The following is a 57,671-nucleotide window of genomic DNA, read 5'->3' as shown; positions in this document are numbered from 1 at the left end:
TGGTTGAGATAAGAATCTTTGAATTCTTCTTGCTCTAGCCACGACAGCCTTATCTTCATCTCCTAATTCGTCAACACCTAAGATAGCGATAATATCTTGTAATTGCTTATATTTTTCAAGAACATGTTTAACATCAGCTGCTACTTTATAGTGCTCTTCTCCAACAATTCTTGGATCAAGGATTCTTGAAGTTGATTCTAATGGATCAACAGCTGGATATATACCAAGTTCCGCAATACCTCTAGATAAAACTGTTGTTGCATCTAAATGTGCAAATGTTGTTGCTGGAGCTGGGTCTGTTAAGTCATCGGCTGGAACATATACAGCTTGAACTGACGTAATAGAACCATTAACTGTTGATGTAATTCTTTCCTGAAGTGCACCCATTTCAGTTGCAAGTGTTGGCTGATATCCAACCGCTGAAGGTGTTCTTCCAAGTAATGCTGAAACCTCTGAACCTGCTTGAGTATATCTGAATATGTTATCTATGAATAGTAACACATCTTGACCTTTATCTCTAAAATACTCTGCCATAGTAAGACCTGTTAATGCAACTCTCATTCTGGCACCCGGTGGCTCATTCATTTGTCCAAATACTAATGCTGTCTTATCAATAACTCCTGACTCTCTCATTTCATGATATAAGTCATTACCTTCTCTTGATCTTTCACCAACTCCAGTAAATACTGATAAACCACCATGTTGTTTAGCTATGTTGTTTATTAATTCTTGGATTAAAACTGTTTTACCAACTCCAGCTCCTCCAAATAGACCTATCTTACCACCTCTTTGATATGGTGCAAGTAAGTCTACTACCTTGATTCCTGTTTCAAACATTTCAGGCTCAACTGATTGATCTTTAAAGCTTGGTGCTGGTCTATGAATCGGATATTCTTGTTTTACTTCAATATCCCCGCACTTATCAATAGGCTTTCCTAAAACATTAAATAATCTTCCTAATACTTCTTCTCCTACTGGAACAGAAATAGGCGCTCCTGTGTCAACAGCATCCATTCCCCTCTTTAATCCTTCTGTAGCTGACATAGCTATTGTTCTAACTATATCATCTCCAACGTGTTGTTCAACTTCTGCTACTAATTCATAATCTCCCGCCTTAATAACAATGGCATTATATAAATCTGGGAGAGAATCTGAATCAAACTTTATATCTATTACCGGTCCAATTACTTGAACTACTTTTCCCATCTTTCCAGGCATAAGATACCTCCTTACTAATTTTGAGCTGCTGCTCCTCCAACAATTTCAGATATTTCTTGCGTAATCGCACCTTGCCTAATTCTATTAAATTTAAGCTTTAATTTGTCTAATAGATCATCTGCATTCTTTGTTGCTCCGTCCATAGCTGTCATTCTTGTACTTTGTTCACTACATTTCGAACTTAATAAAATGCTTCTGATTTTTCCTTTTAGATAAATATTAAGAGCATCTTCTAATACTATATCTAAATCCGGCTCAATAAGAAATGATCCTGTTGTGCCTTCAGATTTACTTATAGGCAAAATCTTAACTGACTTTGTTTCTTGTTTAACTGATGATATAAAGTCAGAGTATACAATATTAACCTCTGATACATCACCATTTAAATACATTTCAAGAGCTTTATCAAATATTTCTTTTGCTTCGCTTACTGTTGGCACATCTTCAATACCAACATATTCTCCTACTGGTTCTATCTTAATTCTCTTTAAATAACCAAGACCTTTGCTTCCAACTAAAACAATCTTTGCAGTATCCTTTTTATCTTTAATTTGACTTACTAATTGAGATACTACACTACTGTTAAACCCACCGCACAATCCTGAATCTGATGTTATTACTACATATAGTTTATTTTGACTATCATTCCCTTCAAAATAAACATTGCTTCCTTCTTCACCAGCTGTAGTTGCAAGATTTCTTACGACAGGTTCAGTTATATCAATAAACTTATTGTTTACTGCTAACTCATTTTTAGTTTTTCTTAACTTAGAAGTGGCAACAAGTCCCATTGCATTAGTGATTTTTCTTGTATTTTCAACTGATTTAATTCTCTTTTTAATTTCAAGAAGTCCAGCTGCGCCCATTATCTCCACCTCCTAAGAAGGGCATAGCTTAAGAATTTAAGCTATGCTTCTTGTAAAAATATCTTTTTAAACTCAACTATTGCTTCCTCTAACATAGATTTTATTTCATCAGTTAAAGTTTTTCCTGTAATAATTGATTTTTCAATTTCTCTATGATGAGTATCAACATACTCTAAGAATTCTTTTTCGAATCTCTTTATATCGCTAACTTTAATGTCCGATAAGAAATCATTAACAGCTGCATATAATATTATGATTTGCTTTCCAACTTCAAGTGGACTATATTGATCTTGTTTTAATACTTCAACTAATCTCTTACCTTTTTCAAGTCTTCTACTAGAATCGGCATCTAAGTCAGATCCAAATTGTGAAAAGGCTTCTAGCTCTCTATATTGTGCTAGTTCCAATCTTAAAGTACCACTTACCTGTTTCATAGCTTTAATTTGTGCACTACCACCAACTCTTGATACTGATATACCTGCATTTACTGCTGGTCTTTGTCCTGCATTAAATAAATCAGATTCTAAGAATATTTGACCATCAGTGATTGATATAACATTAGTTGGTATGTACGCAGTAACATCTCCGGCTTGAGTTTCTATAATTGGAAGTGCTGTAATTGATCCACCACCTAATTCTTTAGATAGCTTCGCAGCTCTTTCAAGTAATCTTGAATGTATATAGAAAACATCTCCTGGGTAAGCTTCTCTTCCTGGTGGTCTCTTAAGTAATAATGACATTGCTCTATATGCAGTTGCATGTTTTGAAAGATCATCATATATTATTAATACATCTTTACCTTGATGCATAAAATATTCTCCTATAGTGCATCCAGAATATGGAGCCATATATTGAAGTGGAGCTGATTCTGAAGCTGTAGCACTTACAACTATACTATAATCCATAGCCCCCATTTCAGTTAATGTATTAAATATATGAGCAACTGTAGATTGCTTTTGACCGATAGCAACATATATACATATAACATCTTTACCCTTTTGGTTTAATATTGTATCTATAGCTATAGCTGTTTTACCTGTTTGTCTGTCTCCAATGATAAGTTCTCTTTGTCCTCTACCTATTGGAATCATTGAATCTATAGCTTTAATTCCAGTTTGTAATGGCTCATTAACAGAACTTCTATCAATTATACCTGCTGCTGGAATTTCGATTGCTCTAGTTTGGCTTGTGCTTATAGGTCCCTTACCATCAATTGGTTCTCCTAATGCATTAACAACTCTTCCAATCATTGCTTCGCCTACAGGAACTTCAACAACTCTTCCTGTTCCTTTAACTGTATCGCCTTCTTTTATTCCTTTTTCTTCTCCTAAAAGAACACAACCAACATTATCCTGTTCAAGATTTAAAACCATCCCATATACATTGTTAGGAAATTCTAATAATTCCCCTTGCATACAATTATCTAATCCATAAACTCTTGAAACACCATCTCCAATTTGGATTATAGTACCAGAATCTACTGTTTTGATATCTTTTTCGTATTTCTCTATTTCCTTCTTTATAATAGAAGTTATTTCTTCTGGTTTAATATTCATGGATTCACCTCTATTCTTTCTTAAGCATTAATTCTTTCATTTCTTCTACCTTTGATTTTATAGTTCCATCAATAATATCATTTCCAACTTTAACATAAACTCCGCCTAGGAGACTTTTGTCTATTTTAGTATCAAATAAAATATTTTTTTCGTATTTTTTTTCAAAGATAGCTTTTAATTGTTCTAACTCTTCATCTAAAAGTGGTACAACTGTTTTAACTATACCTCTTATAGTATTTCTTCTTTCTAGATCAATCTTTTCCATTTGATCTAGTATTTCTCTTAACTGAAGAATTCTATCCTTTTCAATCAATATCATCATGAAAGAAAGTAATTCTTCATCAATTTTTCCTTTAAACAAATCAGTAAATAACTGTTTCTTTTTTGCTGTGTTTATTTTAGGATGATTAATTACTTCATAAAACTCTTTATTTTCATCAAATATATCACATATATCTGTTAAGTCTCGTAAATATTCATCCACTTTATTGTTCTTTTCAGCAATTTCATACAGAGCTAACGCATATCTTTTTTCTAAATACTCCTGCATACTTACATACCTACCTTAGCAATGAAATCGCCAATAAGTTTTCTATGTGTTGCTTCATCTACCTGCTGCTCTAATGCTTTAACTGAAAGCTCTACCGCTAAATCTACTGCTTGTTTTTTAATCTCATATTCTGCTTTTTCTTTTTCTCTTTCAATTTCTAAGTTAGCTCTTTCTTTTATTGAATTTGCTTCAACTTTTGCATTTTGAACAATTTCCTCGTAAAGTTTATCACCTTTTGCTCTTTGAGCTTCAGTGATTTTCTTCCCTTCTTCTTTAGCTGATTGTAAAATTTGTTCATTTTTTACCAAATACATTCTAGCTTTTTCAGCATCTTCATCTGCTTTACTTATCGTTTGATTAACGAGATTTTGTCTTTCTTCAATTATTCCTTTGATTTTATCCCAAAAGAAATGTTTTAAAATCAAGATTATCAGACCAAAATTAATCCAATTGAATATAATTGTTGATACATTTACTTCCATTTTTACTTATATCCTCCCTTCGGAGTCAATGCAATTAACTCATACAAATTTATTATCTGTTCATTAACATAAATGCCATTACTAATCCATATATTGCTGTAGTTTCACAAAGTGCTGCACCTAATATGAAAAATGTCATTACTCTTCCCGATGCTTCTGGTTGTCTTCCTACTGCTTCAACTGCCTTACCAGCTGCAATTCCAATACCTACTCCTGCTCCAATACCAGATAATACAGCTATACCAGCTGCTAGAACTCCTAAACTCATTATGATTCCTCCTAAGATATTAATTAATTTTAATTTTTTAATAATTTTCTAAACTTATTCTTCTGCTATTTGTTTGATATTAATCATAGTTAGCATTGTAAATACTATCATTTGAATTAATCCATCAAATAAATCGAAATATGCGTGTAATATTACAGGTATACCAAACTGTGCAAAAATTGATATTGAACTCAATCCATGATACACCAATTCTAATAATATTACTGCTGCGACCATGTTACCAAAAAGTCTTAGCGCCAAAGACATTGGCAAAATAATTCTTTCTATTATGTTTAATGGCAGCATAGGGATAAATGGATGTAACAATCCCTTTCCAAACCCAAGTATTCCATTCTTTCTAATAGCATTTAAATTCACTACTAAAAATGTGGTTATTGCGAAGGATGCTGTTATGCTCAAATCACTTGTAGGTGGCTTAAATCCTAATAATCCAACTAGATTTAGTATTAGCAAATAGATCATTAATGTTCCTATATAAGGCAGAAATGATTCATATTCTTCACCCATAGTACCAACCATAAAGTCCCTTATTGCTTGATAGACTTTTTCCAAAGCCGCTTGGGTCTTACCAGGTTTTAACTTCAAGTTTTTTGTTAATAGAAAAGCACCTATCCCTAAAATTGCGATAATAATCCATTCAATTATTATCCCTGCAGTAATATCTACTGTAACGCCAAAAATTTCAGGTGAAAATATAGGTATCACGGGCTCCACTCTAAACACTTCCTTTCCTATTTTCTTTAATACGAAAAACTATAAGTAGTACATAATGTGAAACAAAACCTATCATATAATATATTACGTATTCCATGTTTCCCAAAAAAGGAAATATTGTGGCAATTATGAATGCCATCCTAATAAAATACGTAGGAATTATAATCCATGCTCTATTTTTATCCAAAAACTTTCCAACTATATAACCACTTGCTAGAAAATTTATTAACGAAACACACATGCCTATCATATAGATTCCTGCATTTATAAAGGTGGAAATTAAGACTATTATTAAAGATATCAATAATCCGCTCCCCAAATCATATTTTATCGTCTGTAGAAGCAGTTTATTCACTTCTTTATTCATACATAACCCCCTTAACCTCAATATCAGTAATTATATCTTTATATTTATCTTTAATAAAACACTATTATAAAGTAAAATCAGCTTATTTTTACTTTATAATGAATTTATATTTCATATGCTCGTGAATGCTCAGCTAATATTGGTTATTTCTTCATTTTTCTCATTTAATGATTTTTAAAAGCTTGCTTGATTCAATTTTCTAAATATTCCGTAACATTTATCTACAAAATATTATTTTTGTTAACATTTTCATTACAAATTTTGTCATCAATTTTCAAAAATTTGGTGAATTTTATACTATTTTTGGGTTTTATAAAGCTATACTTACTATTATACATTTCATATTATTGAATACAGAAATTAATCCTTATTCAATATTTATTTTTTTTCAATCTACAATTACCAAATTTATATGTATTATTTTTTAGCAAATCCTCGCATTAACTATGTTATGAAGTATATAAAACACCTTAATGAAATATATGATTAAAAATTCTTTCATTTTTTCCACTGGTTTATATATAGTAATTATTTTGATAATATTTTTACCCCTTGTATCAGATAATGAATATACATAATAATTTCATTTTCCACTGGCTCTATCTAATTTAATACATGCATTTCTATTTTCTTCTTTTAACTTTATTTTATACTCTTATTTAATAAAAAAAGGTTACCATGAGAATTATCATAGTAACCTTTTTAAATCTTAATTTATATTAAATTCTTTCAACGATAAGAGCTGTTCCCATTCCGCCACCTATACAAAGTGTAGCTAATCCTTTTTTAGCATCTCTCTTTTCCATTTCATGAAGAAGAGTTACTAATATTCTTGCACCTGATGCTCCAACTGGATGACCTAAAGCAATTGCTCCACCATTTACATTAACTTTTGACATATCGAATTTTAAATCTTTAGCAACTGCTAAGCTTTGAGCAGCAAAAGCTTCATTAGCTTCGATTAAATCTAAGTCTTCTACTGTTAAGTTAGCTTTTTCTAAAGCTTTCTTAGTTGCATGGAATGGTCCATATCCCATGATAGCTGGATCTAATCCTTTTGAACCGTAAGAAAGTATTTTAGCCATTGGTTTAAGTCCTAATTCTTCTGCCTTTTCTGCACTCATAACAACAAAAGCTGCTGCTCCATCATTAATACCTGATGCATTACCTGCTGTAACAGTACCATCTTTAATAAATGCTGGCTTTAATTTAGCTAAAGTTTCTGCTGTTGTTCCGAATCTTGGGAATTCATCTGTATCAAATACTTTTGGTTCTCCCTTTCTTTGAGGAATAACAACTGGAACTATTTCATCTTTAAATCTTCCTGACTTGATTGCTGCTTCAGCTTTTTGTTGAGATGAAGCTGAGAAAGCATCTTGCTCTTCTCTAGTTAATCCCCATTGTTTAGCAATATTTTCAGCTGTAACTCCCATATGATAGTTGTTAAAAGCATCCCATAATGCGTCTTTTATCATTGTATCAACTAATTTGCCATCGCCCATTCTTTGTCCCCATCTTGCTTTGTCCAATGCATATGGAGCAGCTGACATATTTTCCATACCTCCAGCAACAACAACATCAGCATCTCCTGCTTTAATCATTTGTGCTGCTAAACTAACTGCTCTAAGACCTGATCCACAAACCTTATTAATAGTCATAGCTGAAACTTCTTGTGGTAATCCAGCTTTTATTGTTGATTGTCTTGCGGTATTTTGACCAAGACCAGCTTGAATTACATTACCCATAATAACTTCTTCAATTAATTCAGGTTTTACTCCAGCTCTATTTACGGCTTCTTTAATTACTAAAGCTCCTAAATCTACTGCTGAGACATCTTTTAATGCTCCACCAAAACTACCTAATGCTGTTCTTACTGCACTTACAATAACTACCTCTCTCATGTTTGACCTCCTAAAATTTTATAGATTATTTTATTAACTTTCGTTAAATTATTAACATAACTAAATTATACCTTTTATTATTTCTTTTATCAAGCATAAATTGTTAAAATTTAAACAAACTTTATCTTTTAAATTCTTCTACTTCTCTTGTTGTCAAACCAAAATATTTTAATATAGCATCTGCTATTCTTCTAGATGCAATTCCATCTCCATAAGGATTTATAGATTTACTCATTTTACAATAAGCATCAGGGTTTCTAAGTAACTCGTTTGCCTCTGATACTATTTGATCTATATTAGTTCCAACCAACTTAACGGTGCCTGCCTCTACAGCTTCTGGTCTTTCAGTAACGTCTCTCAACACAAGTACAGGTTTTGCTAAATGTGGTGCTTCCTCTTGCAATCCCCCTGAATCTGTCATAACCATAAACGATTTATTCATCAAATTATGCGTTTCCTTAGTATCTAATGGTGACAGCAAGTGAATTCTTTCTTTTCCTCCAAGTCTCTCATAAACTACATCTTTAACTACAGGATTCAAATGAACTAAGTACACTAATTCTACGTCTTCATTCTGTTCAACTATTTTGTTTAATGCTATACATATATTTTGGATTCCTTCTCCCCAGTTTTCTCTTCTATGAGCAGTTATCATTATTACTTTCTTACTAAAATCAATATTATTTAACTCTTCGTTTTCAAAGATGTAATCATCTTCAACTGTATGTTTCATAGCATCAATTACAGTATTTCCTGTAACATATATATCACTCGCATTTATTCCTTCCCTTAGTAAGTTTTCCTTCGAACCTTTAGTTGGTGCAAAATGTAGATCAGCTAGACTTCCTGTAAGTTTTCTATTCATTTCCTCTGGAAAAGGAAAATACTTATTAAAAGTCCTTAGACCTGCTTCAACATGCCCAACTTTAATTTGCTGATAGAATGCAGCTAAAGAACCTGCAAATGTAGTTGTAGTATCTCCATGAACTAATATCATATCTGGCTTTTCTTCTTTAAAAACTTCCTCTAACCCTTCTAAAACCCTACTCGTAATTCCTGTTAAAGTCTGTTTTGTCTTCATTATATTTAAATCAAAATCAGGTTTTATATCAAATAATTCCAAAACTTGATCTAACATTTCTCTGTGTTGAGCTGTCACGCAAACTTTCGATTCAATCTCTTCTCTTCTTTCTAATTCCTTTACTAAAGGTGCCATTTTTATAGCCTCAGGTCTAGTTCCAAAAATCGTAATAATTTTCTTTGTACTCAAATTATTTCCTCCTACATTTAAGCAATTATAGATTTTTCTCATTCTATTTCTAAGTACTGTCTTTATGTATATTTAAAATCAAGTTAAACTTAATTCAGGCGTAGTTTAGTCTCCATCTGAATCTTAGTTGAAACTTATCCAGCGCCGTGCAGCCGTTATCTTCTCATTAAAGAAAAAAGCGTATTACGCATACTATCTATCTGGTAAAGTTTATACTTTAAAAATAAATCCAACTCGCAATGCTTGTTGGATTTATTCAAATATGCAAATTCTAAAAAATTAATACCCTGCGTCTTTTACTATTCTTAGAGAGTCATCGTCTTCTATCCATGAATCTACGCTTATTTCTCTATACTCCTGCTTTGAATCCCTTATAATAACATTAGAAATTCCAGCATTAATTATCAATCTCTTACACATGGAGCAAGAGTTTGCATCCCTTACATATTCTCTTGTTTTTGCATCTCGTCCTACCAAATATAATGTAGCTCCAATCATATCTCTTCTAGAAGCGCTTATTATTGCATTAGCTTCACTATGTACACTCCTGCACAACTCATAATGAGTACCTCTTGGAACTTTCAACTTTTCTCTTATGCAACTATTCAAGTCCATGCAATTTTTTCTACCTCTAGGTGCTCCTGTGTATCCAGTAGAAATTATTTCATCATTTTTAACAATTATAGAACCATAGTTTCTCCTCAGACAAGTTCCTCTCTCTAAAACTGTTTCAGCAATATCCAAGTAATAATTTTTCTTATCTCGTCTCTCCATTTTCTATATTCCCCCCAGTAAAATTATCTTGGGTCATTCAGAAACTTATGTAGATAGCTTTTAATTCTAATAAATCACTAATTACTTAGTGCCAAATAATCTATCTCCAGCATCACCAAGACCTGGAACAATATATCCATGTTCATTTAATTTTTCATCAATTGATGCTAAGTATATATCAACATCATAATGTGCTTTTTTAATAGCTTCTATACCTTCTGGTGCTCCAACCAAGCACATTAATTTTAAATTTTTTGCACCTCTATTTTTTAACATAGTTAAAGCATCTATTGCAGATCCGCCTGTAGCAAGCATTGGATCAACTACTATAATATCTCTTTCTGCAATATCTTGTGGCATTTTACAAAAATATTCAACTGGTTGAAGTGTTTTCTCATCTCTATATAATCCAATATGTCCAACCTTAGCTGCTGGTATTAAATTAAGTACTCCATCAACCATTCCAAGACCAGCTCTTAAAATAGGAACTACAGCCATTTTCTTTCCTGAAAGCATTTTACATTTAGTAACTGCTACTGGTGTTTTCACTTCTACTTCTTCCGTATTTAAATCTCGTGTGACTTCATACGCCATTAACATTGAGATTTCTTCTACTAATTTTCTAAAATCCTTTGAACCTGTTTTTTCATCTCTTAAGATTGCCAACTTATGTAATATTAGTGGATGATTTATTTCTATAACTTTGCTCATTATTATTCCTCCAAGTTTGCTTTTAGTATTTATAGCCCTTTATATTTATATACCCCATTTAGCTTTCTAATAATATAAATTAATATTGTTGCAGCATAGCTGCTTTTTTTCTAATCTAAATGATCTTGGTTGCAGCATAGCTGCTTTTTTCTAATCTAAATGATCTTGGTTGCAGCATAGCTGCTTTTTTCTAATCTAAATGATCTTGGTTGCAGCATAGCTGCTTTTTTCTAATCTAAATGATCTTGGTTGCAGCATAGCTGCTTTTTTCTAATCTAAATGATCTTGGTTGCAGCATAGCTGCTTTTTTCTAATGTGTATACTTTTTTTCAATATCTGAAATCTTATCTATTCTTTTTTGGTGCCTATCTCCTTCAAATTTAGCTGATATAAATGTTTTTACTATATCTAAAGCAAGACCTGCTCCAACAACTCTTTGGCCCATAGTTAATATATTAGCATTATTGTGTTCTCTTGTTGCATGGGCACTAAATGTATCTGAACATAGTGCTGCTCTAATTCCTGGTACCTTATTGGCCGCAATACCAATTCCTATTCCTGTACCACATATTAATATACCAAACTCATATTCCTTTGCAGCAACCGCTTCTGCTACTGGTAATGCAATATCCGGATAATCGCAAGAACCTGTTGAATATGTACCAAAATCCTTAATCTCATGCTTTTCACTTTCTAAAAACTTTATGATTTCATTTTTAAGTTCAAATCCACCATGATCGCATCCAATTGCAATTTTCATAATTAAATCATCTCCTAATTTATTTTGTGATTTTTCAACATGCAGAATTATTATACATTTATGATATCAAATCCAGCAGCTTTATTTAATCTATTCATAATAGCTACTCCTACACCTTTTTCTTCATATCCTTCTGCAAAAACTAAATCCGCTCCTAGGTCATCACACTTTCTCAATGCTTCAAATAAACTTCTAGCAACTGTTGATAAATCACTTAGACTACCCAATACTATACTAGTTCCTTCTGTATATTCATCAACATTTTCTTCAACAGTGAGGATACATACTTTTTTACCTTTTTCTATATTATAGTGTACCATTTCGCGGATTTTTTCAATAGTTTTTTTTCTTTCCCCAGAAATTATTGTAACTTTAGCATTTGGTGCATAATGCTTATACTTCATTCCAGGAGCCTTTGGCTTTAAGTTTTCGCTTGGTTTTTCCATTATAGCTTTATCTATTTCAATTCTTGGGTCAACTTCTCTAAGCATCTCTAATGTAATACCACCTGGTCGTAAAACTATAGGTGGTACTACTGTGCAATCCACTATAGTAGATTCAACACCTATGTCACTCTGTTCTCCTCCAAGAATATAATCAACCTTCCCATCAAGATCCTCTATGCATCTCTGGAAATCTGTTGGACTCGGTCTCCCACTTATATTAGCAGAAGGTGCTGCTATAGTTGTCTGAGATAATTCAATTAGTTTTCTAGCTACTTCATTATCAGGCATTCTTATTCCGATAGAGTTTAAATTAGCACTTGTTACATTAGGTATTATATCTTTCTTACTCAAAATTATTGTGAGTGGTCCTGGCCAAAATCTATTTATAAGTTCATCAGCTACTTTTGGTATTTCTTTTGCATATAGATCAAGTTTCTTCGACGAAACATGAATTATGAGTGGATTATCTTGCGGTCTTCCTTTGGCCTTAAATATTTTTTCTACCGCTTCTTCATTAAGTGCATCTGCACCCAATCCATAAACTGTCTCCGTAGGAAAAACTACAGTACCGCCATTTTTTATACATTCAGCAGCTTCTCTTATTTTCTCTTCATCCTCACTAACATTTTTGATCATACTAATTTTAGTTTTCAAACATATTACCTTCTTCCCCTAATTCTAAACTTATTGTTTATAAAAAAATTCCTAATTAAACTATAAGCTGGCCTCTTGATATTTTTATATTTTGTATACTTTCATCAGTGTAAATAGCTTTAACGCAATTCCTATATATTGAATCTAATAATAAATACTTCTTTAGTCCACCTCTTTTTATTACTTGAAAATAATACTCTTTCTGAGAATTTAATTGTTTTATAGAATTATAATCTTCAATAATTTGTGGATATCTTCTTAAAAACCCATCATCAACAGGTCTCAATCCCTTATTTTTAAAAACAACATTTGTTATTAAAACTATTTCTAAATCATAGTCAGATTTATTTGTATGTACAAGTACAACTTTATCACATATAATTAAATATTCTTTAATGGAAATACCGACCTTGAAAATCAACCTATTATTTAAGCACCTATATTCAACAATATAGGCATTCATCTTAATTATAATAGCTATAACTATTAAAAATTCTATAAAAATCACATAACTAATATAAAAAATAGTAGTTAATCCGGTTATTATTAGAACTGTTGGAAGAAAAAACGCAATAATAACCATGGTAATTAAGAAAATTTTTAAATGTAATCGCTCTTTTTTTACAGCCTTATATATATCCATAATCAATCTCCAATGTACTTTTAAAGCCCTACATATATAAAATGCAAGGCTTTGCTTTATAGTTATTACATTTGTGTGTTTCCCATTAATTTCATCTTTTCAGCTTGGTCAGCTGTAATAAGTGCATTTATCATTTCATCAATATCTCCACCCAAAAATGTATCTAACTTATATAAAGTTAGTCCTATTCTGTGGTCTGTAATTCTTCCTTGAGGATAATTATATGTTCTAATTCTTTCACTTCTATCCCCAGTTCCAACTTGGCTCTTTCTGTCTTCTGCTATTCCTTGTGCTCTTTCTCTTTCTGCCTGTTCATATAATCTTGATTTTAAAACTTTCATAGCTTTTTCTTTATTTTTTAATTGTGACTTTTCATCTTGACATGAAACTACAAGCCCTGTAGGCAAGTGAGTAATTCTTACAGCCGAGTCTGTAGTATTAACGCACTGTCCTCCATTTCCTGAAGCTCTAAATACGTCTATTCTAACATCTTTATCTGCAACTTCTATTTCAACATCATCAACTTCTGGTAGCACTGCTACTGTAGCTGTTGACGTATGAATCCTTCCACTTGATTCAGTATCTGGTACTCTTTGAACTCTATGAACTCCACTTTCATATTTTAATTTAGAATAAGCTCCATTACCTTTTATCATAAAAACAACTTCTTTAAAACCACCAAGATCTGTTTCATTCAAACTCATGATTTCTACGCCCCATCGTTGAGTTTCAGCATATCTTGTATACATTCTAAATAAATTGTATGCAAATAGTGCAGCTTCTTCGCCACCTGCACCCCCTCTGATTTCAACAAATACGTTCTTATCATCATTAGGATCTTTTGGTAATAATAAAATTTGTATTTCTGTTTCTAGTTGTTCTTCTCTATTTGTGAGATCAGTTATTTCTTCATTTAACATTTCTCTCATCTCTTTATCGCTTTCACCGCTTAACATTTCTTTGTTAGCTTTTAAATCTTCAACTACTTTCTTATATTCCCTATAGCTATTAACTATAACTTCTAAGTCAGCATGTTCCTTACATAGTTTTCTCCATTCATTCTGATTCTGCATAATTGATGGATCACTTATTTTCACTGATAATTCATCATATTTGTTTTCTATAAATTCTAATTTATCTAATAACATTTGATCACTCCGTACTTCTTTTTTCACATTTCTACATTATATCATATTTTAATTACTTAACCAACTAACCTCATTTATAAATTATACATCCTATGACTTCTTAATTCGTTCTTATACCTAAAAGATCTGTTTCAATTAAATTTTAATTCCAACTACCACCCTATCAAGGCTAGCAAAATCTTTAACAATTTTCACATTAGTAAAACCGTTATTTTCCATTAATAGTTTCACCGCTTCTCCTTGATTATATCCTATTTCAAATGCTAATATCCCACTTTCTCTCAATGTATATTGGCTTTGGTCAATTATTTTTCTATAAAAATCTAATCCGTCATTTCCACCATTTAATGCAGTGTGCGGTTCATAATTCTTTACATCCTCCATTAATTTCCCAATTTCACATTCCTCAATATACGGAGGATTTGATACTATAATGTCATATATTTTATTATTTTTTATCGACTCTTCTAGCAAATCACTTTTTATAAAGAAAACTCTATCTTCTAACTTATTTTTCTCTATATTAATTAGTGATACTTTTTCCGGAATAGGATAATAGTCTATTAAATCAACTTTTATATTTTGCCTAAAATGTGCTAATGATATACCAACTGCACCAGATCCAGAACACAAATCGCATATTTGCATTTCTTGATTTTCTTCTATAATTTTAAGAACTTCATCTACAAGTATCTCTGTATCCCCTCTTGGTATTAAAACACCTTCTTCAACATAAAATTCGATACCCATAAATTCACATTTATTTAGAATATATTTTACTGGCATTTTATTTCTACGTTTTTCAATCAAATCAAAATATTTTTCAGCATCTTCCTTACTTACTTCATCTTCTTTATGTGTAATTAAGTAAACCCTATCTTTCTCAATAATATTTCCTAACAATAGCTCTGCATCTAACCTAGCAGTATCTATGCCATTTTCTTTTAATGTAAATGTACCTGTTTTTATCAGCTCTTCAATATTTTTATTTGGATCTTTTATTCCTTCTGCTGCTTTCAACGATGCAATAGCCACTTCAATTTGGGAATCATCTGGTTCTTTAGTTGTTAACAGTTGTAACTTAAGACCAGGATACGCTATTATTTGAGCTAGCATACTGTCATTTTTACCAAGCCATTTTATTATCTCATAACTAATCCCTGTAACTACTGGTATAAGAATAATTCTAAGAGCTAACCTTTCTATGATTCCACCCCACCCAGTAAAAGAAAACACTATAATACTAACAAACATTACCAAAAACAAAAAGTTAGTACCGCATCTTGGATGTAATCTTGATTGTTTTCTAACGTTCTCTACAGTTAATTCTTCCATAGCTTCATAACAGAATATAGTCTTATGTTCAGCTCCGTGGTATTGAAACACTCTATATATATCGTTAAGTTTGCTTATAGAAAACATATAAAGCAAGAGAATCACTATTCTTATAAGAGCTTCGATCAGATTCAGCATTACATTCGAAATACCTGCACCTTTGAAAACTGATGCTATGCCTGTTGGCAATGCAACGAAAAGTCCTATAGCGAAAAGAAAAGAAATAAACATAGTTATTGCCATTAATACACTATTAGCCCTTTCTCCCAGTTTGTCATCTAACCATTTTTCAAATTTAGAAGGTTCTTCATTATCTTCTTCCAAAAATGATGCTGAGTAGTTTAATGATTCCATTCCAACCTTCATTGATTCTACTAGTACGAAAAAACCTCTAAGAAAAGGTATATTTAAAATCGGATATTTTTTTGTTACTGGTCTATTATCTTTAAAATCTATTTCTATATTACCTTTGGGAGTTCTAACAGCAGTCGCAAGATTTTTACTTCCTCTCATCATAACACCTTCTATGACAGCTTGCCCTCCAACATCACGTCTTTCCATTTATAAAAATCACTTACTCTCCTAATTAATTTTCTTTGTATTTATAGTAGCACTCTCCACACAATGACTCATATTCAACATTATCTTCATCATCAATTGCGATTTGTTCTCCCTCAAATACAAATTTATTATTTATTTTTCTTCCATTAAATATGGCTTTCCTACCGCATGCACAGATTGTTTTCATTTCTTCAATACTATGAGCCAACAATAACAATCTTGTACTACCTTCAAATCCATTTCTTTTAAAATCAGTTCTTAGACCATAACATATTATAGGTATATTAATCTTTACAGCAATTTCAAACAACTGATCTATTTGTGATTCTCTTAAAAATTGAACTTCGTCTACTAGTATACAGTCTATTTTATTATTTTCTTTTATATAATTACTGATTATTTGAAAGATATCATCCTGATCTGAAACTAATAAATCTACCCGCCTATTTACTCCTAACCTAGATACAAGTGTGTCTCCACCTTTGTTATCAATTCTAGGTTTAATAATTACCACCTTCATACCACGTTCTTCATAATTATAAGCAACTTGCATTAAATGAGTTGATTTTCCAGAATTCATGGCCCCATATCTAAAATATAATTTACTCATCTGTAAAATACTCTCCTTATTTAAGGTATCATAATCGATTATATCATTTAATAGTGATCATAAAAAGACATTTTTATATTATTTACATACACGGATTTATTATTGACGCTAAAATTCTACTATGATATAATATGGTGGTTGTTATTGAATAATTAACATAGTTTATATAATTGAAAGAGGTGAAAAATAATGAGAGAAGGCATACATCCAGAATACCACCACAATACAGTGGTTAAGTGTGCATGTGGAAACACTTTCACTACTGGTTCTGTTAAAGAAGAACTAAAAGTTGAAATATGCTCTAAATGCCACCCATTCTTCACTGGTAAACAAAAAATTGTTGACGTTGGTGGAAGAGTTGATAAATTCAACAAGAGATTCAACCTTGACAACAAGTAATAACTTTATGAGGAAAGACGATGTCTTTCCTTTTTTATTCATATTTCTAATATATTAGAAATATATATTTTACTGCAATTGTTTGCAAACTTATACATACTTAAAATTTAAATAACTAAATTTTAATATATTAGCGTATATAATTTAATATTTAAATTATATACTATACATGGTAAACTATGTAATATAATAATGTTGAAATGAGTGACTTTCATGAAAAAAGTTTTAATCTTAACAACATCTACAGGACAGGGACATAATCAAGCTGCTGCTTCGGTAGAGGAATCATTTAATAATTCTGGTTATGAGATTACAAAGCTTGATTTTTTAGCCAAGAATAGCAAGCTTCTTAACGATATAATTGTAATTGGATATGAGTTTTCGGCATCGAAGTTTCCCAAAACTTATGGTTTCTTTTACAAACTAACTGACACAAATTTAACTAATAAACTATTAAAACTCATCTTCTTTATGGCAAGAAAGAAGGTTTCGAAACTTATAAACAAAATACAACCAGATGTCATCATAGCTACCCATTCAATTAATATTAGCGTAATTTCAGATCTAAAAAAGAATGGATTGGATATACCTTTTATTTTAGTGGTTACAGATTTTAAGGCTCATTATTTATATGTGGATTCTTACGTTGATGCTTATATAACCGGAAGTAACTATACAAAAAAATCTCTAGTAGATAGAGGTATTAATCCTAATAAAATTTATCCAATAGGCATACCTATAAGTAGTAAATTTTATACTGAAGTTACATCAGCAAACGATTTAAAAGATGATGAATATTTTAATTTATTGCTTATGGGAGGAAGTCTTGGGTTAACTACTATTTTTACAGTTCTTAAAGAATTGTTAAAAAATCCACACAAGTTAAGAATCACAGTAGTTTGTGGCAAAAATGATAACTTAAAGAATAGATTAATTAGTTATTGCAATGAAAATAAATTTGAAAACAAAAAGCTTCATATATTAGGCTTCACAAAAGATATCTCTTATTTAATGGATTATTCTGATATCCTAATATCAAAACCTGGTGGATTAACTGTTACAGAATCTATAGTAAAGAACATTCCATTAATAATTCCATTTGCCATACCAGGTCAAGAAAATGAAAATATAGATTTTCTGACTAGCGAAGGTTATTCAATATATGTAAAAGATTTAAGCAAGCTAAATGATAAAATAAATTATTTAATAAATAACCCCAATGAGCTATCCAAAATTAAACTAAAGCTCAAAGAGTTATCATCAACTTATTCTTTAACTAAAATAGTCGATATAGCAGATGATTTAATTTCAAAAAAATAAAAGATGGCCACTAGAATAAAATGGTCATCTTTTTTTGTTATCTATTGAACTTTTTTCTGGAATACATCTATAAATTCTTTATTGTTGCCAGTTTTAGATAACATATTAATTAAATTCTCTGTAATATCATCTGAGTTTCCATCTCTATACATCTTTTTCCTTATGGAGAATGCTACTTCTAATTCTTCTTTAGATAAAATCAAATCTTCTTTTCTTGTTCCAGACTTATATATATCTATAGCTGGGAAAATTCTTCTCTCTTGTAGACGTCTATCTAAATGAACCTCCATATTACCTGTTCCTTTAAATTCTTCAAATATCATATCATCCATTCTCGACCCTGTTTCAATTAGTGCAGTAGCTAGTATTGTTAAACTTCCGCCCTCTTCAATTTTTCTTGCTGCTCCAAAAAACTTTTTAGGCATTATAAGCGCACCTGGATCAAGACCACCTGATAATGTTCTACCTGTAGGAGTTATTGTCAAATTGTATGCTCTTGATAATCTAGTTATACTATCCATAAGAATAACAACATCTTTACCTTGCTCAACCATTCTCTTAGCTCTTTCTAAGACCATTTGAGCTACCTTTGCATGGTTTTGCGGTTCCTCATCAAAAGTTGAATAAACTACATCTCCATTAATAGACCTCTTCATATCTGTAACTTCTTCTGGTCTTTCATCTATAAGCAAAACAATAAGCTTTACATCAGGATAATTTTTAGATATATTTTGAGCAATCTTTTTTAATAGCGTAGTTTTCCCAGCCTTTGGTGGAGCGACTATAATTCCTCTTTGCCCCTTTCCTATTGGGCATATTATATCCATCAGTCTAGACGATAAATCATTACTATCAGAGGTTTCTAATTTTAATCTTTCTTTTGGATATATTGGTGTTAATGTTTCAAAGGATTTTCTTCCTATAGCTTTTTCCGGATGCTCTCCATTAACTTTTTGAACAAATAATAAAGCTTTAAACTTCTCAGTTTCCTTTGCTTCTCTTACTTTACCTTCAACTTCATCTCCTGTTCTTAAATTAAATCTTCTAATCTGAGATGGAGATACATAAACATCTTCGCTACTAGTTAAATAGTTTTTACATCTTAGGAAACCAAAACTATTATTTTCAAGTATTTCTAAAATTCCATTTGCAACGTTGGATTCATTTATCATTTCTTTTAAATTTTCTTTCTTTTCCACATTCCCAATTTCATTTGTTCTAGATTTTACTTCTGAATCATTGCTTTCTTTATTCGACTCAGTATTATTACTTCTAGGCATAACACTTCTAGTCTCTTCTACATTCTTAGGTGCTATATTTTCTCTTAATATAACACCATTCTTTTCTATAAAGTTACTAGGAACTTTCAATATTTCTTCTATTAGCTCATTCTTTTTATATTTAGATATATTTTTCACACCTAAATCTTTAGCAATATCTTTTAACTTTGTTAAAGTCATGCTTTCATATTCTTTTTTTGTCAAGTTCGCACCTCCAATTTATAGATATGAATCTATAAAATCAATTCTTTTATAATTTTAGTTATATTTTATATCGGAAAATTTAACAGTAAGATAGTTAGAAATGATATATTTGAGAATATTTTAGAATAATACTTGTAAAAATACATTTTCTATTAGTTTGGATATTTATTTAAAATTTAATGCAATATATTAAATTTTATTTTATATAATTCACGATCAATAATTTAAACTATTAAAGTTATTAAAATAAGTTTAATATATAATAAATTATAATACTTATTATATATTAAACTCAATAATAAAACAAATTACTTTGATTTATTTTCTTCTAATGCTGCTTTAATAAATCCTACAAACAACTTATGTGGCTTGTTAGGTCTTGATTTTAACTCTGGGTGGAATTGTACTGCAACATACCATGGATGATCTTCAACTTCAACAATCTCAACTAATCTTTCATCAGGACTTGTTCCTGCAATTTTCATTCCAGCTTCAGTTATTTGTTTTCTGAATTCATTATTAAATTCATATCTATGTCTATGTCTTTCCTTGATAATTTCATTTTTATATACTTCATAAGAGTTAGTATTCTCAGCTAATCTACAAGGATATAATCCTAATCTCATTGTACCACCAAGATTTTCTATATCCTTTTGATCTGGCATAAGATCTATTACTGGATAATTTGTACCTGGGTTTATTTCCGAACTATTTGCATCTTCATACCCTAATACACTTCTTGCATATTCAATTACGGCACATTGCATTCCCAAGCAAATTCCTAGGAAAGGTTTCTTATTTTCTCTCGCCCATTTTATAGCTGCTATTTTACCTTCTATTCCTCTGTCACCAAATCCACCTGGCACTAATATTCCATCAACATCTTTAAGTAATTCTTGAGCATTACTGTTTTCAATATTTTCGGCATTAATCCACTTAATTTCAACATTAGTATTATTAGCATATCCACCATGACTTAATGCTTCAACTACTGATATGTATGCATCGTGTAACTCAACGTATTTACCCACTAATGCTATCTTCACGTTGTTTTTAAGGTTCTTAATCTTTTGTACCATTTGAATCCATTCGGAATTATCAATATCTTTACATCCTAAATGTAATTTTTCACATACAAGATTATCTAAACCTTCTGAATGTAGCATTAATGGAACTTCATATAAATTTTCCGCATCAAGATTTTGAATTACTGATCTTCCGTCTATATTACAGAACAATCCAATTTTAGCCTTAACATCATCTGATAATTCTTTCTCAGTTCTGCATACTATTATATCTGGTTGGATACCTATCATTCTTAATTCTTTTACTGAATGTTGAGTAGGCTTTGTCTTTAATTCTCCTGCTTTTCCCAAGTATGGTACCAAAGTAACATGTATGTAACAAACATTTTCAGCTCCAACTTCACTTTTTATTTGTCTAATAGATTCTAAAAATGGTTGTGATTCTATATCTCCAACAGTCCCACCAATTTCAGTTATTACCACATCAACATCTCTATCTTTTGCTACTTGGTATACTTTATCTTTTATAGCATTAGTTATATGAGGAATTACCTGAACTGTACCTCCAAGGTATTCTCCCCTTCTTTCTTTTTCTATAACAGAACTATATATCTTACCAGTTGTAACATTTGAATTTTGGGTTAAACTTTCATCTATAAATCTTTCATAATGGCCTAAATCTAAATCTGTCTCAGCTCCATCATCTGTAACAAAAACCTCTCCATGCTGATAAGGGCTCATTGTTCCCGGATCCACATTAAGATATGGATCAAATTTTTGAATAGAAATTTTCACCCCTCTATTCTTCAATAATCTCCCAAGAGACGCTGCTGTTATTCCTTTTCCTAGTGCTGATACAACTCCGCCTGTAACAAAAACGTATTTAGTACTCATTTTTATCCTCCCTATGTTAAAATGTTCTTCTAAATTAATATTGACTTTTTCAAAAAGTCATGCTATAATGAAAATCACCCCATAATATAATATGGGGCACTTGTGTTGCTTAATAACATAGGTATTATAATATCACATATCTACTCCAATATCTAGTCTTTTTTTTATAATAAATTGGTCATGCTATTCTTTCCTATATTATCTTCTAATTCAAAGTACTTCTCTCTAAAAAGTCTATTTATTAATAACTTTTCTTCTGCTAGTTTCAAATTGTTACTTATACTCTTAGAAGTTTTTAGATTAAAAACTTCCTTAACTCTCTCAGTATCTAAACAGTGATTATATTTTAATAATAATAATAATATATATTTATTATCTCTATTTTTTAGCAATTCTATAAAATTTTCTTCATCAATTCCGTAATATTTGCATATGTTATTCAATATCTCTATATATTTCAATCCATTTTGCATATATATTCCTCCCTTTGAAATTATATCCCATTTTTTTCTAATTTAATCAACTTATTCCTAAATATCTTTATACAAAGGGAGTATTTAAATAAATATAGAACCTACTTAATTTAATTTCACACCGATAGTTAAGTTTGTCTTCAATGCAGGCTGTCCACCTATTTCTAGTATGTACATTGCGGTTATTGTTCCGCCCTCTTTACTAATATCAATATTAAGTTTTTTAGTATCTATTTGAAGATCCATAACACCGTACGGCGTTTTATATAGAGATATTGTTCTATGATTATTTCTAAATTCCATTTTAGTTTCTGTAGTGCCTTCTCTTATTAAATCAAAAGAATCATTTCTTATTATTATAGTAGTCTTTGTCCCTTCCATCCCTGAAAGCTTTGTTTCCTCATACTCTACCTTAAATCCATCTTCTATTTCATGGAAATCTCCTGGAGTTACTACCCCTACAAGATCCTCTTCATTATCCAATACATAACTATCTACCGTTATAATAGCTTTTTTCTTCATATTCTCCTCCACTTATAATATATTATATTTGAATATTATTTTTGACTTTCAGAAATAAGCTTTAGCTTTATTAAATTCATTTGACAACTATATAAATTTCGTGAATAAAACTTCCAAATATCCTATTAATATTATTTAAATATATCTCGAAATATTTCCACTATTTTAAACTTTATCTTTATATTATTTCCATCTGCCTGCTTATCCCCTACATTTTCAGTTGAATCGTCTTTAGATTCTAATTCAAAACTTTTTCCATTTGACTTTATTTTATTCTCTGTTTTATCATATTCCACTTGTGCCTTTGATTCGTCTACAAAACATAATGGAGGAAACATTACACACCACCAGTTTCTACCTTGTCCACTTCCTATAATTATTCTAAAGGCCTCATAATTTCCTTGAGGTAAAGTGATATTACCATAAGACTTATCAGGAAAATTTTCCCTAGACAATTCAACTTTTACATCATAATCATAATTATTATCCTTAATCACTTGTTGTGCAAGTGTTTTAACATCTTCCATCTTATCTTTTATAATTTTTCTTGATTCATCTAATGATTGTGAAGAATTTAAATAAGGATATAGATAATCTATAACTCTATTCTTAACTTTTAACTTCAATTGTTGATCATCATCATTATCACTATTAGCAATTACATGAAATCTTATTAATGAATCTTTAACCTCGTCGTAATTGAGAACCCTCATATTATTATCATTTTTATTACTTTCTGTTGCAATTAAACTATTTACCAAACTTGTACTATTACCTCTAACAATGCTTGTACATCCAGAAAATATATTTATACTTAATGTTATTAAAACTACCAATACTATTTTTTTTAATTTCAAATATTTTATCATAAACAAACCCCCTTGTAGCTAAAATTATTACCACTTGGAGGTTTTTTATACATTCAATTTGAATTAAATTGTTCTTGTTATAAATACATCTTTATATTTTTTTTTCATTTCATCATAACATAACTGTGCTTTTAGCATATCATCAAAAAGAGCAAAAACAGTTGGTCCACTACCACTCATCATTGTACCTATAGAGCCAATAGATTTCATTTCTTCCTTAATGTTAGCAATAACTCTATGCTTCCTTAAAGTAACATTTTCTAATAAATTTTTCATATTATTTGCTACAAAATAAACATCATCATTATTCATATTTTCTATTAAACTATCTATTTTAGGATGAAATACAACTTTTGATAAATCAAAGCATTTATAAACTTCTTTTGTTGATACACCAAAAGGTGGCTTTACTAAAACTATTATTTTATCTTTAAATGATTTTAATTGGGTAATTTTTTCTCCTATACCTTCGCACAGTGCTGTTCCACCTTTTATGCAATATGGTACATCAGCTCCTAGTTTTAGCCCTATAGATTTCAATTCTTCATCACTTGCATTTACATTAAACATCTTATTCATAAGCTTTAAAACTCCTGCTGCATCGGTACTTCCGCCTGCCAATCCAGCTGAAACAGGTATATTCTTAGTTAACTTTATATCTACTCCCTGACTAATAGAATAAGTTTCCTTAAATATTTTTGCTGCTTTATAAGCTAAATTTCTTTCATCTGTAGGAACATAATGTTTATTACAATTTAACCTTATCTCAGATTCAGTTTTCTCTATTTCTATTATGTCATATAAATCTATAGTTTGCATTATCATTCTTAATATATGATATCCGTCTTCTCTTTTCCCAACAATATCTAAGGCAATATTTATTTTGGCATAAGCCTTAATCTTCATTATTTTATTCCTTTCTTAACATTTTGACAATATTTTATCATAGGTAAAAAATCTTGTCTAATTAATAAATTAAAAAAGGATTAATAATGTCTATTAAACATTCTACTATGAGATCAATTTTAGATAACTTTAAATCTTTTATCAAGAGTTATAATGTATTACTGTACTGTTTATATTCTTCATCGAACGTATCTAGTTGTTTGTTTGGTTCCTCATTTATAAACTCTAAAAGAGAATCTAATTTTTCATAGAATACTACAATCATATCGCCCTTATTACTCATATCTATTGCATATTTTAACGCTTGAACTTCATCTAGACAAATCTTCAAATTTGCATTTTTATTAGTTTTCAATATTGACTTTTCTAATATATCTGCAATCTCTCCAGATTTTCTACCCCTTTTATCCTTATCTTCTTTTATTACTATTTTATCAAAATTATTAGCACATATTTCTCCTATTGCGTATCCTATATCGTCTTTTCTATCTCCTGGTATTCCAATTACCCCAATTAAATCATTATCTCCCTTAATCTTTCTCAATGAAGATATAATCGCTCTATAACCTTCAATATTATGAGCATAATCTAATATAACTCTTCTGTTAAGGTAATTGTACATGTTAAATCTTCCGCTATTATCTTCATTCTTTAACCCAAAGTCCATAAAACCTTTTGAAATCATACAATAATCAACTTCTAAGCCTACAAGCCCTGCACAAGCTGCCATTGCATTTTCTATATTATATTCTAATGTTCCATTATATGATATTGGTAACTCTCTAGTAGCTACAATTTCATACTTCTTCTTATTATTAATTACGCAAATTTTATCATCTTCAACAAATACAGCTATTTTGCCATTAGCTATATTTTCTTGTATCAACGGATTTTCTTTATCTTTTGCAAAATAAATTTTTTCTGCTGTGAATCTATTTATTACAGTTTTGCTATATTTATCATCAGCATTTACAACAACAAAACCATCATCTTTTACTGCTTCTCCTACTAAAGCTTTTGTAAAGCTCAACTCTTCAATAGAATTAATTCCATCCAAGCCCAGATGATCATTGGTTATATTTGTGATTATTGCTACATCTGCCAACTCATATGCTAGCCCTCTTTTAACCAATCCTCCTCTAGCAGTTTCTAAAACAGCTACATCTACATCTTTATTCATCAGTATTGATCTTGCGCTATTAAATCCAGAATCATCTCCCTTATGTATACACTTTTCATTCAAATATACACCATCAGTCGATGTCATGCCTACATTGCTTCCCATCTTTCTTAGCACATGACTTATTAACCTTGTAGTAGTTGTCTTTCCATTAGTGCCTGTAATAGATATTACAGGTATATTTTTAGGTTCTTCATCATAAAGCGTTTCAAGTATTGCTTTTCCCACATTACGCCTTTTACCTTTTGAAGGGAAATGGTGCATTCTTATACCTGGTGCGGCATTTATCTCTAAAACTACTCCATTATTATCCTTAAGCGGAACACTAATATCTTTTGCACAAATATCAACTCCACAAATATCTAACCCTAAAGTTTTAGCTGCATTTATGCAACTTTCTATATTTTCCTCACAGATTTCATCAGTGCAATCTATTGCTATTCCACCAGTAGAAAGATTTGCATTCTCTCTTAATAATATTTTTTCACCCTCTTCAGGGATATAGTTCAGTTCCAATCCTCTTTTAGAAAGGCATGATATTAACTCAGCATCAATTTTTATTTTGGTTAATGCTTTTTCATGATCCTCTCCTCTTAATGGATCCTTATTAAGAACCTCTATTAACATCCTTAAACTATCTTTTCCATTTCCAATAACATATGGAGCAATTCTCAATGATACAGCTACCACCTTGTAATTTACAACACAAACTCTGTAGTCGCTTCCTTCAAAGTATTTTTCCAAAATTATATCCTTTTGATTTTTTCTTAAGTTAATATATGCATCAACCAATTGTTTTTGATCTTTTATATTCAGTATTACTCCTTGACCCTTGTTTCCGCATTGTGGCTTTAAAACCACTGGATATCCAATTCGTTCTGCTTCTTGTAATAATCCAATTAAATTAAGCACTTTACTTCCGTCTGCTACAGGAATATTTTGAGTTTGAAGCAACTGTTTTGTTAAGAGTTTATCACAAGATATATCAACTCCTACACAACTAGTCTTGTTTCCTATAGAAGCTTCTATAATTCTACCCGCTTTTCCATATCCTATTTGATATATGGTACTGTCCCCTAGTTGCATAACAGGAAGTTTATATTCCCTTGCAGCATCACATATTGCTTTTGTAGTCGCACCCATTTGCTCATTTTGCAATATATTTTGTATAATTTTCATTCTTCCATCGAAATTTATTGGATTTTGCGCTATCAAAGAATTCATTAAATCTATGGCTAAATTAGCCACCTCAAGTATTGTATTTTTATATTCATATTGTACGATAATATAATACATATCGCCTTTAATTTCTCTTGCCTTTCCATAAGCAACATCTATTCCTAAATTATTTTGCATCGCTATCATAGTGTGTTCACAAATATGCGCTAGGTAAGTTCCTTCTTTTAGTCTTTTAACAAAACCACCTTCTTCATCAATTCCGCATCTATGATTTTTTAATTCAGGAATTATGTTTACAAGATTAAAATTAAAATTCGGTATGTCCTTACTTGCTATTTCAGAATATCCTTCCAAATCCATATCTATTCTTATACACTTTTTATGAGAATAAATATTTTGGCCTTCATATATTCTCTTTTGTATTATCTTCATGATTAAACTTTTCCTCCTCAAAAGGTGACTTTTTTATAAGATCAAATTTATTTCCATCAGTTAATACATGCAACTTAACATTATGCATACTCAAAATATCATCTGCATATAATTCTGAAACATTAGTATATGTAATTGCACTACCATCAATAAAGTAAACTGCTCCTTCACCTATTACCTCTATCATTCCAGATTGGTTTACTACTATTCCTGTATTCTCATCTATTCCTATTCCTAAAACCTCAGGGTTTTGTGCAATTCCTGTTAATAATCTCCCTATTCTTCCTCTTTGAGCAAAATGTTGGTCAATTATAACATCCTTAATCAACCCAAGGCCTGGAGACATTTTTAATGTGCATTTTCTAGGATCATCATCATCTTCCCCTTGAACTATCATTGTGTCACTCATTACGGATGCTCCTGCTGAAGTACCTACTATAAATGCACCATTCTTCCAAGCTTCTTCTAATGCATCATAAACCGGAGTTCCGCCAATTAAACTTGTTATTTTTAATTGATCTCCACCGGTAAAAAATATTAATGAAGAATCTCTGATTAGCTCTACATTCATATCATCAGATGCTTCTGTTCTCTCACTTATATCTAATACCTTTATATTTTTTACTTCAAGTTCTCCAAATACCTCTTTATATTTATTTGCGGCCTCTTTAGGATAATCAGTTGCAATAGTTGCAATTAATAAAGTATCTTTACTTTTGTCAATTGAATCACATACTCTTTTTAAAATTTCTTTTTTGCCTTCTTTATCTTCGGCTCCTCCAATGATTATTAAATTACCACTTAAAACTTTTTTCAAATTTTCTCACCTCATATCATGCATTACATATTCTATCCACCAGATTAAATAATTATTCAAGAAATTTGGCTGCTGCAAATGCCAAACCACGTTTCCTATAAGAATAATTTCTCTAGTTTTTACTTCCTTAAGTTCGAAGTAATTAGCAACTATAAAACAAAACTTAGTTTGTGTATTTTTCATTTTATTATGTAAATATTTTTTCTTCATATCCAAAAACTTTTTCTATTTTTAGATCTTAATAATATTGCTTCATAAAAAAAGAGATACTCCAGAATTCATCTAATGAAATTCTTAAAGTATCTCTTTTTTTATGAATTTAATTAATTTTAGAATATTGCCCTTCCTGGTATTATCAATTTTTGTCCTTCTTCAATATGTTCTGGATCTTCAATCTTATTTATTTTAATTAAATCGTCAACTGTTGTATTATATTTTTTTGCTAAGTTCCAGAAAGTATCCCCTTTACTAATTACATATATAGTAATACTAGCTTTCTTTTCTGGAATATCGCCCTCTTCTTCAACCACATCTGAAACAAATTCTTTATTCATTTCATACAATACTCTGCCAGATAGTATCACAGTAGCTTTAATAGCTATATTATTTCCTTCTATAGCTGCTTCAATATTTTCTAAATTATTTTTAATTATAGATTTCATATTTTCATCTGCGCCTGCTATATCAATTGCAGCTGAGAATGGTATCTCTGCTTTAACACTTGATAGGTATTTCTCCTCATCAGTTGTCTTATACAATATACTTGCTTTTATAATTCCCTCTACAATAACTCTGTCTTTTACAACTTGTTTATCTGTTAATATTATAGCCCCATTAGCAGATATTATATGTTCAGGTCTCAAATCATTATCTTTCAATTGAATATTATACTTAACAATTGCTTCAGAATTATTCATTCCATGAAGAATTCCAACTTCATGTTCATCTTTTTTGAGACTAAGCAAACAATTGGTAGAATATGCATCTTTAATAGTATCTATGTTTTCTTTTGAAAATATCTTAACATTTGCTCTAACTACAAGCTCATCGTTTATAATTCTTATTTCGCCTAAATCATCTTCTTCCAACATTAAATCATTATTTGATATTTCATAGGAAACAGTTGGAATCATATCTGATGTTATACCATTAATTTCTTCCTCTTTTGATAAATAAATATCATCTTCTAATGGAATTATTTCCTTAGAATCTTCTCCTTTGTATAGTATATTTAATTTGCAGTAACAGCCAAGATAAACTTTATCTTCTGTTATTTTTATTTCCTTTTTATGAAGTAGTAAGGAACACTTTAATATTTTGCTGATTTGTGGTTTATCCATACCAACTCTAATCATAGATTTGCCTACTAATTCAACATCCTCTGTTGCATTGATTTTATTAATTGTCTCTGTTTTTTTCAATACTTCTACTTGATCATTGCCCTCAATATCTTTTACAAATTCAAATTCATTGCTCTTGTAAAGTTCCCAATCTACAGTAACTATACCCTGAATAGATATTTTCCTCTCATTCATTATGTTTGCTTCAATATGTTCAATATTACACTCTGCCTCGCAAATTACTCTATTTTCCCCTTGATTTAAGTCAATATTATTTGTAAAGTTCTGATTATAATTCACCGAATTTACTGCGAGTCCCTCTTCTTTAGCTAAATATATTACTGTGTACTCAACCTTTCCTTCTATAACTACTTTATCTCCAATTATTTCTTTATTAGTTACCATTGGTCTAGCTTCAACAGTTAATATCTCTTGTACATCAGGATGGGTATCAGGGATTAAGTATTCATCTTTTAATACCGAATTCGTATTATTTTCCCTAAGCAATTGTTCAAACTGTACATTTTCTTTTACAATATCTATATCTGCCATATTTTATACCTCCATAAAATTCCTACTATTCATTTATATACATATGAGTAGAAATTTATGATAAATATATTTTTATTTTATTCTAACAAATTAAGTAAACCTTTTACTTAACAATATTTTTTTAAATTTTTTTGCGTTTTTTATTGACATATACTATTTTTTGTCGTAATATAGTAATTGGTTATTGACCATATAACCTCTCATAAATTCTCAATACCCTTTTATACCATAGTTGAAAGATGGAAACCCACCATCTTTCTTTTTTTATAAAATTATTTAGTTAATCTAAATCCTATTATCATTTTAATCATAAAATTATATTCTATTTATGGATTTCTACGTATAAAAACACTTCTTACAATTTCTAATTCATTAATTATTTTAAATAAATATGAATAGTAGAAACTCACTTTTAAAATAAGACAAAAAGAAAAAACTCCGAATTAATCGAAGCTTATATTCTAGTTGGAAATACCAATTGTACAGTCTTTGTTAATACATCTGAATAACTATAAGTCACGGTCCTTTGGGTGTCATTTTTTAATCTTATAACAAAAATACTTGGGTATACACTTTCAATTATACCATCATTAACTAAAATCTTTTTCCTTCCACCATTAGCTTTTAGAGTCACTTTCTGACCGACGTGTCTCTCTATATCGTTTTTAATGGAAGCAATAGTTTTAACTTTTTCCATGTAAACACCCTCTTTCATACTAATTATATAACAAAATCATAAATTAGTCAAGTAAAATAAATATTTTATCATTTATAGCACCATATTGTCAATGTAAACATTTTTCCAATTATATATGTTTTCAAGCTATTTTATTATATTATCTGCTTTTTCTTAATTATTATTCCCCTTATCATTAAATTTAATTCTATAACATTTCATAATCTATAAATAACCTTAATTTTATTTCTAAATTGATTCCATGTTCATACTTAGATAAGTATATAATTTAAAATCAGATATTATATTAAAAATCTTTCTTAGCTCAATGTTATATCTATAAACTATTCCCCCTTCAATTATTCTATACTCTTATCCTATTAACATAATTTCGAGTATTTCCAATGTTATATATTGACCAATACTACTTACAGTAATATTGGTCAATAGTTTATTCATTACTATATTTTTTAAGAAAATCTTAGTAGACATTTTATATAAAGCTGGAATTCCCTCCCCGTTCAGAATTTATTCTCAACAATACTAAATGACATTTTTTAATCATATAAAAATATTTTTTACTATAAAATACTCCTTTAATCACACGTACATTAAAGGAGTATTTATATTTATTCTCTATTTTTCATTAATTAATTTTTCAATTTGATCAGCAATTTTCTCTGGTTCATATGTTGGTGCAAATCTAGCTATTACTTTTCCCTCTTTTGATACAAGGAATTTTGTAAAATTCCACTTAATATCATCTCCACTTGTATTAAAGCCTTTTTCTGATAAAAGATTATACAATCCCTTTGATGCATCATCTTCGCTTGCAATAGGAGCCTCTTTCTTTAAAAAAACATATAATGGATCACTATTCTCTCCATTTACATCAATCTTTGCAAATGTTTTAAAAGTTGTTCCGTATGTTAATTTACAAAAATTTGATATCTCTTCATTAGTCCCCGGCGCTTGCTCAAAGAATTGATTTGATGGAAAATCTAATATTTCAAATCCACTGTCTTTATATTTATCATAAAGCTTTTGAAGCCCTTCGTATTGTGGAGTAAACCCACATCCTGTAGCTGTATTAACAATTAGTAATACCTTTCCCTTGTATGTCTCCATAGAAACTGAATTTCCATTTATATCTTTTACTAAATAATCATATATCATTTTGCTTCTCTCCTTATCATCTTTAATATGAACTTAAGTGAATAAACTTATGTTTTCATAAATTATATTTTATAAAATTAAATTTGTTTAAACCATTATATATTCTATTATTATTTTTGTCAAATAGAAATATTATATTTATTAATTATAGTTAAAAACTTCAATACTCTTACTAATTGTTTAGATGCATTGAAGTTTTTAATAATTTATTTTATGCAATTCCTATCTAAATTATTTATTAAATATAAGGAGATTTAGGATATCCTTCTCTATACTTTCCCCTGGTCTGCAATCCTCCAACTCCCTTTATTCCTGTTATCGTATTTTCAATAACATCAGTTATTGAGACTACCTTATCAATTCTTGTATAAGCAATCTTCTCACATACAAAAACAGGGTCCAGGCAGTGTATTAATACTCGATTTGGACTCGAGGCAAAATTAGCACCTACGTCTAATATTCTTTCATAGCAACTTTGACAAGCCCCTGCAAATATTACTAATTCATCATAACTTGAATTATAATTTCTTAAGTTTTTGACTGATTCTAAATAATATCTTGAATTTCTATAATTATCTAAATTCAAATAATCCCTTGGTTCTCGTAAAACACTATCGTGTCCAGTTAAAACTACTATGTCCGGTTTTATTTCTTTAACTAAGTCTACTATTACCTCTGGTTGATCTTTTTCCGCTATAGCTCTCCCCACTGCATCTAAAGATAATTGCTTATATACCTTTAAACAAGTCTCCATGTACTCACTATCCCCATCTACATGGAGAATCTTTCCTGGTCTTCCAAACATCAATTCATTCTTCGTCTTTATCTTAGGAGATTTTTCAACTTTATCCCTAAGATCACCTCGTAGTATCATAGCTTTCTTTATGGCCTCATTAACTCTTGTATTTAATATTTTATCTTGAGATCCAGTGTCCTCTTCTGCCATTTCAAGATCATCCAAACTTGCATCTGCTATTATTCTTATATTAATTCCTTTTAGAATTATATTATACTTTCCGCCACTATCTTTAATATCAATTATTTTAAAAGTAATATCTTTATTATAAGATTTTCTAACAACTATATCTCCTATTTCCATTACTTTCTCCTAATACATTCTTTCACATTATAATATGGTAAAGATTATTAAAGGTTTCTAAATTAATATAAGAATGATTTTATTCTATCTAGGCAAGAACAAAATAAATGAACTATCGAAATAATTTTTTAATTATTTCGGTAGTTCATATTATTATGTTTATTATATCTTATATTCATTCTTGAATTTTTCTAAAAATTCTAGGTATTTCTCTTGCTCATGTATTATTGATTCTAACTTACCTGCAAATGTATTTTGCCCCCAATTAACTTCATTATAATAATATCTATTTGCAAGCCTCCAATATCTTTGTGGGAATTGAAGATATGCATATAATACCTTATATTCCTCTGGTTTTAATTTTGATACTGAATCATAGGATTCTATAATAGCTGTCGCAAATTCTAAATTCCACTCAACTCTCTTTAGCACCTTTATCATAAAATTGCTTATATCAAAAGTTCTAACTTCTCTTTTACAGTAATCAAAATCTATAACATGTACATCCATACTATCGCTTAAAATTATATTATGATAAGTAAAATCATGATGGCAAAAACTTTTTTCATTCTCAGCAATTGCACATAACTCATAGTAATCTGACTCATTTAAAGTCACTAAGGATTTCTTTCCAATCTCTTTATAAAACTCCATAGATTTTAAATAAAGCATGTCAAAATCACTTTTTATACTTTTTTTCCTTACCATATCTCTCATTTTATCTAAAGATTTAATTCTTTTTTCTATTAAATGAGGCCATCTGCCAAGATCACTTTTGAGCTTAGAATTCTCAGGTGGATCATAGCCCTTAGATGCTTCATGGAGATTAGCTAAAGTCTTTGCTGCTATTTTTACTTCATCTATGTTATGGAAGTCACATTCCCTTCCTTCTAACCATTCAGACAAAGTATATAAGTCTTCATTAACCAATGCATAAGGCTCTCCATTTATGTTTAAATAGTATTTATCTAAATTATTAAAACCATTTTTTCTTAAGTGCTCTTTAGCACCATACACGAACAACAACTTTTGGGGTCCATAATTTATTTTTTTCAAACATCTCTCGCCTTTATCTGTTTTAAGATAGTATACGCCTTTATTTGCCTTTATTTTTTCTATCTTTATATTGAATTGTCTTTCAATTTCAAATTCCCTCATCATACTTCTCACCTCCTGTATATTTATATGAGGATATCATTTCTTTTATTAACATTTTTTATATTCTTTTAATATAATACATTAAGACAAATGCTATGAAAGGGTTTAATAATGAAAATAGGAATAGATGGTAGAGCTGCAAAGTGGTATCGAGGCACGGGTATAGGTACCTATACTTATCAGTTAATATCTAGCCTCAACAATGTTGATAGTAACAATAACTATTTAATTTTCACACCACAATGTGACTTTATAAGCGATTTAAAGAATAATTTTAAAACAGAACTTATTGAATCAATACCTTCTAATAGTTTTTGGGATGATATAAATGTTCCCAATATATTAAATAATGCAGACATAGAGCTTTACCATGTCCCACAAAACGGGGTTGGTCTATCAGAAAATGTTGAATGCAAAAAAGTTATTACTCTACATGATATAATTCCTTTAAGAATGCCTGAAACTGTTAGTGATAGATATTTAAAAATATTTAATAATGAACTGCCTAAAATTTTAGATAATTGTGATGGAATAATTACTGTATCTAATTACTCTAAGGATGATATTGCTAAGGAATTTAACTTTCCTGCTGAAAAGATTTATGTTACCCCATTAGCTGCTGAAGATATTTACAGACCTATGAGTAAATGTAAATCTAAAGACTTTATTACCGAGAAATATGGGATAAAGGAAGACTTCGTACTTTACGTTGGAGGATTTAGTCCAAGAAAGAATATTATAGGACTAATAGAAGCTTATTCTAAACTCCCAAATAAATTAAAAGAAAGTTTCAAACTAGTTATAATTGGTCGTAAGGGTCCTTCTTATACTAAATACAAAAATAGAGCTGATGATCTAAATATATCTAACAACGTTATTTTTACTGATTTTATTCCCATTGAGGATATGCCATTATTCTACAATGCTGCTGAGGTCCTTGTATACCCTTCTTTTTATGAAGGATTTGGACTTCCTCCTATAGAGGCTATGGCATGTGGTACTCCTGTAATAGCTTCTAATGTTACGTCATTACCTGAAGTATGTCATGAATCAGCGCTTTTTATAGATCCTAATGATATTGATTCACTATCTTATGACATAGAAAGAGTTTTAAGTAATAGCCTATTAAGGTTAACAATGGTCAAAAAAAGCCTAACACGAAGTAAAAACTTTTCTTGGAATAAAACAGCCCTAGATACAATGTCCGCCTATGAAGCTATAATAAATTCATAGAATAATACACTAACTATATAAAATAAAATTTATATTTTTTATATAACTAGTAAAATTCCTTCATAGTTTTTGTAATTAGCTACCTTATAAGTAATTTATATTACAACAGTTTCAATTAAACATTAAATATCTGTATAAAGGCAAGAAAATCATAAGAGATTTTCTTGCCTTTATAAATTCTCAATATTTCTTAACTAATAAGAAACCAATATTCCATTTTCAAAATAAAATATTGGCTTAATCATTATTATAAATAGGTGAATTATAAGTTAGATTTATATTATTCTTTACATTCAAATAAATTAATCTTATATTTAAATTACTTCTTTACTTCAGAACCTATGAAAAATTTATTTTCTAAAACCTTTAAAAATTCATATCTAAAATCCTCATTGCTAAACTTTCCTTCAAATCTGCTTAAATATACTTCATATTCCCAATTCTTTCTCTTATGATAATAATCTCTTGATATTGTATAAAAATCTTTAGGGAACTTTATAAGTATATACAAGAGTTCTTTTTCTTCTTTTTTTAAAATGGACACATTCTCATATCCATTAATACAAGTTGACATCTTATCCACATCGAATGCGGCATTCTTTATACACTTTAAAATAAAATTCCATATATCCATTACTCTTAAATCTATAGTCATAAAATCAAAATCTATTATATTTATTTCATTATTTTTGGTTAAGAAATTATGATAAGCTAAATCATTATGACACAAACGAATAGTATCTCCATCCTGTCTTAGGTTATCATATGAGCTTTTTTCAAGGTCATTTTGAACCTCTTTAATTTCATTTAAATACTTATCTACATTGTTTACAAATAATTTATCAAATTCATTTTTATATTTGTACGTATCTACTAAGCTCTTCATCCAAATTAAATCATCATATGCTTCTTTAATTTTATCTTTCAAAGATATATCTAGAAAATCTTTTTTGTATTTATCCTTCAAATATTCTCTTAATCCTTTTGAAGCTTTATGCATTAAAGCTATATTTTCTGCACAAAGATCAATTTCTACTGGATTAGAAAATGATGCTTCTCTTCCATTCAATATATCCATAACAATATAAATTTGTCCATTCCACTCTTTATAACATAAATCATCTTTGAACCTTTTATATGTTATTACATGTTCATAACTCTTTTTTACATAGTCTAAAGAATCACTTATTAAATTGACTCTATCTACATCATAATTTACTCTTTTCAATATTTTATTTCCTTCATCTGTATATACCAAAAATACTTTTCTAAGTGGAACAATGTCGTTTACTTTTATTCCTAGTTCTTCGAAGAACTTTAGGCTCAAATCATAATCGCATAAATAATTTTTTTCTGAATACTTAGTTCTATTCATATTCTTCCTCCTAACAACTAAGCTTTAGGTATAAACAATAACTACCTTTGGTTACCTATATGATAAAATTTTTACTTTCATACTTTAAACTTTTCTTCAATCCATTTAATAATTGTTCGTCATTCCTTGCTTTCCTACTACCCTTACATTCCTCATTTTGTATATTATAAATTTCCCTTGTATTATCCTTTCTACTATCTCTATACCTCTCCCAAAACTTTAAAAAATCCTTTGGATAACTGCAAAGCCCTCTTAAATAATCAAAGCTGTTAAATGATAGGTGTGATCCATGTACAAATAACTTTATTAGTTCTTCCTCATCTATATTAATATCCTTTCTTTGTAGTTTCTTAATATAATTATATAAGTCTTCTTCTACCAAGTTATATGTCATACTTTTTATTGTACACACTTCTATTTTTTCATTATTTTTTCTTAAATTACTTTTATCAACTTTACCAAGGCAGATTTCTTCTCTATTCATACTACGTCTTATAACTCCAAAGTAGTCATGTTCATAAATATAATTTATAGCCTTATTAGCTTTTTCCAACATTATTTTTCCGTTTGATAATATGATATTCTCTATCTCATTTGTACATGTTTTACTAGATACATATGAATAATTCTTTTGTAGTTTTCTTATCTGCACTTTATAAGATTCCACTTCTCTGCCTATTGTGCTTTTAATTTTGCTTAGCCCTGTTAGATTACCGCCTAATAGCAATTTATGAAATTCTATAATTAAATCAACTTGAGAAACTATATCATTTCTTTGCATATTTTTATCATAACTAAAACCTTGTCCCATAATAGCTATTCCTTTTTTATTTAAATACTGATTAATCAATAATTCATCCATATTAATTTCCCCCACTAAAATAACTATCAATAAACTTTTCTCTAAATTCACAATCATTTAAGTACTTCTCTAACTTATTGATGAAAAATTCTTCTCCCCATGGTTGCTGTTCCCAATAAACCTGCAACCCTATTTGCCAGAAAGCCTGAGGAAATCTTATAAATTCTCTAATTATAGGTAGCTCTTCTTTTCTTATTTCTATTCTCTCACTATAGGCATTTAAAATTAGATTACATTTGTCGCTTTCCCATTTTCCATCTTTCATTGATCTTATTAATAAAGAAGATACGTCGTGGAGATGTGAATCTAATATGCAGTAATCAAAATCTATAATATTAATATTTTTCTTATTATCTATTAATATATTATGATGAGCATAGTCATGGTGGCAAAATCCCCTTGAAAGAACTTCCTTTTCCATAACCTTTACATAATTATTTTTTTGAAGACCTACTATACTCTTTTCTGCTCTATTTAATTCTTTTTCCATATTGTCCAAATACAATAAATCAAAATTTGATTTATATGCTTTTTGACTTATTCTATTTTTAAAATCCAGTATTTCTCTTCTCCTTGTCTCAAAAACATCTATCCATGAAAACCATCCAATCCTTGGTTTCATATCTTTCTTCAATGTAAATCCTTTGCTGCATTCATGTAATTTTGCAAGCTCATTTGATACCATTGATAATTCTATTGGATTATCATAATTACTTACTCTCGATGGAATCCATTTTGTTAAGTACGCATACTTTCCGTTTATGTTCCCATATTCTTTTTTTTCTCTATTCATAATAAATTCAGGAATATCCCCAAATCCATTTCTTTGTAAATGCTTCATTGCAGATAAGATAAAATAAAAATGAGAGAATTCATATTTAACTACTTTCAAACAATATCTCTCATCCTTTGTAATAACTTTATAACTATTTTTAACTTTTTCAATATCTTCTACATCTAAATTATAATTTTCTTCAATATAGCCTTTAATTTTAAGTATCTCCTTATTATTCTCCATAAACTTTTCCTACCAGCTATTATTTATTTTTATTATATGTGCTCAAATAATTTATTGTGATTTATATTCACAAAAATTAAAAACTAATAATATTCTGTATTATATATGTAATTTGTTGAGGTGTTCATATGAAAATTGCCATTGATGCTCGTAGTTCCACGTTACATCAAGGAACTGGAATTGGTACTTATACTAGTAATCTCATATCAGAGATTCTTTCTTTAGATTCGAATGATGAATTCACTCTATTTTGCTCTGGAAAATTTAACAAAGAATTCAATAAGGAAAATGTTAATATAATTTATTCTTCAGGTAGACATGGCGGTTTTTATGAAAGATATTATATACCTAATGCACTTAACAAGGTCCATGCTGACCTATATCATATTCCTCAAAACGGAATAGGACTCGATTTTGATACAAAAATACCAACTATAGTTACAATCCATGATCTAATCCCATATATAATGCCTGAAACTGTTGGCAAAGGATACCTAGAACGATTTTTAAATAATATGCCAAATATAATTTCTAATTCACGCGGCATTCTAACAGTTTCTGAATACTCTAAAAGAGATATATTGAAATTCTTTAGTTTTTATCCTGAAGAAAAAATATTTGTAACTCCACTTGCCGCTAATAATAATTTTAAACCTTTGGATAAGAATCAATGTAAGCTATACGTAAAAAACACATTTAAAGTTGATGATCCTTATATATTATATATAGGTGGGTTTAGTTTAAGGAAAAATGCCTTAGGATTAATTAAATCATTTTGTAAAGTTTATAAAGACTTGAATAAGCCTTATAAGTTATTGCTTGGGGGCCCTTTAAAAGATGAAGGTGAAAAGTTACTTTCATTTGTTCAAGAAAATAACTTACAAGACAAAGTTGTTTTTTGTGGATATATAGAAGATGATATTCTTCCTGTTCTTTATAGCGGGTGTGATGCATTTGTATACCCTTCCTTCTATGAAGGATTTGGCCTTCCTCCGCTTGAAGCAATGAGCTGTAAGGCACCAGTTATAACATCTTCTATAACTTCTATTCCAGAAGTAACTGGTGATAGTGCTATTTTGATAAATCCTTATAATATAGAAGAATTAGACAATGCCTTAGTTGATCTTTTGAATAATGAAACTTTAAAAGCTGAGCTTAGTGAAAAGGGATATCTAAGAAGCCTCAACTTTACTTGGAATAAGACTGCCAAGAATACCTTAAATGCCTATAGAAGTTTAATATCTTAGACTTTTATAATTATTTAAATCTTTAGTAATAAATTAAATGTGAATTCAGAGTGATATTTCAAATACTATTTAAAATAAATTCAGCATTATAAGAAACACATTACTGTTTTTCTTATAATGCTGATAATCTAAAACTATTTATATAAATTCTCATTATTAATTGGTATTTGCTCGAATCTCTTGCTTTATCTTTATATATTCATCGTAATTACTTATGATTGGAGTTTTTTCTTCTATATTACTTAATACTACAAGAGGACTTTTTCCAGTAAAATTTTTTACTGGCTCCTCAATATCTTTAGTATTATAAGTATATAAATAGCTTGAGAAAAACTTTCCTTCCTTAACATATTTAACAGCTTCCTTGTTGTTCGTTATTACGTAAGTTATAAATTTTTCAATTAGCTTATCATTCTCGCTGTTTTGGTTTAATATTAATAAATTATCTCCTTCTGATGAAAAAAACTTATTAGCCCCTGGTTTAAGGCTAGGCACGTTATTAACACTCCACGTACAAGGAACATCTAATGCTGCTATTTCTTTCATTGCATTAATAGACGATATTCTTGCTAAGAATTCTCCTCCATTTTGTAAATTTAAAATATTATTATCCTCTAGTTTTTTCATCATAGCTTGAATTTCTGATTTAACTACATCTGTGCTTTTATCGCCATCACTTAATGTTTCCATGGTTAATAGATCCATCAAATCTTCGTAATCTTGATCAGTTGCATTAATTATAAATATTTTTCCGTTACTTTTTTCATGAATATCTTTTCCAATCCTTATAATATCATCCCATGTATTCAGACTATCTCTTTCATATCCGTAACTTTTTAATAAATCTTCTCTGACATAGAAAGCTAATGGCCTAGATGTTAAAGGTATTCCTATGGAACTATCACCATATTTAACCTGAGCCACCCTATACTTAGAAAAATTCTTAGCATATTCGCTCAAGAGCTTATCATCCTTGTTATAATACTCATAGTTATCCAATTTTAGTTTATCAAAACTAAACCTATCTATCTGCGCTATACTAGAAATCTTTGATTTCGTACTTCCTTCTGAATTATTATTAACTATCTGATTGTAATTTTCTAACTTCTTTACACTTATTGAAGTCCTATCATTCTCCTTCATAAAATTATTGGCGCACTCAACTAAGTACTCATAAGAATTCTCATTTACTAAGAGCTCTATATTTCCTCTAACTTGTTGCTCTTTATTCGGTTGAAATAGATTAATGCTTACTATTCCAATTAACAAAAGAACCGAAAATACAATAGCATATTTAATTTTATTTTTCATATTTATATACCTCTATTTAATAGAACTTATTTTTTCATGCACTTCTATTAATTCAACCGCTAAATCCTTCAAAACCATTGTAGTCATTAAGTGATCTTGAGCGTGAACTAAAAGCAAGGAGAATTCTATTTTCTCATTTACAGCTTCTCCCTGAATTAAACTTGTTTGAGAATTATGTGCATATCCTAATTCCTCATCAGCTTTTATTATTAACCCTTTTGCTTTATCAAAATTTCCTTGTTTAGCTAAAGTAATTGCTTCCATAGAAAAAGTTCGTGCTTCCCCGCTGTGCATTATTATATTTAATATTATTTCCTCCATAAATTATCCCCTTCTCCATTTAGATATCAAAAAACTATTAAATTAAGATACCTTACCCTTATAATCTCTAATTTTACTACTTTTCCTTAAAGTTTTAAAGAATATTATTTTGATGCAATAAAAACTAGAATTGATAACATTAAATTTATCAATTCTAGTTTTAACACTCAAATATATTTAATTTCTATTTAGAAGGATTTTAATTAGATTTTTCTTCTAATACAACTGACAAATCAACAGTTTTCTTATCTCTAATTACTTCTATCTTCATAGTATCCCCAGCATTCTTACTTTCCTTTATTGTCTTAAGTTCATCGAATGTCTTAGCTTCTTTTCCATCGCATTTAACAATTATATCTCCAATCTTAAGACCACCTTTTTCAGCCGGTGAATACTCTTCAACAGAAGATACATATATTCCTTCTACCAAATCGTATTTCTTAGCTGTAGCGCTGTCAATTTCTCTTATTTGAATTCCTAGATTTAATATAGGTTTTGATAAAGCATCTATCTTATTCTTAACTTCATTTATAGGTATTGCAAACCCTATACCTTCAACTGGTGTTGATGATCCCGATGCATCAGAACCTATCTTCATAGAATTTATTCCTATAACTTGCCCTTTAGCATTCACTAATGGACCTCCACTATTTCCAGGATTAATAGCTGCATCTGTTTGAATGAAATCTACACTTTTTCCACTATCATCTATTGTTCTATTGCTTCCACTTATAACTCCCTTTGTAAGTGTCTGAGCAAAATTCTTTGAGAGAGGTGTTCCAATTGCTATAACCTCAGCTCCTGGATATACTTCATCAGAGTCTCCAAGTTCTGCAACAGCAGGAACTTTAGTTCCATCTTTTAATTTAAGCATTGCAACATCTCTATCTTGATCATAATTTACTACTGTTGCACTTACTTCAGTATTATTACTTAAAGTTACTGTAATTTCTTTAGCATTTGCAATTACGTGATAGTTAGTTAGTATATATCCTTCTTCATTTATAATGAACCCTGATCCCATCCCCTCAACTTCGCCGTTCATAAATCCACTGTTAGATGAACCTTTCGTCGAAACAATGACAACTGCTGGCGCAACTTTATTAAATGCATCTGCCGCTGACATTGCATCAGGAGTGCTTGATGTGAATGATTGCGGAATATAACTTGTTATTTGTTTAGTTGCAGCAACATTATTAGTTTTCATGAATGAATAAGTAGCAGCACTTCCAATTGCCCCTCCTACCATTGTAAGAACTAAAATTCCTGCAATCCTTCCTAGCATGCGCAGACCTCTTCTTTTCTTTCTCTTCGGATCTACATAATTATTACTATTTTGAAAACAATTTTCCCATGCAACTTGCTGACCTTTATCTACTGGTAATGACTCTACATCAATAAATTTTTCGTTATTATCATTATTATTCATGTATTTTTCCTCCTATATATCAATTCTCAACTTATATGACTAGTAATTAAACTATACAAATTCGTTCTTATAAAGTATATTAGAATACTTTAAATATCTACTAGTATTATCTTTATAGTGTTAGTATAGATTTATTATGTGTCAAACAAATGACAAGAATATATAATTTGATATAATTTTTTATGAATTTTAGCCCAATAGAAGCTTTATTTCTTAATTATTCAATAATACTTAATATTTAATAAAATATACATATTTATTAGCATCAAGATTTTTTAGCTGCCTTCTTAGCATCTTTTAAAACACTATTAACGCCGGTAACTACTGAGTCAGGATCTAATACAGACATTGGAGATCCCTCTATTTCCTCTTTATATATAGTTGTTACTGTTGTATTACCAATCTTTTTAACAGGATCATCTTCATTATTAGTTATTAAATATAATGGCTTATTTCCTAGTAGTTCATTAGTTTGACTATTCGAAATGCCTTTATATAAATTTTCTAGTTCGTTTGAAACTGCCTGTTTATAATTTTTCTTATTTTCAAAACTCTGAAATTCATCTAATTCATTCTGATTTAAATACTTCTTAAACGTATTATTTTCCATGGTTAACCCTGCTTTATTTAGCAATGCAGTCAAACTAAAATTCGTACCCATTTTCTCAAATATACTTCTATAATATTTGGACTTAATACTATTCTTAAATTCCTTAGTTTGAATATTTTCCTCTGATATTGGGTTAATTAACACAACTCCTGCTACTGAATCTGAATATAAATTGGCAAAATTACTAAGAACCAGACTACCGTACTCCTCTCCAACTAAAACGTATGGCTCTGGTGCTCCAGCTTTTCTAAGCAATGCTTTCAAATCCTTAGCCTGCTCTTCTGGTGTTCTATTATCCCCGCCATCATTAAATCCATATCCTTCTCTATTATATGTAAAGGTAGATATCTTCTTCTCCTCTAATGACTTACAAACATCATCCCACTCATACATTGTAGTTCCAATTGATCCATCAAATACTACAGTATAATCTCCACCAGTCTTAAGTTTATACTCCATTTTACGTCCATCTATTCTGACATACTTAAATCTGGATTTTAATCTTGTATTATCTACAAAGTCATTTAAAATTTGCACTAAAAAACCAAAGATAGATAATCCCACAAAAAAGATAACACATTTTTTTAAAATGCTCCTTTTGCTGGTTTTATCTTTCTCAACCTTATGTACTCCATTAGAATGTGATAACAGCTTCATACCTAGCCTCTACCTCTCCCCTAGTTTTAAGTTAGGTTTTGCATTTATATTTAAATCTGATACTGCTCCCTCTTGATAGTTGAAATATGCTGCACTTCCTATCATTGCTGCATTATCTGTACACAATATAGGTGATGGAAATAGAATTTCAATCCCCTTTTTTTTACCTTCCTCTAGCAAAGTTTCTCTTAAACAAGAATTTGATGCAACACCACCTGCCACTGCAATCTTTTTTATTCCTTTTCTCTCACAAGTTAAGAATAAATTGGTCTTTAATACATCTATTATCGCATTTTGAAATGACGCTGCAATATCAGCTTTATTTGTCTCTTCTTCCTTCATTTTTGCTTTATTTAAATAATTCAACACAGCCGATTTAACTCCACTAAAAGAAAAATCTAATGTATCATCCTGAAACTTAGCTCTTGGAAATTCTATTGCATCCTTATTTCCTTGCTTCGCTAGCTTATCTATTTTGGGCCCACCTGGATATCCAAGTTCTAATGCTCTTGCCACCTTGTCATAAGCTTCTCCTGCCGCATCATCTCTTGTTTGGCCAATAACCTCAAAATCCCTATATCCTTTTACATGCACAATAAAAGTATGTCCTCCTGAAACCACTAGTGATACAAAAGGTGGTTTTAAATCTTTATGCTCAATAAAATTAGCACTAATATGTCCCTGTATATGATTAACCCCAATTAAAGGCTTTTTAGAACCTAATGCCAATCCTTTTGCGTATTGAAGCCCAACCAAAAGTGCCCCAACAAGTCCTGGTCCATACGTAACTCCTATTGCGTCAACATCATCTATTGATATCCCTGCCTCTAATAATGCGGCTTTTACAACGCTATCTACTGCTTCAATATGCATTCTCGATGCGACTTCTGGAACCACTCCTCCAAATTTTTTATGAGTATCAATTTGTGATGCAATTATATTTGATAAAACTTCTCTACCATTCACAACTACTGCAGCAGCAGTTTCATCACAACTTGATTCTATTGCTAAAATTATTTTTTTATCCATATCTAATACCTCTTTTTATTACAATTCAAATAAAATTATTTATTCTTATCTATCTAAATAAGCTGATTAAGCCTATTTAGAACTTAATTTTAACTAATCTAACAAGAAAAAACTTTGATATATTAGTTAAAATTAAGAACTAAATAAATTAAATACTTACTATAGCATTATTTAATTTATCTAAATCTATTTTATCTTAAAAAAAAGATAAAATCTCGTATTTATATATTGTTTAATATCTTCTTAATATTTATGAAATCATATCTTTTTAATGCACAAACTATTCTATATTTTAATTACTAAAATATTATACTTTATCTATACAATATTATCAAAGTTCAATTTTTCTAGTTACAAAAATACACTTAACGTATATCTTATTCTAACAATTTCATTGCAATATTAACTTGTTGTATAAAAGATACATATGATGTATATTTGAGATAACAAATATACTTTCACAAGGAGAATTTAAATGTCTAACTATGCTAAAGTTATAATTAAAGGATCACCTATTACAAAATCTAATTTTAAGTTACACAATCTAAATGGACGTGCAATCCTACCACATAGCTCTGGAAAATATCATGATAGGTATGCTCTATACGAACAGGAAATAGCACTTCTTGCAAGAAATCAAAATCCTGATGTTGTTTTTTCTGAAAGTCTAATAGCTTTACTAAGAGTATATTATAAAAGTGAAAAGCGTCATCCAGATACCATTAATATTACCAAAAGTATATTTGATGGAATTGAAAAAAGTGGATTAATTATAAATGATGCTCAGATAACCAAAATCTTTACAGAAGAATATTATGATAAAGAGAATCCAAGATTTGAACTAGAACTCTTTACTGAAAGTGAATATGATTTTAGCTATAAAGTTGTCAAAAGAACTACTTCCTTAAAACCTAAATTATATTCTCCAATAAGAAAAAATATACTATCTGATAAAACTAGTAGTTCTGCAACTAATTATCAAAAAGATAAACTTGATTGCAATGCTGAAAATAAACGTGATAAAAAATCAAAAAAGACCTCATCTAACTCATTAATGTCTAGCGAAATGATTATATGTAGCATCTGCAATAAAGCCATTATTTCAGATGATTATGTAAAAGCCGATTCAGGAAAAACATTAATATGTAAAAAGTGCTTTAACAAACTATTCTAATTACATAAAAGGAGTCTATATATGAATAATAAGCTTGATATCATTTTCTTTGGAGACAGCCTAACTTTAGGATATGGGGTAACTAAACAAAATTCTTGGGTTTACAAACTTACGCAAGAACGCTCCCTTTCATCATTAAATAAAGCCTGTAATGGTGATACTACCACTTCAATGCTTACTCGCTATAATGATGATGTTTTAATTTATTCTCCATCGAAAATTTTTATAATGGGAGGTAGCAATGATCTTCTTCTAGGACGCAAAATTCCTTTTATAATTAGTAATATTGAAATAATGATTAATGATGGACTAAATATAGGCTCAAAAGTGACTTTAGGAATTCCCCCTAAGATTATTGGCCAAATGGCAAATTCGCTTTTTTCTCCTTCGCATCTATATTCTTATGCAGAAAAAGAACTCAAATATTTAAAGGATGAACTAATTAAATTATCTAATAAATACAATCTTCAATTTATCAATTTCTACGATTTGACATTTAATAGGGATGATATTTATTTAGATGGAATTCACTTGAATTCACTTGGCCATCATCTAATGTATGAAAATGCTCTCAATTATTTTTAAACCATATTATTCTGTGAACTAATTAGCAGTAATTTTAGCTTTTATTATATTACTGCTAATATATCTCTACCTAACTTCTACATGCTTTCCTTTACAAATCTAGCCGCAATAATTCCACATTGTATACCATCAGTTTCTTCCATCCAAAACGCATTTTCTCCGTATATAACATTTCCACAAGCAAAAAAACCCTCTAAAGATGTTGCAAAGTCTACTACTTCAAATCCAGATGTCTTAGAATTTATATCAAAACTTGTTTTTTTAATTACGGTTGTTTCTGGCAAGAAATTAACTGATAATAGAAGTGAATCACATTCCTTTTCTATTATTTCTTCATTCTCTAAATTAACTATTTTTAGCTTCTCAATTCGCGTTTTCCCTTCAATTTCTGTTACTCTAGAATTCTCTATTACTGGTATATCAAAGCCATCAACAATATCTCGTATTTCCGAATTAGCCATTTCTTCAAATGTATTCTCAATGACAACCGCTTCTATATTTCCACCTTCTACTATAAGCCTTCTTGCAACTATGAATCCCCATTTATTTTTCGCTATAATCACAGTCCTTCTTCCTGGTAGATATCCATCTAAATTAATTATTTTATGAGCCTCTCCTACAGTGAATATTCCTGTAAGTCCATTTGTAGGAATTATAACATTTCCTGAATATGTTTCTTTTGCTCCCATAGCAAATATTATTGCTTGAGCGGTTAAATCTTTAATACCATCTCTAGAATTTACATATGTAACTTTTTTTCCTTCAGTCACTTCTAAAGCTGTAGTATCTAAAAGTATTTCTATTTCAAATTCTCCTAACTGCCTCTCTATAAAATCAATATACTCAGGACCGGTCACTGGCTCATCTAGAAAGTTTTTTCCAAAGCCATTATGAATACATTGATTAATTATTCCCCCAACGTTAGACTCTTTTTCAATAATTAGTATTTTTGTTATTCCCTCTCTTGCAGCTCCAAGTGCAGCTGTCATTCCAGCTATTCCTGCTCCAATAATAATTAATTCATAATCTGGCATTATAATATCCTCCACCATTAATTCCTAAAGCTTTATTAATTTCTTTGCTTTCTTCATTGCAACTACCATATCATACATGCTTGCTATTTCTCCAAAAGTTATTTGTTCTGTTAATTTATAATAGTCTAATGATGTATCACTTATTAAAAGTTTAACGCCCTTTTTATATAACATTCGTATATCTTCTATAGCCTTAGAATCCCTTTTAAACAACTTAACCCCTGAATTTAAGAATAAAATTTCTTTTGGAAGTTTATCATACTCATTCAATGCTTCGAAATATTCACTCATTAGAGTTATTCCCAAATCATCATTTCCCTCACCAATTTTATCTCTTGTTATTAATATAGAAAAAATTTCTTCCTCATCTTCTGATTCTAAGCATCCTCTCTTTTCCATCTTTATTAAAAATCTATTTTTTTCATCCTCTATATCTATTTTATATCCTTTATGTGCTGCATACCTTATAACATTGGACCGCCCTAATTCATTGTTTACTACTACAACAGCTTCTCCTTCTCCAATTGAATTAAAATACTTCTTAACTTCTCTTATTATTTGTAGATACGATAATCCTCTGCAATCTATTTCTTTCATATGTTTGACCCCTTTATAATTATTTTAATCTATAATTAATATATCAAATTTTTCAATCGATTTCTTAACTAATATATAACTTAATTTAAAAATATATTAAATTAAGTTATTATAAGTCTATTATATAAGTTTTCCCACATTAATAGTATACCATGCTAATTTTTATATATAGTTTTTTATTCACAAATTATTTACCTTTTAATTACTAATATATCATTAATTTATATTTGTTTAATCCATAAATTTATGTATACTATAATGTAGTGATATATTGAATTGAGGTGAAATCATGAGTTCTTCTAACTCATATGTTGTTAATTTTTTTAAAAATAGCTTAGAAAATAATATAAAAAAAGATAAGGTTATAAGATTAATTTTCTTTCTAATAGCTCTTGTCTCTATAGTATTAAAGGGGATTATATTTCAAGGATTTGTTACGAGCAAAGATCCATATACATTCAGTTTTTCTACTGGCTATGAATCTGCTAGTTCTTTCTTAAATTATTATGTGGCCTTTACTTTAATATTCTTAAGTTTCTCATTATTATTTAAAGGTAAAGGCAGAATAATCTATACTCTAGTAATCGATTTTTCTTTAACACTATTAATATTAGTTGATGTCTGGTATTTTAGAGGTTTTTTAACTGTTCCATCTGCATTAATATTAACTCAAACTGCTAATTTAGATAATATGTCTGGAAGTATATTATCAATGACCAGCAATTTAGATTTTATATTTGCATTTGATTTTATAATACTAGGTATATATGCTTACATAACCAGAAAATCATTTACTCAAGTACATAAACGAGCATTTAAAACATTCTTTTGTACTTTTGTATTGCCAATATTATTTATAATTTATGTACCTATCAGTATAACTGTATTCAATAATACAGATGTTCATAATGCTTACTTATTCAGTAATTATGATAAGTCAAATACTGCCAAGTATTTTTCTCCTATTGGATATCATATTATGGACTGTTATACAGTTTATAAAGATTCTAAACCATATAAATTGACAGATCAAGATAAAGCCGATATAAATGAGTTATTTGAAATAAAAAAAGAGAACCTTCCAGATAATGAATACCTTGGCATGGCAAAAGGAAAAAATTTAATTTATATTCAAGTTGAATCTTTAGAAAACTTTGTTATCGGAAAAACAGTTAATGGAAAAGAAATAACACCTAATTTGAATAAATTAGTACAAAAATCATTGTACTTCCCTAATACCTTTGAGCAAGTAAACGAAGGGACAAGCTCCGATGCTGATTTAATGGTTAATACTTCAATGTTGCCTTTAAGACAAGGAAGTACATTCTTTAGATATCCAAATACTAATTATAATTCGTTACCAAATTTATTAGAAGGTGAAGGCTATGCTACTTCTGCTATTCATCCTGACAAAGGTTCTTTTTGGAATTATAAAAACGGATTGCTTGGAATAGGTTTTGATAAATTTACTGACTACTACTCATTTAATGTTGATGAACAAATTGGCCTTGGTATAAGTGACAAAAGATACTTCGAACAAGTTGTTCCTATGTTAAAAGAATTAAAGCAGCCATTCTACGCTGAAACTGTAACATTGACAAGCCATGGTCCATTTGATCTTCCTGAAAAGTACAGAGAACTTGGACTTGATCCTGAATTAAATGAAAGTAAACTTGGTGGGTATTTTGAAAGTCTTCACTATACAGATAAACAAATAGGTTATTTTATTGATCAATTAGATAAAGAAGGATTACTTAAAAATAGCATTATAGCAATAATGGGTGACCATACAGGAATTCATAAATATTATGACGATAGCATTGGGCAACTATCTCATAAAGAAGATTGGTATCTAAATACAGGAAATCCGACTGTTCCATTTATTATCTATAATCCATCTACAAATGAAGGAAAAACATTTGATAAAATGTATAATGGCGAGGTTGATGTAATGCCAACACTCTTATATTTACTTGGAGTCGATAAAGATAAGTATGAGAACACTGCTTTAGGTAGAAACTTATTAAATACAAATAAATCTTTTGCCGTAATAACTAATGGAACACTTAAAGGTGGGGAAAACTTAACAGATAAAGAAAAAGATATTTATAAAAAATCATTAGATCTTTCGGATAAAATGATACGTGCAAATTATGCTCATAATTCTAATTAGATAATGATATTTTAACTATAGTAAAGAGATGGTCAAATAAAATTCGACCATCTCTTTTATTTTTTCTTAATTTTTTTTATCTCTTCTTTTAATCTATCTAGTGAATGTTGATACTTCAAAGACTTTATATTTGGAAATGCTTTAATTATTCGTTTATTCACGGCCTTATTGTTTAAAACCAAATTTTCTAATTTAAATTTTAGCTTGCTAATTTGTTCTTTCGCATGAATAACTTTTTCACTTTCCTGTTCTATCAAGCCATCAAATCTGCTTAAATTTTGTTGTAGGACCACTTTATAGCTTTCAGTTTTTTCTCTTATCTCATCAAATAAAGCGCTCATTTCTTTGAGTTTTCCACCTAATTTCAAAACTTTAACTGTTGTAGTTATCCCATCTGTTAATAAATATAAGAGTGAAATATTACAAATCCACATAGAAACCTTTAGTGATATGTGACTAACTAAGTCTATTATAATTGGATTAATAACTTTTATTGTGATTAGAGATAAAAGACCAAATAACACTGAATTTAATAGACATACTCTGCCCTTTATATTAAATTTATAGCCTGAATAATCCCACCATTTAAGATTAAATATTGTTTCTAGCAAAAAACCTGTTAAATACTCTAATATGCTTGTAAAAATCATTGCACTCAAGAATAAAATTATAATATTATCTGAAAATGGAGCCAGCAATATAATTACTATAAGTGCACCTGATCCATAGATAGGGCAAAATGGTCCTTTTAAAAAACCTCTATTTACATACTCCATATCGATTATAGAGCAATATATAGTTTCACATATCCATCCAAGAAAGCTATAAATTATAAAAGAAAAAAGATAAATATAGATTATATTCATAACTATTTAACCTACCTTAGCATATCTATCAAATTAATAACAAAATTATTTTCCAGCTATTGAAAGTTCTTTCACAACAACTGACGGACATCCTATGCTACTCATCGGGAACTTTAAGTCACTTCCTACTTCCTCTATATCTTTCAGTAATGTAAAGAAATTTCCTGCAACTGTAATTTGTTCTACCGGAAAGCTCTTCTTTCCATTTTCAATCATAAATCCTTTAGCTGCTAAAGAAAAATCTCCAGTTACAGCACTAGCTCCAGAGTGAAGGCCTGCAAAATCTGTAATTATTACACCTTCTTTAACTTCATTGCAAAGTTCTTCAAAAGATTTATTACCTGGATTTATATAAAAATTTGTGGCACTAACACCTACTATTGATGCATACGAAGCCTTGAATCCATTTCCTGTAGATTTAATTCCTGCCTTATGCGCAGTTTTTAGATTATATAATAATGTATTCAATTTTCCTTTAGATATTATCTCTTTTTTGATAGTTGCTACTCCTTCATCATCAAATGAAGTTGTTCCAAGCCCATCCTTTAAGTGAGGATCATCAATTAGAGTCACTACATCTGATGCTATAATTTCCCCTTCTTTTCCTTTCAGCAAAGATAACCCTTTTTGTGCTTGCTCTGCATTAAAAATTCCTGAAAAAGTTCCAAGCAGTGATACCATGGCCTCGTTATTTATAATTATCTTATATTTGCCTGACGGAATACTTTTTCCACCAATTCTTGAAAGCGCTTCTTCAAGACCTTGCTTAGCTAAACTTTCTGGATTTATGTCATCTATCTTTTTAGCCATAACATATCCTGTTCCATCATACTTTTCACTATTATCTTGTATTATTGGAACGACATATGCACTTAGATTATTCCTTTCATTTTTCAAATTAAGTCCCTTTGAATTTATTATTCCATAAGTAGCTTTACCATATCCAATTCCACAACCTTGGAAACTTACAACTTTATCACATTGTTTTTTACATTCCTTTTCTATTTCTAAAGAAAGAGCTATAAGCTCATCAGGCTTAATATTATCCAAATCTTTTTTGTAACAGTCTAATTCTTTATATTCCTTATCCCCTTCATATATAAACTGTTCATCATCATTTTCTATAGCAAATGCCGCTTCCTTTGCATTTCTTATAAGAGTTTTTATTGCTTCTTCATCTAATATTTCAGTATATGAATATCCCATTTTGTTATTGATTTTTCCTCTGAACGAAAGACCAAAGGCATTATTTAGTTTATATTTTTCAACTTCGCCTTCATAAATACTTAAACTTAAACTTTCAGCATCAGAATAATATATTTCAAACTCTTCAAAGCCTGAATTCTTAGCTTCTTTAAATAATTCTTCTTTAAATAATTCAAAATCCATATTTATCTACCTCCAACAGTCATTTTCTTTACTCTAATCATAGGCTGACCTACGTTGGTAGGAATACTTCCTGATGATGAGCCACACATACCTTGAGCTACATCTAAATTATTTCCGACCATATCTATATCCATAAGTACTTCACTACCTTTACCAATAAGACTTGCTCCTCTTACCGGCTCCTGAATCACACCATTTTTAACTAAGTACCCTTCTTGAACTGCAAAATTAAACTCACCAGTTACAGGGTTAACCGATCCGCCTCCTAGCTTCTTTGCATATAATCCTTCTTCTATAGATTTAATGATATCATCCGGATTATCATTTCCAGCTGCTATATAGGTATTAGTCATTCTTGAAGTTGGTTGGAACTTGTAACTTTGTCTTCTTGAACTTCCTGTAGCCTCCATATTCATACGTCTTCCATTTAACTTATCAATCATATAACCTTTTAGAACACCATTTTCAATTAAAATATTTTTTTGTGTCTTATTACCCTCATCATCTATATTTAGCGATCCCCAAGCATTAGGTACAGTTCCATCATCTATAGCTGTTACCTTTGTTGATGCGATTTTCTCACCTAATTTATTAGCAAAGACTGAATTTCCTTTAGCTACAGCACTGGCTTCTAAAGAGTGTCCACAAGCTTCGTGGAATATAACACCCCCAAACCCATTATCTATAGCAACAGTCATATTACCTGCTGGACAGTTCTTTGCATAAAGCATCGTATGAGCCATTCTCGCTGCTTCCTTTCCGTGATATTCTGGATCAACACTATCAAACATTTCAATTCCCATATGTCTTCCAGGTCCTTCAAATCCAGTTTGGTTTTCGCTTCCTTTTGATGCTATTGCACTTATGCCTAACCTTGTTCTTATTCTTGTATCTTGAACATATAAACCTTCAGTGTTCGCGATTAAAATATTTTGCTCTTTATCTGCATAACTCGTAATAACTTGAGAAATATCACTGTTATAATTCTTTGCTGCATTATACGCACTTTTTAAAATTGCTATTTTTCTATCGTATGCAACATCCTTAGGATAATACAATATTGGATGTATTGTAGATATACTCTTCTCAGTCAATACTATTGAATTTATTTCATTTTTATTTACATCACCTAAGGCTAAAGCTGCTCTATAGGCAGTGTCTAAAAGACCACTTAAGCTATTATTATTTGTATAAGCATATACACTGTTCAATCCCTTGAATATTCTTATTCCTATACCATAACTTCTTCCACCTATGGCATCATCTACTTTGCCGTCAATTAATGCTATAGAATTATTAATTGAATTTTCTTCAAATATCTCAGCAAAATCGCCACCAGTTACTAAGCACTTTGCTAATACCTCTGCTACAATATTTTTTGATAACATCTTATTCCTCCTTATTTCTAATATAAAGATAATTTTCAGTAATATTATAATTATATACATTCTATTATTAAGATTATTGTTATAAATTATAACCTTAGTGCTTCCATGTATGCAAATCTAATTATATATTAATAGTTTATCATTAATTATTTCTATTTCAATTAATTGATAAAAATAATATTTGTACCAATTATATAAAAAAACTATGTCATTTTTATTTATTTTAATTTATGTAACCAAAGTTTAGCTACATAAATTAAAATAAATGAAAATCAACATAGTCATATTAGGCTATTTCATAATTTTAAATTCATATCCTTGTTGTTTTAGATATTTGATTATTTCTGGCAATGCTCTTGCAGTTTCCTCTTTTCCATAAGTATCATGCATTAATATTATCGCTTTTTCTCTTCCTGATACAGTTTTTATAACTTCCTGTTTTAGCTGGTCTGCATTTTTATGTGCCCCTTCTGCATCTTGAGACAATGAATTCCAATCTATTTGATGATAGTCTTTTTCATGAAGAGCCTTATCCATTGCATCAGCCCCCGATGGGTCCTTCTTATCCCATGTCATTTGACCTCCTGGGAATCTAACAGCTCGTGTAGAAAAATCCTGTCCTAAAATGTTTTTCAAAGACTGATTAGTTTTTTCAAAATCAGAAATACAATTTTCTAAATTTATTTTTCCATTTGGATATAAATATCCATAATTATGTGAATAAGTATGATTACCTATTGCATTTCCTTCTGCAAATTCTCTTTTAACTATATTTCTATTAGTTTCACTTTCATCTATTGCTTTTCCCACAAGAAAAAAAGTAGCATGAACATTTTCTGCTTTAAGAGTATCTAAAACTTTTGGAGTCACAGTTTCTGATGGACCATCATCAAATGTTAAATAAACAACTTTCTTTCCATCAGCTCCATCAGGCATTTGACCCTTCATCTGCTGATTTAAATATTTTTCTATAAAAGCAACATCCTCTACTTCTGAACTTCCCGCTGAATTATATACGTTACTATCTGTCTGGTTTTTATCTCCTTCAGAATATGGATTTTCATTTGCATTAAGAGCTTCTGCTGTTTGCTTATTCATAACAAATTTTTGTAGCGTAATAGCGATTCCTATAATTATAGCTACACCTATTATCGTAAGTAAAATAGCAAATTTTCTTTTTTTTATACTTTTGAAATCTTCTTCACCAACTTCATCGATCTCAAATGGCCTTATATTATCACTAATATCATTGGTCTCAGAATTACCTTTATTGGTTTTAGAATTATCATCTATCTCACTATTTTCAATAGATTCATCAGCTTCTTTTGCTTCATTAACCTCACTGGTTCCATTACTATAATTCATACTATTATTAATGTCATCGCTCATATTATAATACCTCTTATATTTCAATAGATTTTATTATTAATTATTCCGTAGTATCTAATTTAATTATTAATAAATTTCACATCCATATATAGTATAAGTTTTTACTCTATTTTATACAACAAAAAAAAGCCGATTTCTCGACTAAAAATTCTTTTATTATAAATATGGCTCCGCGAAGAGGACTCGAACCTCCAACCTATCGGTTAACAGCCGAGTGCTCCACCATTGAGCTATCGCGGAACGTCATTTGAAAGAATATAATGTTCTTTCAAAATTGCATATAATTTTAATGTATATTACAACTTGATTATATTGGTCAAGCCCTCGACCTATTAGTATCAGTCAGCTAAATATGTTACCATACTTACACCTCTGACCTATCAACCTTGTAGTCTTCAAGGGGTCTTACTAGCTTATGCTATGGGAAATCTCATCTTGAGGTGGGCTTCACACTTAGATGCTTTCAGCGTTTATCCCTTCCCGACTTAGCTACCCAGCTATGCTTCTGGCGAAACAACTGGTACACCATAGGTCAGTCCATCCCGGTCCTCTCGTACTAAGGACAGCTCCTCTCAAATTTCCTACGCCCGCGACGGATAGGGACCGAACTGTCTCACGACGTTCTGAACCCAGCTCGCGTGCCGCTTTAATGGGCGAACAGCCCAACCCTTGGGACCTACTTCAGCCCCAGGATGCGACGAGCCGACATCGAGGTGCCAAACCTCCCCGTCGATGTGAACTCTTGGGGGAGATCAGCCTGTTATCCCCGAGGTAGCTTTTATCCGTTGAGCGATGGCCCTCCCACGAGGTACCACCGGATCACTAAGCCCGACTTTCGTCCCTGCTCCACTTGTAGGTGTCGCAGTCAGGCTCCCTTCTGCCTTTACACTCTTCGAACGATTTCCGACCGTTCTGAGGGAACCTTTGGGCGCCTCCGTTACATTTTAGGAGGCGACCGCCCCAGTCAAACTGCCCACCTAACAATGTCCTGTCACCAGTTTCATGGCATCCAGTTAGAACTTCAATACTATCAGGGTGGTATCCCAACAACGACTCCACCAAGGCTGACGCCCTAGTTTCCCAGTCTCCCACCTATCCTGTACAGACAATACCGAAATTCAATGCTAAGCTACAGTAAAGCTCTACGGGGTCTTTCCGTCCAATCGCGGGTAGCGAGCATCTTCACTCGCACTACAACTTCGCCGGATTTGCAGTTGAGACAGTGCACAAGTCATTACGCCATTCGTGCGGGTCAGAACTTACCTGACAAGGAATTTCGCTACCTTAGGACCGTTATAGTTACGGCCGCCGTTTACTGGGGCTTAAGTTCACACCTTCGCGATATTTCACTAAGTGTTCCCCTTAACCTTCCAGCACCGGGCAGGCGTCAGCCCCTATACATCAGCTTTCGCTTTAGCAGAGACCTGTGTTTTTGTTAAACAGTTGCTTGTGCCTATTCTCTGCGGCCTGATTTCTCAGGCACCCCTTCTCCCGAAGTTACGGGGTCAATTTGCCTAGTTCCTTAACTGCAATTCTTCCGTCGGCCTTAGGATTCTCTCCTCATCTACCTGTGTCGGTTTGCGGTACGGGCACTACTTCTCTTTCTAGATGCTTTTCTTGGAAGCATG

Annotated in this window: 52 protein-coding genes, 1 tRNA gene and 1 rRNA gene (2 of these 54 only partly in view); 7 read left to right on the top strand and 47 right to left on the bottom strand. The window is 30.1% G+C overall.

Going from position 1 to position 57,671, the window contains the following annotated elements; translation table 11 throughout:
* From atpD to F3K33_RS02310, 18 genes are all read right to left on the bottom strand, one after another.
* A protein-coding gene (gene atpD, locus F3K33_RS02395) for a F0F1 ATP synthase subunit beta (RefSeq protein WP_011967767.1) crosses the window boundary here: on the bottom strand, positions 1–1,218 show its 5' portion. 174 nt of this gene lie to the left of the window's left edge; only the first 1,218 of its 1,392 coding nucleotides appear in the window; its start codon is at positions 1,216–1,218; its stop codon lies beyond the left edge, outside the window.
* A gap of 14 nt (positions 1,219–1,232) precedes the next feature.
* Positions 1,233–2,084 (bottom strand): ATP synthase F1 subunit gamma, encoded by an 852-nt coding sequence (atpG, locus tag F3K33_RS02390; RefSeq protein WP_011967766.1) that lies wholly within the window; start codon positions 2,082–2,084, stop codon positions 1,233–1,235.
* 41 nt (positions 2,085–2,125) lie between these two features.
* A complete protein-coding gene (atpA, locus tag F3K33_RS02385; RefSeq protein ID WP_011967765.1) occupies positions 2,126–3,640 on the bottom strand; it encodes a F0F1 ATP synthase subunit alpha in 1,515 nt (504 codons plus the stop codon).
* A 10-nt stretch (positions 3,641–3,650) separates the two neighbouring features.
* The gene (locus tag F3K33_RS02380) at positions 3,651–4,190 is read right to left on the bottom strand and encodes a F0F1 ATP synthase subunit delta (RefSeq protein ID WP_011967764.1); all 540 of its coding nucleotides are present in this window, start codon (positions 4,188–4,190) and stop codon (positions 3,651–3,653) included.
* A 2-nt stretch (positions 4,191–4,192) separates the two neighbouring features.
* Positions 4,193–4,672 carry a F0F1 ATP synthase subunit B gene (locus F3K33_RS02375; protein ID WP_023974852.1) on the bottom strand — a complete coding sequence of 160 codons (480 nt, stop codon included), beginning with the start codon at positions 4,670–4,672 and terminating at the stop codon, positions 4,193–4,195.
* Between the two features lie 52 nt (positions 4,673–4,724).
* Positions 4,725–4,940 carry an ATP synthase F0 subunit C gene (gene atpE, locus F3K33_RS02370; protein ID WP_017209887.1) on the bottom strand — a complete coding sequence of 72 codons (216 nt, stop codon included), beginning with the start codon at positions 4,938–4,940 and terminating at the stop codon, positions 4,725–4,727.
* A gap of 54 nt (positions 4,941–4,994) precedes the next feature.
* A complete protein-coding gene (locus F3K33_RS02365) occupies positions 4,995–5,675 on the bottom strand; it encodes a F0F1 ATP synthase subunit A (RefSeq protein ID WP_023974851.1) in 681 nt (226 codons plus the stop codon).
* A gap of 1 nt (position 5,676) precedes the next feature.
* A complete protein-coding gene (locus F3K33_RS02360) occupies positions 5,677–6,042 on the bottom strand; it encodes a hypothetical protein (RefSeq protein ID WP_023974850.1) in 366 nt (121 codons plus the stop codon).
* Positions 6,043–6,761: 719 nt separating this feature from the next.
* On the bottom strand, positions 6,762–7,943 hold the full coding sequence (locus F3K33_RS02355; protein ID WP_023974849.1) for an acetyl-CoA C-acetyltransferase: 1,182 nt from the start codon (positions 7,941–7,943) through the stop codon (positions 6,762–6,764).
* Between the two features lie 121 nt (positions 7,944–8,064).
* Positions 8,065–9,255, bottom strand: a complete 1,191-nt coding sequence (gene wecB, locus F3K33_RS02350) for a non-hydrolyzing UDP-N-acetylglucosamine 2-epimerase (RefSeq protein WP_051144869.1) — start codon at positions 9,253–9,255, stop codon at positions 8,065–8,067.
* A 237-nt stretch (positions 9,256–9,492) separates the two neighbouring features.
* Positions 9,493–9,987, bottom strand: coding sequence for a deaminase (locus F3K33_RS02345; RefSeq protein WP_011967758.1), 495 nt, complete (start codon positions 9,985–9,987; stop codon positions 9,493–9,495).
* 81 nt (positions 9,988–10,068) lie between these two features.
* Positions 10,069–10,698, bottom strand: a complete 630-nt coding sequence (upp, locus tag F3K33_RS02340) for a uracil phosphoribosyltransferase (RefSeq protein ID WP_039772938.1) — start codon at positions 10,696–10,698, stop codon at positions 10,069–10,071.
* Positions 10,699–11,008: 310 nt separating this feature from the next.
* The gene (gene rpiB / locus F3K33_RS02335; protein ID WP_023974847.1) at positions 11,009–11,458 is read right to left on the bottom strand and encodes a ribose 5-phosphate isomerase B; all 450 of its coding nucleotides are present in this window, start codon (positions 11,456–11,458) and stop codon (positions 11,009–11,011) included.
* A 50-nt stretch (positions 11,459–11,508) separates the two neighbouring features.
* Complete coding sequence (locus F3K33_RS02330; protein WP_017209891.1) at positions 11,509–12,558, bottom strand: L-threonylcarbamoyladenylate synthase; 1,050 nt, start codon at positions 12,556–12,558, stop codon at positions 11,509–11,511.
* A 55-nt stretch (positions 12,559–12,613) separates the two neighbouring features.
* A complete protein-coding gene (locus tag F3K33_RS02325; protein ID WP_011967754.1) occupies positions 12,614–13,201 on the bottom strand; it encodes a hypothetical protein in 588 nt (195 codons plus the stop codon).
* 65 nt (positions 13,202–13,266) lie between these two features.
* Positions 13,267–14,349, bottom strand: coding sequence for a peptide chain release factor 1 (gene prfA, locus F3K33_RS02320; RefSeq protein WP_011967753.1), 1,083 nt, complete (start codon positions 14,347–14,349; stop codon positions 13,267–13,269).
* 135 nt (positions 14,350–14,484) lie between these two features.
* Positions 14,485–16,245 carry a peptide chain release factor N(5)-glutamine methyltransferase gene (prmC, locus tag F3K33_RS02315; protein ID WP_039772940.1) on the bottom strand — a complete coding sequence of 587 codons (1,761 nt, stop codon included), beginning with the start codon at positions 16,243–16,245 and terminating at the stop codon, positions 14,485–14,487.
* Between the two features lie 25 nt (positions 16,246–16,270).
* Positions 16,271–16,855 carry a thymidine kinase gene (locus F3K33_RS02310; RefSeq protein WP_017209894.1) on the bottom strand — a complete coding sequence of 195 codons (585 nt, stop codon included), beginning with the start codon at positions 16,853–16,855 and terminating at the stop codon, positions 16,271–16,273.
* A 189-nt stretch (positions 16,856–17,044) separates the two neighbouring features.
* Between F3K33_RS02310 and rpmE the strand changes: the two genes are divergently transcribed.
* Together rpmE and F3K33_RS02300 are read left to right on the top strand one after the other, a co-directional pair.
* Entirely contained in the window at positions 17,045–17,254 is a 210-nt protein-coding gene (gene rpmE / locus F3K33_RS02305) for a 50S ribosomal protein L31 (protein WP_023974844.1), read from the top strand.
* Between the two features lie 213 nt (positions 17,255–17,467).
* Positions 17,468–18,574, top strand: coding sequence for an MGDG synthase family glycosyltransferase (locus tag F3K33_RS02300; protein WP_039772942.1), 1,107 nt, complete (start codon positions 17,468–17,470; stop codon positions 18,572–18,574).
* 41 nt (positions 18,575–18,615) lie between these two features.
* On the opposite strand, the gene rho is transcribed toward F3K33_RS02300, so the two are convergent.
* From rho to F3K33_RS02235, 13 genes are all read right to left on the bottom strand, one after another.
* Positions 18,616–20,058, bottom strand: coding sequence for a transcription termination factor Rho (gene rho, locus F3K33_RS02295; protein WP_039772945.1), 1,443 nt, complete (start codon positions 20,056–20,058; stop codon positions 18,616–18,618).
* Positions 20,059–20,366: 308 nt separating this feature from the next.
* Positions 20,367–21,977, bottom strand: a complete 1,611-nt coding sequence (locus tag F3K33_RS02290) for a CTP synthase (protein ID WP_039773938.1) — start codon at positions 21,975–21,977, stop codon at positions 20,367–20,369.
* A gap of 164 nt (positions 21,978–22,141) precedes the next feature.
* A complete protein-coding gene (locus F3K33_RS02285) occupies positions 22,142–22,450 on the bottom strand; it encodes a hypothetical protein (protein WP_023974841.1) in 309 nt (102 codons plus the stop codon).
* A gap of 105 nt (positions 22,451–22,555) precedes the next feature.
* Positions 22,556–22,972, bottom strand: a complete 417-nt coding sequence (locus F3K33_RS02280; protein ID WP_011967745.1) for a YwiB family protein — start codon at positions 22,970–22,972, stop codon at positions 22,556–22,558.
* A gap of 131 nt (positions 22,973–23,103) precedes the next feature.
* Complete coding sequence (gene spoIIR / locus F3K33_RS02275; protein ID WP_011967744.1) at positions 23,104–23,841, bottom strand: stage II sporulation protein R; 738 nt, start codon at positions 23,839–23,841, stop codon at positions 23,104–23,106.
* A 63-nt stretch (positions 23,842–23,904) separates the two neighbouring features.
* Positions 23,905–24,747 (bottom strand): 4-(cytidine 5'-diphospho)-2-C-methyl-D-erythritol kinase, encoded by an 843-nt coding sequence (ispE, locus tag F3K33_RS02270; protein ID WP_023974839.1) that lies wholly within the window; start codon positions 24,745–24,747, stop codon positions 23,905–23,907.
* Between the two features lie 148 nt (positions 24,748–24,895).
* Entirely contained in the window at positions 24,896–27,538 is a 2,643-nt protein-coding gene (gene cphA, locus F3K33_RS02265; protein ID WP_039771792.1) for a cyanophycin synthetase, read from the bottom strand.
* Positions 27,510–28,355: a cyanophycinase gene (locus F3K33_RS02260; RefSeq protein WP_011967741.1), complete on the bottom strand. Its 846-nt coding sequence runs from the start codon at positions 28,353–28,355 to the stop codon at positions 27,510–27,512. Before F3K33_RS02260 ends, cphA begins: the two co-directional genes overlap by 29 nt.
* Before the next feature lie 329 nt (positions 28,356–28,684).
* Positions 28,685–30,247 (bottom strand): DUF3794 and LysM peptidoglycan-binding domain-containing protein, encoded by a 1,563-nt coding sequence (locus F3K33_RS02255; protein WP_039771790.1) that lies wholly within the window; start codon positions 30,245–30,247, stop codon positions 28,685–28,687.
* 454 nt (positions 30,248–30,701) lie between these two features.
* The gene (locus F3K33_RS02250) at positions 30,702–30,944 is read right to left on the bottom strand and encodes a Veg family protein (RefSeq protein ID WP_011967739.1); all 243 of its coding nucleotides are present in this window, start codon (positions 30,942–30,944) and stop codon (positions 30,702–30,704) included.
* Positions 30,945–31,559: 615 nt separating this feature from the next.
* On the bottom strand, positions 31,560–32,099 hold the full coding sequence (locus tag F3K33_RS02245; protein WP_011967738.1) for a glutathione peroxidase: 540 nt from the start codon (positions 32,097–32,099) through the stop codon (positions 31,560–31,562).
* 238 nt (positions 32,100–32,337) lie between these two features.
* Entirely contained in the window at positions 32,338–33,198 is an 861-nt protein-coding gene (gene yabG, locus F3K33_RS02240; protein WP_011967737.1) for a sporulation peptidase YabG, read from the bottom strand.
* 162 nt (positions 33,199–33,360) lie between these two features.
* Entirely contained in the window at positions 33,361–34,359 is a 999-nt protein-coding gene (locus F3K33_RS02235) for a CotS family spore coat protein (protein ID WP_011967736.1), read from the bottom strand.
* A gap of 108 nt (positions 34,360–34,467) precedes the next feature.
* Here F3K33_RS02235 and F3K33_RS02230 point away from each other — a divergent pair, with 108 nt between their 5' ends.
* Positions 34,468–35,589, top strand: coding sequence for a glycosyltransferase family 4 protein (locus tag F3K33_RS02230; RefSeq protein ID WP_039771787.1), 1,122 nt, complete (start codon positions 34,468–34,470; stop codon positions 35,587–35,589).
* 319 nt (positions 35,590–35,908) lie between these two features.
* On the opposite strand, the gene F3K33_RS02225 is transcribed toward F3K33_RS02230, so the two are convergent.
* The 3 genes from F3K33_RS02225 to F3K33_RS02215 are packed head-to-tail and all read right to left on the bottom strand — an operon-like array spanning position 35,909 to position 38,844.
* On the bottom strand, positions 35,909–36,964 hold the full coding sequence (locus tag F3K33_RS02225) for a CotS family spore coat protein (protein ID WP_023974836.1): 1,056 nt from the start codon (positions 36,962–36,964) through the stop codon (positions 35,909–35,911).
* Between the two features lie 55 nt (positions 36,965–37,019).
* Positions 37,020–37,826 carry a spore coat protein gene (locus F3K33_RS02220; RefSeq protein WP_039771785.1) on the bottom strand — a complete coding sequence of 269 codons (807 nt, stop codon included), beginning with the start codon at positions 37,824–37,826 and terminating at the stop codon, positions 37,020–37,022.
* A gap of 1 nt (position 37,827) precedes the next feature.
* The gene (locus F3K33_RS02215) at positions 37,828–38,844 is read right to left on the bottom strand and encodes a CotS family spore coat protein (protein WP_039771784.1); all 1,017 of its coding nucleotides are present in this window, start codon (positions 38,842–38,844) and stop codon (positions 37,828–37,830) included.
* A 128-nt stretch (positions 38,845–38,972) separates the two neighbouring features.
* Between F3K33_RS02215 and F3K33_RS02210 the strand changes: the two genes are divergently transcribed.
* The gene (locus F3K33_RS02210) at positions 38,973–40,091 is read left to right on the top strand and encodes a glycosyltransferase family 4 protein (RefSeq protein WP_023974834.1); all 1,119 of its coding nucleotides are present in this window, start codon (positions 38,973–38,975) and stop codon (positions 40,089–40,091) included.
* A 156-nt stretch (positions 40,092–40,247) separates the two neighbouring features.
* Here F3K33_RS02210 and F3K33_RS02205 read toward each other — a convergent pair whose 3' ends face one another.
* The 5 genes from F3K33_RS02205 to tsaD all read right to left on the bottom strand — a co-directional run bounded on the left by F3K33_RS02205 (position 40,248) and on the right by tsaD (position 45,448).
* Positions 40,248–41,402 (bottom strand): ABC transporter substrate-binding protein, encoded by a 1,155-nt coding sequence (locus F3K33_RS02205; RefSeq protein ID WP_039771782.1) that lies wholly within the window; start codon positions 41,400–41,402, stop codon positions 40,248–40,250.
* 12 nt (positions 41,403–41,414) lie between these two features.
* A complete protein-coding gene (locus F3K33_RS02200; RefSeq protein WP_011967729.1) occupies positions 41,415–41,723 on the bottom strand; it encodes a PTS sugar transporter subunit IIA in 309 nt (102 codons plus the stop codon).
* Between the two features lie 199 nt (positions 41,724–41,922).
* A complete protein-coding gene (locus tag F3K33_RS02195; protein ID WP_039771779.1) occupies positions 41,923–43,152 on the bottom strand; it encodes a S1C family serine protease in 1,230 nt (409 codons plus the stop codon).
* 265 nt (positions 43,153–43,417) lie between these two features.
* Entirely contained in the window at positions 43,418–44,419 is a 1,002-nt protein-coding gene (locus tag F3K33_RS02190; RefSeq protein WP_023974832.1) for an alpha/beta hydrolase, read from the bottom strand.
* 9 nt (positions 44,420–44,428) lie between these two features.
* Positions 44,429–45,448, bottom strand: coding sequence for a tRNA (adenosine(37)-N6)-threonylcarbamoyltransferase complex transferase subunit TsaD (gene tsaD / locus F3K33_RS02185; protein ID WP_039771777.1), 1,020 nt, complete (start codon positions 45,446–45,448; stop codon positions 44,429–44,431).
* Positions 45,449–45,923: 475 nt separating this feature from the next.
* Here tsaD and F3K33_RS02180 point away from each other — a divergent pair, with 475 nt between their 5' ends.
* Together F3K33_RS02180 and F3K33_RS02175 are read left to right on the top strand one after the other, a co-directional pair.
* Positions 45,924–46,622, top strand: coding sequence for a RusA family crossover junction endodeoxyribonuclease (locus tag F3K33_RS02180; protein ID WP_039771775.1), 699 nt, complete (start codon positions 45,924–45,926; stop codon positions 46,620–46,622).
* A gap of 21 nt (positions 46,623–46,643) precedes the next feature.
* A complete protein-coding gene (locus F3K33_RS02175; RefSeq protein WP_023974829.1) occupies positions 46,644–47,207 on the top strand; it encodes a GDSL-type esterase/lipase family protein in 564 nt (187 codons plus the stop codon).
* A 77-nt stretch (positions 47,208–47,284) separates the two neighbouring features.
* On the opposite strand, the gene F3K33_RS02170 is transcribed toward F3K33_RS02175, so the two are convergent.
* Positions 47,285–48,241 (bottom strand): NAD(P)/FAD-dependent oxidoreductase, encoded by a 957-nt coding sequence (locus F3K33_RS02170; RefSeq protein ID WP_023974828.1) that lies wholly within the window; start codon positions 48,239–48,241, stop codon positions 47,285–47,287.
* Between the two features lie 24 nt (positions 48,242–48,265).
* Entirely contained in the window at positions 48,266–48,838 is a 573-nt protein-coding gene (gene yedF, locus F3K33_RS02165; protein WP_023974827.1) for a sulfurtransferase-like selenium metabolism protein YedF, read from the bottom strand.
* Positions 48,839–49,127: 289 nt separating this feature from the next.
* Here yedF and F3K33_RS02160 point away from each other — a divergent pair, with 289 nt between their 5' ends.
* Positions 49,128–51,011, top strand: coding sequence for an LTA synthase family protein (locus F3K33_RS02160; protein WP_023974826.1), 1,884 nt, complete (start codon positions 49,128–49,130; stop codon positions 51,009–51,011).
* 56 nt (positions 51,012–51,067) lie between these two features.
* Here F3K33_RS02160 and F3K33_RS02155 read toward each other — a convergent pair whose 3' ends face one another.
* The 6 genes from F3K33_RS02155 to F3K33_RS02130 all read right to left on the bottom strand — a co-directional run.
* Positions 51,068–51,877, bottom strand: coding sequence for a putative ABC transporter permease (locus F3K33_RS02155; RefSeq protein ID WP_023974825.1), 810 nt, complete (start codon positions 51,875–51,877; stop codon positions 51,068–51,070).
* A gap of 45 nt (positions 51,878–51,922) precedes the next feature.
* Entirely contained in the window at positions 51,923–53,266 is a 1,344-nt protein-coding gene (locus F3K33_RS02150) for a TldD/PmbA family protein (protein ID WP_023974824.1), read from the bottom strand.
* A gap of 2 nt (positions 53,267–53,268) precedes the next feature.
* Positions 53,269–54,654, bottom strand: a complete 1,386-nt coding sequence (locus F3K33_RS02145) for a TldD/PmbA family protein (protein WP_039771773.1) — start codon at positions 54,652–54,654, stop codon at positions 53,269–53,271.
* A 291-nt stretch (positions 54,655–54,945) separates the two neighbouring features.
* Positions 54,946–56,043, bottom strand: coding sequence for a polysaccharide deacetylase family protein (locus F3K33_RS02140; RefSeq protein WP_023974822.1), 1,098 nt, complete (start codon positions 56,041–56,043; stop codon positions 54,946–54,948).
* Positions 56,044–56,208: 165 nt separating this feature from the next.
* A tRNA-Asn gene (locus F3K33_RS02135) sits at positions 56,209–56,283 on the bottom strand.
* Between the two features lie 72 nt (positions 56,284–56,355).
* A 23S ribosomal RNA gene (locus F3K33_RS02130) occupies positions 56,356–57,671 on the bottom strand; it runs 1,595 nt beyond the window's last position.

Source organism: Clostridium beijerinckii, assembly GCF_008705175.1.
In the GTDB taxonomy this organism is placed as follows: domain Bacteria; phylum Bacillota; class Clostridia; order Clostridiales; family Clostridiaceae; genus Clostridium; species Clostridium beijerinckii.
This window is presented reverse-complemented; position numbering and strand designations above follow the sequence as displayed.

Bases quoted from the DNA above. Each gene is read 5' to 3' on its own strand.
- atpG (WP_011967766.1), bottom strand. From the start codon at position 2,084: ATGGGCGCAGCTGGACTTCTTGAAATTAAAAAGAGAATTAAATCAGTT.
- atpA (WP_011967765.1), bottom strand. From the start codon at position 3,640: ATGAATATTAAACCAGAAGAAATAACTTCTATTATAAAGAAGGAAATA.
- F3K33_RS02380 (WP_011967764.1), bottom strand. From the start codon at position 4,190: ATGCAGGAGTATTTAGAAAAAAGATATGCGTTAGCTCTGTATGAAATT.
- F3K33_RS02375 (WP_023974852.1), bottom strand. From the start codon at position 4,672: ATGGAAGTAAATGTATCAACAATTATATTCAATTGGATTAATTTTGGT.
- atpE (WP_017209887.1), bottom strand. From the start codon at position 4,940: ATGAGTTTAGGAGTTCTAGCAGCTGGTATAGCTGTATTATCTGGTATT.
- F3K33_RS02360 (WP_023974850.1), bottom strand. From the start codon at position 6,042: ATGAATAAAGAAGTGAATAAACTGCTTCTACAGACGATAAAATATGAT.
- F3K33_RS02355 (WP_023974849.1), bottom strand. From the start codon at position 7,943: ATGAGAGAGGTAGTTATTGTAAGTGCAGTAAGAACAGCATTAGGTAGT.
- wecB (WP_051144869.1), bottom strand. From the start codon at position 9,255: ATGAGAAAAATCTATAATTGCTTAAATGTAGGAGGAAATAATTTGAGT.
- F3K33_RS02345 (WP_011967758.1), bottom strand. From the start codon at position 9,987: ATGGAGAGACGAGATAAGAAAAATTATTACTTGGATATTGCTGAAACA.
- upp (WP_039772938.1), bottom strand. From the start codon at position 10,698: ATGAGCAAAGTTATAGAAATAAATCATCCACTAATATTACATAAGTTG.
- rpiB (WP_023974847.1), bottom strand. From the start codon at position 11,458: ATGAAAATTGCAATTGGATGCGATCATGGTGGATTTGAACTTAAAAAT.
- F3K33_RS02325 (WP_011967754.1), bottom strand. From the start codon at position 13,201: ATGGATATATATAAGGCTGTAAAAAAAGAGCGATTACATTTAAAAATT.
- prfA (WP_011967753.1), bottom strand. From the start codon at position 14,349: ATGTTATTAGATAAATTAGAATTTATAGAAAACAAATATGATGAATTA.
- prmC (WP_039772940.1), bottom strand. From the start codon at position 16,245: ATGGAAAGACGTGATGTTGGAGGGCAAGCTGTCATAGAAGGTGTTATG.
- F3K33_RS02310 (WP_017209894.1), bottom strand. From the start codon at position 16,855: ATGAGTAAATTATATTTTAGATATGGGGCCATGAATTCTGGAAAATCA.
- rpmE (WP_023974844.1), top strand. From the start codon at position 17,045: ATGAGAGAAGGCATACATCCAGAATACCACCACAATACAGTGGTTAAG.
- F3K33_RS02300 (WP_039772942.1), top strand. From the start codon at position 17,468: ATGAAAAAAGTTTTAATCTTAACAACATCTACAGGACAGGGACATAAT.
- F3K33_RS02290 (WP_039773938.1), bottom strand. From the start codon at position 21,977: ATGAGTACTAAATACGTTTTTGTTACAGGCGGAGTTGTATCAGCACTA.
- F3K33_RS02285 (WP_023974841.1), bottom strand. From the start codon at position 22,450: ATGCAAAATGGATTGAAATATATAGAGATATTGAATAACATATGCAAA.
- F3K33_RS02280 (WP_011967745.1), bottom strand. From the start codon at position 22,972: ATGAAGAAAAAAGCTATTATAACGGTAGATAGTTATGTATTGGATAAT.
- spoIIR (WP_011967744.1), bottom strand. From the start codon at position 23,841: ATGATAAAATATTTGAAATTAAAAAAAATAGTATTGGTAGTTTTAATA.
- ispE (WP_023974839.1), bottom strand. From the start codon at position 24,747: ATGAAGATTAAGGCTTATGCCAAAATAAATATTGCCTTAGATATTGTT.
- cphA (WP_039771792.1), bottom strand. From the start codon at position 27,538: ATGAAGATAATACAAAAGAGAATATATGAAGGCCAAAATATTTATTCT.
- F3K33_RS02255 (WP_039771790.1), bottom strand. From the start codon at position 30,247: ATGGCAGATATAGATATTGTAAAAGAAAATGTACAGTTTGAACAATTG.
- F3K33_RS02250 (WP_011967739.1), bottom strand. From the start codon at position 30,944: ATGGAAAAAGTTAAAACTATTGCTTCCATTAAAAACGATATAGAGAGA.
- F3K33_RS02245 (WP_011967738.1), bottom strand. From the start codon at position 32,099: ATGATATATGATTATTTAGTAAAAGATATAAATGGAAATTCAGTTTCT.
- yabG (WP_011967737.1), bottom strand. From the start codon at position 33,198: ATGGAAATAGGAGATATAGTTGTTAGAAAATCTTATAATAAAGATATT.
- F3K33_RS02235 (WP_011967736.1), bottom strand. From the start codon at position 34,359: ATGATGAGGGAATTTGAAATTGAAAGACAATTCAATATAAAGATAGAA.
- F3K33_RS02230 (WP_039771787.1), top strand. From the start codon at position 34,468: ATGAAAATAGGAATAGATGGTAGAGCTGCAAAGTGGTATCGAGGCACG.
- F3K33_RS02225 (WP_023974836.1), bottom strand. From the start codon at position 36,964: ATGAATAGAACTAAGTATTCAGAAAAAAATTATTTATGCGATTATGAT.
- F3K33_RS02220 (WP_039771785.1), bottom strand. From the start codon at position 37,826: ATGGATGAATTATTGATTAATCAGTATTTAAATAAAAAAGGAATAGCT.
- F3K33_RS02215 (WP_039771784.1), bottom strand. From the start codon at position 38,844: ATGGAGAATAATAAGGAGATACTTAAAATTAAAGGCTATATTGAAGAA.
- F3K33_RS02210 (WP_023974834.1), top strand. From the start codon at position 38,973: ATGAAAATTGCCATTGATGCTCGTAGTTCCACGTTACATCAAGGAACT.
- F3K33_RS02205 (WP_039771782.1), bottom strand. From the start codon at position 41,402: ATGAAAAATAAAATTAAATATGCTATTGTATTTTCGGTTCTTTTGTTA.
- F3K33_RS02200 (WP_011967729.1), bottom strand. From the start codon at position 41,723: ATGGAGGAAATAATATTAAATATAATAATGCACAGCGGGGAAGCACGA.
- F3K33_RS02195 (WP_039771779.1), bottom strand. From the start codon at position 43,152: ATGAATAATAATGATAATAACGAAAAATTTATTGATGTAGAGTCATTA.
- F3K33_RS02190 (WP_023974832.1), bottom strand. From the start codon at position 44,419: ATGAAGCTGTTATCACATTCTAATGGAGTACATAAGGTTGAGAAAGAT.
- tsaD (WP_039771777.1), bottom strand. From the start codon at position 45,448: ATGGATAAAAAAATAATTTTAGCAATAGAATCAAGTTGTGATGAAACT.
- F3K33_RS02180 (WP_039771775.1), top strand. From the start codon at position 45,924: ATGTCTAACTATGCTAAAGTTATAATTAAAGGATCACCTATTACAAAA.
- F3K33_RS02175 (WP_023974829.1), top strand. From the start codon at position 46,644: ATGAATAATAAGCTTGATATCATTTTCTTTGGAGACAGCCTAACTTTA.
- F3K33_RS02170 (WP_023974828.1), bottom strand. From the start codon at position 48,241: ATGCCAGATTATGAATTAATTATTATTGGAGCAGGAATAGCTGGAATG.
- yedF (WP_023974827.1), bottom strand. From the start codon at position 48,838: ATGAAAGAAATAGATTGCAGAGGATTATCGTATCTACAAATAATAAGA.
- F3K33_RS02160 (WP_023974826.1), top strand. From the start codon at position 49,128: ATGAGTTCTTCTAACTCATATGTTGTTAATTTTTTTAAAAATAGCTTA.
- F3K33_RS02155 (WP_023974825.1), bottom strand. From the start codon at position 51,877: ATGAATATAATCTATATTTATCTTTTTTCTTTTATAATTTATAGCTTT.
- F3K33_RS02150 (WP_023974824.1), bottom strand. From the start codon at position 53,266: ATGGATTTTGAATTATTTAAAGAAGAATTATTTAAAGAAGCTAAGAAT.
- F3K33_RS02145 (WP_039771773.1), bottom strand. From the start codon at position 54,654: ATGTTATCAAAAAATATTGTAGCAGAGGTATTAGCAAAGTGCTTAGTA.
- F3K33_RS02140 (WP_023974822.1), bottom strand. From the start codon at position 56,043: ATGAGCGATGACATTAATAATAGTATGAATTATAGTAATGGAACCAGT.